At 56.7% G+C, this 57017-nt stretch carries 55 protein-coding genes (2 of these 55 cut by a window edge); 40 read left to right on the top strand and 15 right to left on the bottom strand.

Annotated features, from left to right (window positions below):
* The 3 genes from ACN0VD_RS01635 to dnaN all read right to left on the bottom strand — a co-directional run.
* Nucleotides 1–709, bottom strand: the 5' portion of a protein-coding gene (locus ACN0VD_RS01635; protein WP_417590904.1) for a TonB-dependent receptor. It extends 1376 nt beyond the left edge of the window; the window shows 709 of its 2085 coding nt (coding positions 1–709); it begins with the start codon at nt 707–709; its stop codon lies off the left edge, out of view.
* Nucleotides 710–807: 98 nt separating this feature from the next.
* Nucleotides 808–1254 carry a hypothetical protein gene (locus ACN0VD_RS01630; protein ID WP_417590902.1) on the bottom strand — a complete coding sequence of 149 codons (447 nt, stop codon included), beginning with the start codon at nt 1252–1254 and terminating at the stop codon, nt 808–810.
* Between the two features lie 404 nt (nt 1255–1658).
* Nucleotides 1659–2774 carry a DNA polymerase III subunit beta gene (gene dnaN / locus ACN0VD_RS01625; protein ID WP_417590900.1) on the bottom strand — a complete coding sequence of 372 codons (1116 nt, stop codon included), beginning with the start codon at nt 2772–2774 and terminating at the stop codon, nt 1659–1661.
* A gap of 229 nt (nt 2775–3003) precedes the next feature.
* Here dnaN and ACN0VD_RS01620 point away from each other — a divergent pair, with 229 nt between their 5' ends.
* The 3 genes from ACN0VD_RS01620 to rlmN are packed head-to-tail and all read left to right on the top strand — an operon-like array spanning nt 3004 to nt 5420.
* Entirely contained in the window at nt 3004–3648 is a 645-nt protein-coding gene (locus ACN0VD_RS01620; RefSeq protein ID WP_417590898.1) for a histidine phosphatase family protein, read from the top strand.
* Complete coding sequence (locus ACN0VD_RS01615) at nt 3645–4139, top strand: hypothetical protein (protein WP_417590896.1); 495 nt, start codon at nt 3645–3647, stop codon at nt 4137–4139. Before ACN0VD_RS01620 ends, ACN0VD_RS01615 begins: the two co-directional genes overlap by 4 nt.
* A 33-nt stretch (nt 4140–4172) precedes the next feature.
* Nucleotides 4173–5420, top strand: a complete 1248-nt coding sequence (gene rlmN, locus ACN0VD_RS01610; RefSeq protein ID WP_417590894.1) for a 23S rRNA (adenine(2503)-C(2))-methyltransferase RlmN — start codon at nt 4173–4175, stop codon at nt 5418–5420.
* A 247-nt stretch (nt 5421–5667) separates the two neighbouring features.
* Here the strand turns inward: rlmN and ACN0VD_RS01605 are convergent, their stop codons facing one another.
* Complete coding sequence (locus tag ACN0VD_RS01605) at nt 5668–6207, bottom strand: outer membrane protein (RefSeq protein ID WP_417590892.1); 540 nt, start codon at nt 6205–6207, stop codon at nt 5668–5670.
* A gap of 227 nt (nt 6208–6434) precedes the next feature.
* Between ACN0VD_RS01605 and ACN0VD_RS01600 the strand changes: the two genes are divergently transcribed.
* The 20 genes from ACN0VD_RS01600 (at nt 6435) to ligA (ending at nt 29451) form a co-directional block, all read left to right on the top strand.
* Nucleotides 6435–7247 carry a cytochrome b/b6 domain-containing protein gene (locus ACN0VD_RS01600; protein WP_417590890.1) on the top strand — a complete coding sequence of 271 codons (813 nt, stop codon included), beginning with the start codon at nt 6435–6437 and terminating at the stop codon, nt 7245–7247.
* Nucleotides 7244–8002 carry a molybdopterin-binding protein gene (locus tag ACN0VD_RS01595; protein WP_417590888.1) on the top strand — a complete coding sequence of 253 codons (759 nt, stop codon included), beginning with the start codon at nt 7244–7246 and terminating at the stop codon, nt 8000–8002. The genes ACN0VD_RS01600 and ACN0VD_RS01595 overlap by 4 nt, the downstream gene beginning before the upstream one ends.
* A gap of 36 nt (nt 8003–8038) precedes the next feature.
* The gene (locus ACN0VD_RS01590) at nt 8039–9289 is read left to right on the top strand and encodes a class I SAM-dependent methyltransferase (RefSeq protein ID WP_417590886.1); all 1251 of its coding nucleotides are present in this window, start codon (nt 8039–8041) and stop codon (nt 9287–9289) included.
* 119 nt (nt 9290–9408) lie between these two features.
* Nucleotides 9409–10626, top strand: coding sequence for an argininosuccinate synthase (locus tag ACN0VD_RS01585; RefSeq protein WP_417590884.1), 1218 nt, complete (start codon nt 9409–9411; stop codon nt 10624–10626).
* Between the two features lie 90 nt (nt 10627–10716).
* Nucleotides 10717–11691 (top strand): calcium/sodium antiporter, encoded by a 975-nt coding sequence (locus tag ACN0VD_RS01580; protein ID WP_417590882.1) that lies wholly within the window; start codon nt 10717–10719, stop codon nt 11689–11691.
* Between the two features lie 125 nt (nt 11692–11816).
* Nucleotides 11817–12374: a ribosome maturation protein RimP gene (gene rimP, locus ACN0VD_RS01575; protein WP_417590880.1), complete on the top strand. Its 558-nt coding sequence runs from the start codon at nt 11817–11819 to the stop codon at nt 12372–12374.
* Nucleotides 12375–12376: 2 nt separating this feature from the next.
* Nucleotides 12377–14005 (top strand): transcription termination factor NusA, encoded by a 1629-nt coding sequence (nusA, locus tag ACN0VD_RS01570; protein WP_417590878.1) that lies wholly within the window; start codon nt 12377–12379, stop codon nt 14003–14005.
* Nucleotides 13986–14669: a DUF448 domain-containing protein gene (locus ACN0VD_RS01565; protein ID WP_417590876.1), complete on the top strand. Its 684-nt coding sequence runs from the start codon at nt 13986–13988 to the stop codon at nt 14667–14669. Before nusA ends, ACN0VD_RS01565 begins: the two co-directional genes overlap by 20 nt.
* 63 nt (nt 14670–14732) lie before the next feature.
* On the top strand, nt 14733–17306 hold the full coding sequence (infB, locus tag ACN0VD_RS01560; RefSeq protein WP_417590874.1) for a translation initiation factor IF-2: 2574 nt from the start codon (nt 14733–14735) through the stop codon (nt 17304–17306).
* 102 nt (nt 17307–17408) lie between these two features.
* On the top strand, nt 17409–17819 hold the full coding sequence (rbfA, locus tag ACN0VD_RS01555) for a 30S ribosome-binding factor RbfA (protein ID WP_417590872.1): 411 nt from the start codon (nt 17409–17411) through the stop codon (nt 17817–17819).
* Nucleotides 17820–17908: 89 nt separating this feature from the next.
* A complete protein-coding gene (locus ACN0VD_RS01550) occupies nt 17909–18487 on the top strand; it encodes a thymidine kinase (protein ID WP_417590870.1) in 579 nt (192 codons plus the stop codon).
* Between the two features lie 100 nt (nt 18488–18587).
* Nucleotides 18588–19127 (top strand): GNAT family N-acetyltransferase, encoded by a 540-nt coding sequence (locus ACN0VD_RS01545; protein WP_417590868.1) that lies wholly within the window; start codon nt 18588–18590, stop codon nt 19125–19127.
* Between the two features lie 2 nt (nt 19128–19129).
* Nucleotides 19130–19858, top strand: coding sequence for a hypothetical protein (locus tag ACN0VD_RS01540; protein WP_417590866.1), 729 nt, complete (start codon nt 19130–19132; stop codon nt 19856–19858).
* Between the two features lie 26 nt (nt 19859–19884).
* Nucleotides 19885–20859: a tRNA pseudouridine(55) synthase TruB gene (gene truB, locus ACN0VD_RS01535; RefSeq protein ID WP_417591083.1), complete on the top strand. Its 975-nt coding sequence runs from the start codon at nt 19885–19887 to the stop codon at nt 20857–20859.
* Between the two features lie 24 nt (nt 20860–20883).
* Nucleotides 20884–21153, top strand: coding sequence for a 30S ribosomal protein S15 (rpsO, locus tag ACN0VD_RS01530; RefSeq protein ID WP_159643229.1), 270 nt, complete (start codon nt 20884–20886; stop codon nt 21151–21153).
* 267 nt (nt 21154–21420) lie between these two features.
* Entirely contained in the window at nt 21421–23685 is a 2265-nt protein-coding gene (pnp, locus tag ACN0VD_RS01525) for a polyribonucleotide nucleotidyltransferase (protein WP_417590863.1), read from the top strand.
* A gap of 190 nt (nt 23686–23875) precedes the next feature.
* On the top strand, nt 23876–24658 hold the full coding sequence (locus tag ACN0VD_RS01520) for an outer membrane protein assembly factor BamD (RefSeq protein WP_417590861.1): 783 nt from the start codon (nt 23876–23878) through the stop codon (nt 24656–24658).
* Nucleotides 24659–24715: 57 nt separating this feature from the next.
* Nucleotides 24716–26380, top strand: a complete 1665-nt coding sequence (gene recN, locus ACN0VD_RS01515) for a DNA repair protein RecN (RefSeq protein WP_417590859.1) — start codon at nt 24716–24718, stop codon at nt 26378–26380.
* A 1-nt stretch (nt 26381) separates the two neighbouring features.
* Nucleotides 26382–27155: a hypothetical protein gene (locus ACN0VD_RS01510; protein WP_417590857.1), complete on the top strand. Its 774-nt coding sequence runs from the start codon at nt 26382–26384 to the stop codon at nt 27153–27155.
* Nucleotides 27148–29451 (top strand): NAD-dependent DNA ligase LigA, encoded by a 2304-nt coding sequence (gene ligA, locus ACN0VD_RS01505; RefSeq protein ID WP_417590855.1) that lies wholly within the window; start codon nt 27148–27150, stop codon nt 29449–29451. The genes ACN0VD_RS01510 and ligA overlap by 8 nt, the downstream gene beginning before the upstream one ends.
* Before the next feature lie 171 nt (nt 29452–29622).
* Here ligA and ACN0VD_RS01500 read toward each other — a convergent pair whose 3' ends face one another.
* On the bottom strand, nt 29623–30477 hold the full coding sequence (locus ACN0VD_RS01500) for a sterol desaturase family protein (RefSeq protein ID WP_417590853.1): 855 nt from the start codon (nt 30475–30477) through the stop codon (nt 29623–29625).
* 90 nt (nt 30478–30567) lie between these two features.
* Between ACN0VD_RS01500 and ACN0VD_RS01495 the strand changes: the two genes are divergently transcribed.
* Complete coding sequence (locus ACN0VD_RS01495) at nt 30568–31233, top strand: Crp/Fnr family transcriptional regulator (RefSeq protein WP_417590851.1); 666 nt, start codon at nt 30568–30570, stop codon at nt 31231–31233.
* A gap of 168 nt (nt 31234–31401) precedes the next feature.
* Here ACN0VD_RS01495 and ACN0VD_RS01490 read toward each other — a convergent pair whose 3' ends face one another.
* Nucleotides 31402–32088: a TIGR02117 family protein gene (locus ACN0VD_RS01490; RefSeq protein WP_417590849.1), complete on the bottom strand. Its 687-nt coding sequence runs from the start codon at nt 32086–32088 to the stop codon at nt 31402–31404.
* 29 nt (nt 32089–32117) lie between these two features.
* Here ACN0VD_RS01490 and phhA point away from each other — a divergent pair, with 29 nt between their 5' ends.
* Entirely contained in the window at nt 32118–33026 is a 909-nt protein-coding gene (gene phhA, locus ACN0VD_RS01485) for a phenylalanine 4-monooxygenase (RefSeq protein ID WP_417590847.1), read from the top strand.
* 134 nt (nt 33027–33160) lie between these two features.
* On the opposite strand, the gene ACN0VD_RS01480 is transcribed toward phhA, so the two are convergent.
* Genes ACN0VD_RS01480 through ACN0VD_RS01465 form a run of 4 tightly spaced genes read right to left on the bottom strand, consistent with a single transcriptional unit; the run spans nt 33161 to nt 37474 of the window.
* On the bottom strand, nt 33161–34144 hold the full coding sequence (locus ACN0VD_RS01480; RefSeq protein ID WP_417590845.1) for a 50S ribosomal protein L11 methyltransferase: 984 nt from the start codon (nt 34142–34144) through the stop codon (nt 33161–33163).
* Between the two features lie 12 nt (nt 34145–34156).
* The gene (locus tag ACN0VD_RS01475; RefSeq protein WP_417590843.1) at nt 34157–36037 is read right to left on the bottom strand and encodes an ABC-F family ATP-binding cassette domain-containing protein; all 1881 of its coding nucleotides are present in this window, start codon (nt 36035–36037) and stop codon (nt 34157–34159) included.
* Nucleotides 36038–36083: 46 nt separating this feature from the next.
* Nucleotides 36084–36764 carry a spermidine synthase gene (locus tag ACN0VD_RS01470; protein ID WP_417590841.1) on the bottom strand — a complete coding sequence of 227 codons (681 nt, stop codon included), beginning with the start codon at nt 36762–36764 and terminating at the stop codon, nt 36084–36086.
* Complete coding sequence (locus tag ACN0VD_RS01465; protein ID WP_417590839.1) at nt 36761–37474, bottom strand: SDR family NAD(P)-dependent oxidoreductase; 714 nt, start codon at nt 37472–37474, stop codon at nt 36761–36763. The genes ACN0VD_RS01470 and ACN0VD_RS01465 overlap by 4 nt, the downstream gene beginning before the upstream one ends.
* A 202-nt stretch (nt 37475–37676) precedes the next feature.
* Here ACN0VD_RS01465 and sdhC point away from each other — a divergent pair, with 202 nt between their 5' ends.
* From sdhC to sdhA, 3 genes are read left to right on the top strand one after another with little or no spacing between them, the layout of a single operon-like run.
* Nucleotides 37677–38087 carry a succinate dehydrogenase, cytochrome b556 subunit gene (gene sdhC / locus ACN0VD_RS01460; RefSeq protein ID WP_417590837.1) on the top strand — a complete coding sequence of 137 codons (411 nt, stop codon included), beginning with the start codon at nt 37677–37679 and terminating at the stop codon, nt 38085–38087.
* Between the two features lie 17 nt (nt 38088–38104).
* Nucleotides 38105–38494 (top strand): succinate dehydrogenase, hydrophobic membrane anchor protein, encoded by a 390-nt coding sequence (gene sdhD / locus ACN0VD_RS01455; protein WP_417590835.1) that lies wholly within the window; start codon nt 38105–38107, stop codon nt 38492–38494.
* The gene (gene sdhA / locus ACN0VD_RS01450; protein WP_417590833.1) at nt 38494–40323 is read left to right on the top strand and encodes a succinate dehydrogenase flavoprotein subunit; all 1830 of its coding nucleotides are present in this window, start codon (nt 38494–38496) and stop codon (nt 40321–40323) included. Before sdhD ends, sdhA begins: the two co-directional genes overlap by 1 nt.
* Before the next feature lie 281 nt (nt 40324–40604).
* Here the strand turns inward: sdhA and ACN0VD_RS01445 are convergent, their stop codons facing one another.
* Complete coding sequence (locus ACN0VD_RS01445) at nt 40605–40895, bottom strand: GIY-YIG nuclease family protein (RefSeq protein ID WP_417590831.1); 291 nt, start codon at nt 40893–40895, stop codon at nt 40605–40607.
* Nucleotides 40896–41024: 129 nt separating this feature from the next.
* On the opposite strand from ACN0VD_RS01445, the gene ACN0VD_RS01440 reads away from it, so the two are divergent.
* Nucleotides 41025–41645 (top strand): LysE family translocator, encoded by a 621-nt coding sequence (locus tag ACN0VD_RS01440; protein ID WP_417590829.1) that lies wholly within the window; start codon nt 41025–41027, stop codon nt 41643–41645.
* Between the two features lie 15 nt (nt 41646–41660).
* On the opposite strand, the gene ACN0VD_RS01435 is transcribed toward ACN0VD_RS01440, so the two are convergent.
* Together ACN0VD_RS01435 and ACN0VD_RS01430 are read right to left on the bottom strand one after the other, a co-directional pair.
* A complete protein-coding gene (locus ACN0VD_RS01435) occupies nt 41661–42152 on the bottom strand; it encodes a hypothetical protein (protein WP_417590827.1) in 492 nt (163 codons plus the stop codon).
* A 21-nt stretch (nt 42153–42173) separates the two neighbouring features.
* The gene (locus tag ACN0VD_RS01430; protein ID WP_417590825.1) at nt 42174–43322 is read right to left on the bottom strand and encodes an alpha-hydroxy acid oxidase; all 1149 of its coding nucleotides are present in this window, start codon (nt 43320–43322) and stop codon (nt 42174–42176) included.
* 127 nt (nt 43323–43449) lie between these two features.
* Here ACN0VD_RS01430 and creD point away from each other — a divergent pair, with 127 nt between their 5' ends.
* Nucleotides 43450–44865, top strand: coding sequence for a cell envelope integrity protein CreD (gene creD, locus ACN0VD_RS01425; RefSeq protein ID WP_417590823.1), 1416 nt, complete (start codon nt 43450–43452; stop codon nt 44863–44865).
* A gap of 42 nt (nt 44866–44907) precedes the next feature.
* Here the strand turns inward: creD and ACN0VD_RS01420 are convergent, their stop codons facing one another.
* A complete protein-coding gene (locus ACN0VD_RS01420) occupies nt 44908–45816 on the bottom strand; it encodes a neutral zinc metallopeptidase (protein WP_417590821.1) in 909 nt (302 codons plus the stop codon).
* Between the two features lie 127 nt (nt 45817–45943).
* Between ACN0VD_RS01420 and ACN0VD_RS01415 the strand changes: the two genes are divergently transcribed.
* The 7 genes from ACN0VD_RS01415 to ACN0VD_RS01385 all read left to right on the top strand — a co-directional run bounded on the left by ACN0VD_RS01415 (nt 45944) and on the right by ACN0VD_RS01385 (nt 51751).
* Entirely contained in the window at nt 45944–46729 is a 786-nt protein-coding gene (locus ACN0VD_RS01415) for a 3-hydroxybutyrate dehydrogenase (RefSeq protein WP_417590819.1), read from the top strand.
* Nucleotides 46726–47313: a DUF4893 domain-containing protein gene (locus tag ACN0VD_RS01410; RefSeq protein WP_417590817.1), complete on the top strand. Its 588-nt coding sequence runs from the start codon at nt 46726–46728 to the stop codon at nt 47311–47313. Before ACN0VD_RS01415 ends, ACN0VD_RS01410 begins: the two co-directional genes overlap by 4 nt.
* Nucleotides 47314–47382: 69 nt before the next feature.
* Nucleotides 47383–48708: an amidohydrolase gene (locus tag ACN0VD_RS01405; protein ID WP_417591081.1), complete on the top strand. Its 1326-nt coding sequence runs from the start codon at nt 47383–47385 to the stop codon at nt 48706–48708.
* The gene (locus ACN0VD_RS01400; RefSeq protein WP_417590815.1) at nt 48709–49074 is read left to right on the top strand and encodes a hypothetical protein; all 366 of its coding nucleotides are present in this window, start codon (nt 48709–48711) and stop codon (nt 49072–49074) included. It abuts the gene before it with no gap.
* A gap of 163 nt (nt 49075–49237) precedes the next feature.
* A complete protein-coding gene (locus ACN0VD_RS01395) occupies nt 49238–49657 on the top strand; it encodes a rubrerythrin family protein (protein ID WP_335655914.1) in 420 nt (139 codons plus the stop codon).
* Nucleotides 49658–49765: 108 nt separating this feature from the next.
* Entirely contained in the window at nt 49766–51097 is a 1332-nt protein-coding gene (locus tag ACN0VD_RS01390) for a (Fe-S)-binding protein (protein WP_417590813.1), read from the top strand.
* A 60-nt stretch (nt 51098–51157) separates the two neighbouring features.
* Nucleotides 51158–51751 (top strand): DUF3501 family protein, encoded by a 594-nt coding sequence (locus ACN0VD_RS01385; RefSeq protein ID WP_417590811.1) that lies wholly within the window; start codon nt 51158–51160, stop codon nt 51749–51751.
* Here ACN0VD_RS01385 and ACN0VD_RS01380 read toward each other — a convergent pair.
* Complete coding sequence (locus ACN0VD_RS01380; protein ID WP_417590809.1) at nt 51748–52179, bottom strand: hypothetical protein; 432 nt, start codon at nt 52177–52179, stop codon at nt 51748–51750. The genes ACN0VD_RS01385 and ACN0VD_RS01380 overlap by 4 nt on opposite strands.
* Nucleotides 52180–52377: 198 nt before the next feature.
* Between ACN0VD_RS01380 and ACN0VD_RS01375 the strand changes: the two genes are divergently transcribed.
* The 3 genes from ACN0VD_RS01375 to prsK form a co-directional block, all read left to right on the top strand.
* On the top strand, nt 52378–53769 hold the full coding sequence (locus ACN0VD_RS01375) for a helix-turn-helix domain-containing protein (protein WP_417590807.1): 1392 nt from the start codon (nt 52378–52380) through the stop codon (nt 53767–53769).
* A gap of 161 nt (nt 53770–53930) precedes the next feature.
* A complete protein-coding gene (locus tag ACN0VD_RS01370) occupies nt 53931–55319 on the top strand; it encodes a TIGR03013 family XrtA/PEP-CTERM system glycosyltransferase (protein WP_417590805.1) in 1389 nt (462 codons plus the stop codon).
* A gap of 1 nt (nt 55320) precedes the next feature.
* Nucleotides 55321–57017 carry the 5' portion of an XrtA/PEP-CTERM system histidine kinase PrsK gene (gene prsK, locus ACN0VD_RS01365; RefSeq protein WP_417590803.1) on the top strand. It continues 400 nt past the right edge of the window, so the window shows 1697 of its 2097 coding nt (coding positions 1–1697); its start codon is at nt 55321–55323; its stop codon lies beyond the right edge, outside the window.

Raw genomic sequence — 57017 nt, 5'->3', positions numbered from 1 at the left:
TTTCCTGCCGTCGGTAAGACAGGGTCAGGCTGCCGTTGCCGACTTTCAGGCCCGCATGGGCTCCGAAATTCAGGCGTTCGAAGCTTGATGAAGCAATGGTTCCATCCGGGAATTGCAGATCGTCGCCTTTCTCATAGGACGCAATGACGCCCAGTTTGACCCGTTCACTGGCCAGGCCGACGAGTCCTCCCAAAAGATAGCTATTGTCGCCACTGCGATAGCCGGCGGTGAGATCAGCATTCGGCTGCATTGTCGCGCTGTCGGAGAACTGAGCCTGTTTTAACACGGCATTCACACCGCCGCCGAGACCCGGTCCCTTGCGAACCGGACTGATGCCGCGATCCACCTCGATCCGGTCCACCAGAGCCATCGGCGCATAATGAAGCGGCGGGTCCATTAGATTGGGACCACCCGATGAAAAGCGCTGTCCATCTATACGGACCAATATCCGGTCGCCAAACAGGCCGCGATACTGCACCTGACCGGACAGGCCGCCATTATCGATCAATGCAGCGCCCGGCGCGCGCGCGACAAGCGCGGCAGCGTCGGGCGTGGATACAATTTCCTTGTCGCTTTCGATCTCGTCGGTGGTAGCGGTGTCGCGCTGACCGATAACGATAATGTCGGTGAGCGGGTCACCTTCGGCAAATGCAGGAGATGCGACAAGAGCGACATTGGCCGTGAAAGCAGTAAATAATATTTTCTTCATGATAAATCCCAAACGGCCATGTCCCACCACGTGGGAGGGCCGCATTAAATGCAACTGGAGCAATCCTTCGCCCAGGAGGGCAAAGATCGCGCGCTATTTCAGATGTGTCGGGACGTTGCCGGCGGGCCGGTTGCCGGCGGGATGTTGATCCGGTTGCGGAGCGCAAAGCGGCGAGGTTCGGATGGTTCGTGCACGGCCGGAGGCAATGTCGACATTGCGAGCTCCGGTGGGGAAGAAGCCAAGCCAAAGGACGTGCCACCGGCAAAGGCGCAGGCAGGCGTTGATGGTTCCTGGTCGGGTTCCGGCGCGCTCTTGTCCGGCTGACCATAGACCAGCGTAAGCAGGGCAAAGTCAGGATTGTCCGGTGTGATCGCTAGTTTGCTGTCGGCATGGCCGGAGCAGAGCTTGATCGCGAAACCGCTGGCGCTGTGCGTGGGCATGAAGCCTTGCGGTGACAGCGCGCTCACCAATATCGCGAGCAAGGCGAAAGCGTGGATCGCCGGGTTGGTTTTCAGGAACCGGGAGAGGGCGTGAGGCCGAGTCATTGTCTATCGGGGCGCTATATTGTGCAGCGGGAGTAAATGCTAGTCTTCTCGGACGTGTCGGCTCCGAGAGGCCGAACAATCAATGCAATATTGCCTAGGTTCAAGGGTCGCGGCCTATATTTCCGTCACCCCAGCGAAGGCTGGGGCCCAACCCGATCTAACGATGGCCAGCAAGTTTTGCACTTGGCGAGAACAAGCGAGAGATAGCATCATTGGTATAGGCTCCAGCCTTCGCTGGAGTGACGGGATTGAACGCAGTTGGATGAGAGCCATGCAACGGTCTGTTGCTGCCGTTCGTAGTGAGATTGCCCAACCACGCCTGAAGTCGAGAATTGTCCTTCGACAGGCTCAGGACGAACGGAGCTCATTAAGTCTACGCAACTTTCTCCCTCAGCGGAGAGCGATTAAACCCGCATCGGCATCAGCACGTAAAGGGCCGGCGACTTGTCATTCTCGCGAATGAGCGTCGGCGCGCTCGCATCGGCGAGGTGCAATTCCACCGTGTCACCTTCAATTTCGCTCAAAATATCCATCAGATATTTTGAGTTGAACCCGATTTCAAAAACATCGTTCTTGTAGGAACCGGGAACTTCTTCTTCGGCTTTGCCATTTTCAGGCGAGGTAACGGACAGAGTGATCTTGTCATCGCCGAGCGCCATTTTGACGGCACGGGTTTTTTCCGTGGCGATGGTCGAGACACGATCGACACCCTGGGCAAAGCTCTTGGGATCGATTTTGAGCAGCTTGTCATTGCCGGTCGGAATGACCCGCGTGTAATCAGGGAATGTACCGTCGATCAGCTTGCTGGTGAGGATCGCGGTGCCGAGAGTGAAGCGGATCTTGCTTGCCGACAGGTCGATCTGGACCGACGACTCGCTATTTTCATCCAGCAATTTGCGCAGTTCGTTGACGCATTTGCGCGGGACGATCACGTCGGGCATGCCTTCTGCACCGGCGGGCCGGGGCAGGGTGACGCGGGCGAGGCGGTGACCATCGGTCGCGGCGGCCTTTAGCACCGGCGTTTCCTCGTCCTGCACGTGCAGGAAAATACCGTTGAGATAATAGCGGGTCTCTTCGGTCGAGATCGCGAAGCGGGTCTTGTCGATGATCTGGATCAACGAGGACGCGGGCAGTTCGAAACTGGTAGGCAGTTCGCCTTCCGCGATGACCGGGAAATCGTCGCGGGGCAGTGTCTGCAGGTTGAAGCGGGCGCGGCCGGCGTTAACCTTCATCTTGCCATCGGCTGCGTCCAGCTGGACCTGCGAACCGTCGGGCAGCTTGCGGGCGATGTCGAACAATGTGTGCGCGGAAACCGTGGTCGATCCCGCCGTCTCGACCTGGGCTTCGACGGTTTCGACAACCTGAAGGTCGAGGTCGGTTGCCATCAGCTTGATGCTGCCGTCGGCGCTTGCCTCGATCAGTACGTTGGACAAAATAGGAATGGTGTTGCGCCGCTCAACCACGGACTGGACATGGCCCAGGCTCTTTAGCAATGCCGCGCGTTCAATGGTCGCTTTCATAAACCGTCCTTCTTGTTCCCGTTCAACCGTGAAAATTGCCGTGCACAAGAGTCCGCACAGGTTCACGAATAGTTCCACGCTTCATTAACAATAAAGTGCCGCAGGGCAAGCCTGATCGCGGCCCAATGTCCGATAATGCCGTGAAAAACTGTGGAAAAAACTAGTGAGGCGGGTAAAGCCGCAGTTTCATCGGATGGTTTTTGCCATTTTCTAACGGGACAGGAAAGATATGAACGGTATCAATACCAATGGAAAGCGTCTGTTCATTGCGCGCCACGGTGAGACAATCTTCAACCTCGCTGCGCGGATCCAGGGCAATCATGTCCATACGCCGCTGACCCGCGCAGGCTTTGCCCAGGCCGATGCGATGGGGCGCGCTCTTGCGCTGCACCTTGCGCCAAATCCACCGGCTCTCGATCTGATCGCTTCGGATACCGACCGGGCGCTGCAGACTTTATCGGTGATCGCCGAGCATGTCGGGGCCGACTGGCATCAGGCGCGCAGCGATGCGCGGCTTCAGGAAATCGATATGGGTGAGTGGGGTGGCGTCTATTACCGCGATCTGGCCGGCAAGCTGGTAATCGACGAAGAGGAGCGGCTGTTTGCCACGGTGGCACCCGGCGGCGAGGATTATCGCGATATTGCAAAACGACTGGAGCATTGGCTTGCAGAGCAGAATTTTACCCGCGACGCTGTGCTGATCAGCCATGGCATGACCAGCCGGGTATTGCGCGGCCTGCTCGTTGGCGCGGATCCGCACCCGCGCTTTGACGCGCCGATCGCCGCGGGCCTGCCGCAAGGTTCGATCGTGCAGATTTGTGACGGTGTTGAAGAGATTATTCACACCGGCGGAGGGGAAGGGGAGAAGGCTTGAAAAAGCGGCTCATTCTTCTGGGGCTTTTTGTGTCCGCGATCCCGGGACCGGTGGTCGCGAAGGATTCCCTCGGCATATTCAACAGCTGGGGCGCGTTCCGTGATCCGGAAATCCCGCGCTGCTATGCGATTGCGGAATCGGAAGAGATTAATGGCAACGCGGAACGCAAATCCTATGTCAGCATCGGATTCTGGCCCAAGCGCGAGATCAGGCGCCAATTCCATGTTCGCCTGAGCCGGGACCGTTCGACCAACAGCCGGGTGACCGTCAGCATCGCCGGTCGCCGGTTCCAGCTTACCGCCAATCGCTCCGATGGCTGGTCTCAGGACAAACGGATGGACGCCGCGATCATCGCCGCGATCCGATCCGCAACCAGCATGACCGTCGAAAGTGTCGGGCGCGATGGCAAGTCGATCGTCGATGCCTACCGGCTGCGGGGCGCTGCAACGGCCATAGACGCCGCATCGCTGGGCTGTTCGCGGTTGCGGTAGATTTTCCTGCAGACACTGCCTATATGCGCTCCCATGCAGATACCCGGCCATATAGATCCCGTTCCGTTGCCATCAAAGGTCACCCCGCGTGAAGACGGTCGCGTCGACCTCATCGGTCTCAGCGTTGTGGAAATCCGCGACGTTCTGATCGCTGCGGGACTTGAAGAAAAGCAGGGAAAACTGCGCTCCAAGCAGCTGTTCCACTGGATATACCATCGCGGGATCAACGATTTCTCCCTGATGACCGACATGAGCAAGAGCTTGCGGCCCTGGCTGGCAGAGCGTTTCGTGATTGGTCGCCCGGAAATTGTCGAAGCGCATCTGTCGGAAGACGGTACCCGCAAATGGTTGCTGCGCTCTGCCGACTCCCAGGATTATGAAATGGTCTTCATCCCTGATGAGGATCGCGGCACATTATGCATTTCCAGTCAGGTCGGCTGCACGCTCAATTGCCGTTTCTGCCATACTGGCACGATGCGGCTTGTGCGGAATCTCACCCCCGGCGAAATTGTCGGTCAGGTCATGCTGGCTCGTGACGCGCTAGGTGAATGGCCGAAGGGGGTGATGGACTTTGCTGACGACGGCGAAGCGGAAAATACCAAAGAATATAATCAGTCTTATAAATCGGATGGTCGCCTGCTGACCAATATTGTGCTGATGGGCATGGGTGAGCCGTTGTATAATTTCGATAATGTGCGCGATGCGATGAAGATTGTGATGGATGGCGACGGGCTCGCGCTTTCCCGACGCCGGATCACTTTGTCGACCAGTGGCGTAGTGCCGATGATCGCTCGGGCGGGAGCAGAGATTAACGTTAATCTTGCGATTTCGCTGCACGCCGTAAACAAGGAAACCCGGGACGAGATCGTCCCGCTCAACCGCAAATATTCGATCGAGGAGCTACTGCAGGCCTGTGCCGATTATCCCGGAGCCAATAACGCCCGGCGGATCACCTTTGAATATGTGATGCTGAAAGACAAGAATGACAGCGATCAGGATGCCCGCGAGCTGGTGAACCTGCTGCGCAATTACGATTTGCCCGCCAAGGTCAATTTGATCCCGTTCAATCCCTGGCCGGGTTCTGACTATGAATGTTCGACGCCCGAACGGATCAAATCCTTCTCGAAGATCATCTTCGATGCCGGTATCAGCGCGCCAATCCGGACACCAAGAGGCCGCGATATCATGGCGGCCTGCGGCCAACTGAAATCCGCGAGCGAAAAGAAAAGCCGCGCGGAACTGGACCGGCTGGCCGAAGAAAAGCAGGCTGCGCTCGGCTAGGCTGTTGCGACCAGGCCCGTCTCGATCATTGGATTTTGTACAGCGGCTGCGTTGTTCCCGGCATCGGTTTGCAGGATAGGCAGTGAGCAACAGCGTTTGCCTGCGATTGCAGGCTTCCGGAATTTTTTCCTGTCGGCCAGATAGATGGTCGTCTTGATGATCTGAAAAATCTTGGATGGTAGTTAAAGCACAAAAAAAGGGCGGGTATTGCTACCCGCCCGATCTGCATTGATTTAATCCGGCTGGATTAGAATTGCATGCCGAGACTGACGAGGCCCTGGTTACGGGAAATGCCGTCTTCATAGTTGCTGTAACGATATTCGCCGCGGGCAAACATTTTGTCGCTCAGCTTATATTCGACACCGGCACCGACGCGAACGCCGTCGCCGTTAGACCCGCCCAGTCCGGGGGAAGACACGCGAGCGTTGGTATAGCCTGCTTTTGTATAGAGCAGGGCGGAGCCGCCTACGACATAGCCAAGGCGAGCGCCGGCGTAGAGATCACGGCCGGCATCGACGCGATCTATACCATTGGAAATTTTGCTGGTGGACTCGGTTGCTTCGAGCTCTGCACCATAGACAATATTGCCCGACTGGATGTCATAGCCCAATGCGGCACCGTAAAGAAATCCGTCAACATTATCGACACCGGCAATATCCAGGTCAATATTGTCATATCCGGCGATTGCCGTGGCTTTTACGCCAGAAAAGTCGCCTTTTTCCTGAGCCATTGCGGGGGACGCAAGCACAGATGCTGCAATAGCAACTGCTATTGTTACATTTTTCATTTTATTTGTTCCTTGGTTTTACGATTAAACAACCGCTACTTTTATTAATCTTCAATTCTTCTTTCGCGGTCGACTGTTGATATAAGTTTACAAACCTGAACGGCAACTGCACGATTGAATAAAAATTGTAACAATTGCTGTTCTCGCGGGCTGTGTTGTGGATATGCAACAGTCGCTGGTTGTAACGTCGGGCTTGGCAACGCCGAACCAATGGCTAGAGTGCAACCATGCCGAAGGACGCCATCATTCCCCGCGAGCAACGTCACCGTCTGACCACGCGTCTGTGGCACTGGACCAATGCTTTGTGCCTGATCGTGCTGTTGATGAGCGGTCTGACCATTTTCAACGCCCACCCTCGGCTCTATTGGGGCGAATATGGCGCGAATGACGACTATGCCTGGATGGCAGTAGGGTCTTCGCAGACTATGGGTTATTTGCGCTTGGGTGAGCTGCGCATCGAGACGACCGGGTTTCTGGGAAATTGGCAGGATAGTCAGGGTCAAACCCGGATACGGGCTTTTCCAGGCTGGGCGACCATTCCTTCAAGCTACAGTCTGGCCGATGGCCGGCGCTGGCATTTCTTTTTCGCGTGGATATTCAGCCTTGGTCTGGGCTTGTTCATGCTCCGGTCTCTCTGGAACCGTCACATCCAGCGCGACCTGCATATGCGGCGCAAGGAATGGCGACCGTCGCATCTATGGCGGTCTTTCCGAAATCACACGAGCCTGCAGGCGATCAGGCAGTCGATCGGACAGGATTATAACAGCATCCAGAAGTTGAGCTATATCGCGGTGATTTTCATCCTGTTGCCGCTGATGATTTTCACAGGCCTGACCATGTCTCCCGCGATGGACGCCAATTGGCCGTTTCTGAGCGACCTTTTCGGAGGGCGCCAGTCAGCACGTTCGCTGCATTTCATTGCAGCTTTCCTCCTGGTGCTGTTCTTCCTGATCCATATGATAATGGTTCTGCTTTCCGGTCCATTTCGGCAGATCGGAGCGATGATCTCGGGTGGAGAACGGAAGGAGCCGTCGCGATGACGATTATCTCCCGCCGCAAATTGATCAGCAGCGCGGCAATCGGTGCGGGCAGCTTGTTGTCCGGTTGCGATGCGCTTAATCGGAGCCCCGCCTTTCAGGATATTCTGGCGAGTGCCGAAACGGCCAATTTCACGGTTCAGCGCGCTCTGGGTGACCGGATGGAGCTGGCGAGCGAATATGGCATCGCCGATCTTTCTCCCAAATTCCGGGCTAACGGCACCCGCGATCCGGGGACTGCCGACTATGCCGCCAGCGCGGCTCAGGGTTTTGCCAATTGGCGGCTCCGGCTTACGGGTCTGTTCGCCAAGCCCCAGAAATTCAGCCTCGCGGCGCTGCAATCCCTGCCACAGCGGACCCAGATCACCCGGCACGACTGTGTCGAGGGCTGGAGTGCGATCGGGCAATGGACGGGTGTTCCGCTCAAGATTCTACTGGATCTCGCGCAGCTGAAAAACAGCGCGAGGTTTCTGGTATTTCACTGCGCCGACCGGCTGGGCGGCAGGCCTTATTACGAGAGCATCGACCTGATTGACGGCTTCCATCCGCAGACGATGCTGGCCCACCGGTTGAACGGAGAGCCGTTGCCAATCGAGAACGGAGCGCCGCTGCGGCTTCGGGTCGAGCGGCAGCTGGGTTATAAACAGGCCAAATATGTGACAGGGGTAGAAGCTGTGGCATCATTGGCCGGGATTGGCGAGGGCAAGGGCGGTTACTGGCAGGACGTTGCCAATTATGAATGGTATGCTGGCATCTGATTTTTGGGTTTGTTGTGTTTTCTTGGGAGTGAATGAATGTCGATTTTGGGACGTTTTCTAAACAGCGTGATTGAAAAGGGTTCTATAAAGGTCACTCATCCCGACGGATCGACCGAAGCATATGGCACGCCGACCGACGGCTATCCCGATATTGGCATCCGGCTTGCCGACAAGAATGTGGTGCGGCAAATATTGCTCGATCCGCGGCTCGGTGCCGCCGAGACGTTCATGGATGGCCGGCTGATCGTCGAACAGGGCGATATTATGCAGTTGGTGCAGCTGTTGCGCGCCAACAAACCCTTCGAGCGCGGCGGGAGGCTCAAGGAGCCGGGTATCTTGAAGAAAGTCCGCGATGGGGCCGCGGCTGCGCTGGATGGCATCAATCTTCCCGGTCGATCAAAGAGCAATGTCGCGCATCATTATGATATCGGCAATGATCTCTACGACCTGTTTCTGGATGACGATCTGCAATATAGTTGTGCCTATTGGGACTTCGACCGGCGCGGGCCGGATATGACGCTGGAACAGGCGCAGGCTGACAAGAAGGCGCATATCGCTGCGAAGCTGGATTTGAGGCCGGGCCAACGGGTGCTCGACATCGGCTGCGGCTGGGGCGGCATGGCGCTCTATCTGCACCGGACAAGTGGTGTTGAAGTGCTGGGCATTACGCTGAGCGAAGAACAGCTTAAAAAGGCGCGGGAGCGGGCCGAGAAGGAAGGCGTGGCCGACAAGGTGAAATTCGAACTGATCGACTATCGCGACCTTGCGCAGCGCGACGCGGGGGCTTTTGACCGGATTGTCTCGGTCGGCATGTTCGAACATGTCGGCACGCCGCAGTTCCGTACCTTTTTCCGCTGCTGCGCCAATCTGATGACCGGCGACGGGGTGATGCTGCTGCACACGATCGGGCGGATGGGCGGCCCCGGGACCACCGATGCCTTTACCCGCAAATATATTTTTCCCGGCGGTTATATACCGGCGCTGAGCGAAACGCTGGCGGCCAGCGAGCCATTTCGCCTGATCGCGACAGATGTCGAAAATCTGCGGCTTCATTATGCCTTCACTTTGAGGGAATGGTATAAAAGAACGGTGCAAAACCGGGAAAAGATCATCGCCCTATATGATGAGCGTTTCTATCGGATGTGGATATTCTATCTGGCCGGAGCAACCGCGGCCTTTGAAAATGGCGGCATGTGCAATTACCAGATCCAGTTCAGCCGCAATAGACGGACTTTACCGCTGACCCGGGATTATATCGGCGAGACCGAGAAGAATTTGACGGCCTAGTTTTCTTTTCACCTTGCGCCAGAGACTTTATCTATCGTGGATATATCATATTGCGCCGAAAATTGGACCCTGTTAGGCGGCCAGTCTAATCTGGGTTCTACTCTTTGAAAGACGATAAAATGAGCGATTCCGTAAAGCGTGTGGTTCTGGCCTTTTCCGGCGGCCTTGATACCAGCGTCATCCTGAAATGGTTGCAGCAGGAATATCAGTGCGAGGTGGTGACCTTCACCGCCGATCTGGGACAGGGCGAAGAATTGGGCCCTGCGCGACGTGTTGCCGAAACACTCGGGGTCAAACCGGAACATATTTTTATCGACGATCTGCGCGAAGAGTTCGTCAAGGATTTCGTTTTCCCGATGATGCGCGCCAACGCGCTTTATGAGGGTCTGTATCTGCTCGGCACCTCGATTGCGCGGCCGCTGATTTCCAAGCGCCAGATTGAAATTGCGAAACTGACCGGAGCCGACGCCGTTGCCCATGGCGCTACCGGCAAGGGCAATGACCAGATCCGCTTCGAACTCGGCTATTATAGTCTTGATCCCGATGTGAAAGTGATTGCTCCCTGGCGCGAATGGGATCTTAACAGCAGAACCCGGCTGATCGAATTTGCCGAGAAACATCAAATACCGATTCCCAAGGACAAGCGTGGAGAATCACCGTTTTCGTGCGATGCGAACATGCTGCACACCTCTTCTGAAGGAAAAGTGCTGGAAGATCCGTGGGAAGAAGTGCCGGACTACGTCTATTCACGGACCAATAATCCCGAAGATGCACCCGATACGCCCGAATATATCACCATCGATTTTGAACGAGGCGATGGTGTCGCGATCAACGGCGAGGCGATGAGCCCGGCGACTTTGCTTGAAAAGCTCAATGATTATGGTCGCGAGCACGGCATCGGCCGGCTGGATCTGGTCGAGAATCGCTATATCGGTATGAAATCGCGCGGAATGTACGAAACACCGGGCGGCACCATCTATCATGCAGCCCATCGCGGAATCGAGCAATTGACACTGGACCGCGGGGCGGCCCATCTGAAAGATGAGCTGGCCCCGCGCTATGCCGAACTGGTCTACAACGGTTTCTGGTTCTCGCCCGAGCGCGAAATGCTGCAGGCAGCGATCGATCACAGTCAGGCACGGGTGAACGGCACGGTCCGGCTGAAACTTTATAAGGGCTCGGTCAATGTGGTTGGACGCAAGTCGCCCGATAGCCTCTATAGCGAAAAAGTGGTTACGTTCGAGGATGATGCCGGTGCTTATGATCAGAAAGACGCAGAAGGCTTTATCAAGCTCAATGCGCTGCGGTTGAAATTGCTCGGCAAGCGCAATGGCTGATATCTGCAGCGCTCCGCGCTTGTCGCGGAGTTGCTATGGCAATGTGGCGACATATCTCGGCGCAGTCGCATCGACTACGACGCTTCTCTTGTGCTGATTCCGCTGCTTCTGCTCCTCGCAGGCTTTGTGATCCTGATCGTTGGTGGCGAGTTGCTGGTGCGCGGGGCAGTCCGGGTGGCAGAACGGGCAGGGATGTCCGAACTTTTGATCGGATTGACGATCGTCGGTTTCGGCACGTCCGCTCCGGAACTGGTGGCCAGCGTGGAAGCTGCGCGGGCGGGTTCTCCAGGCATTGCCTGGGGCAATATCGTCGGTTCCAATCTCGCCAACAGTCTGCTCATTCTTGGTGCTGCCTCGCTTATCCTGCCGGTGGTGGTGCCAAGAGGCCCGTTGTGGCGTGATGGCGGACTGGCATTGGTTGCGACGGTGGCCTTGTGGCTGATTGCCAGCACGACCGGCATTACAATTGCTATCGGCAGTGCTTTTCTGGCTGTATTGCTCGCCTATCTCGGTTATGCTTATCGGGCCGAACAGACGCAGCCGGCCGGAGCAAGCGCGTTGCATGAAAAAGCCGAGTCCCTGGAAGTTTCGGATACGCATTTGCATGATGAGCAACCGCTCTGGCGGTCGATTCTGATTTTGCTCTTTGGTATCGTCATGATCGTGCTTGGCGGGCGGTGGCTGGTCGAGGGTGCGGTCGATCTTGCGCGCCTCGTGGGCATGAGCGAAGCCGTGATCGGCCTAACGATCATCGCTATTGGTACTTCGCTACCCGAACTCGTGACCTCGGTGATCGCGGCCTATAAGGGCGCAAGCGCCGTTGCGCTGGGCAATGTACTGGGTTCCAATATCTTCAACCTGTTGCTGATTGGAGGAGTCACCGCCATCATCGCTCCCGGGACGATTCCGGGCGAAATTACCGATTTTGGCCTGCCCGTCCTGATCGCTGCTTCGGTCTTGCTGCTGATATTTGCCGCGACCGGGCGAAGGATAACGCGCATCGAAGGCGGTATATTGCTGGTCACTTATCTGGCTCTGCTCGTCTATAATGTTGTGGCTGTTTGAATCAGGCGTTGCAATATCGAGAATCTGTCCCTAAATAGCAGTCATCCCAACATTGTGAGATTTGAAGGGGCTGGCGCCAGACGGGGCCGGCAGCCAAGGTTTTTGCATACGGAAATGGAATTTATTTGACTGATATAACGACACTGACAGATCTGATTAAGCCGGAAGCAGATGCTTTGGGGTTTGATCTGGTGCGGGTGCAGTTTGTGTCAGGGGCGGAGGAGCCGACGCTTCAAATTATGGCCGAGCGCCCTGAAACCGGACAATTGGGTATCGATGATTGTGCAGCTTTGTCCCGGCGTATTTCAACAAAGTTCGATGCTCTGGAAGAAGAGGGGCGCGACCCGATTGACTATGCCTATCGACTGGAAGTCAGTTCGCCCGGTATCGACCGACCGCTTACCCGTTCAAAAGATTATGAAAACTGGAGGGGGCATGAAGCGCGGATCAATCTGATTGAGGCGGTTTCCGGAAAAAAACAGCTGCGGGGCCTGCTCGAAGGCATCGAAGGTGACATAATAAAGATTGACGATCGTAAGGCAGGAAGTCAGGAGACGCCTCTTACGAATGTCCATAGCGCAAAATTGATTCTGACAGATGCTCTGATTGCTGCAACCATTCCGGTTTCAGCTGATGGCGCTGACGAAATCGAAGAACAGACTTTGGAAGAACAGGAAGACTAATCATGGGCAGTGCTATTTCAGCCAATAAAGCCGAATTGCTCGCTATTGCGACCGCCGTTGCATCGGAGAAAATGATCGATAAGACGATCGTGATCGAGGCGCTGGAAGAGGCGATCCAGAAAGCGGCGCGTGCCCGCTATGGTGCGGAAAATGACATTCGTGCAAAACTAGACGTCAAAACGGGCGATCTGCGTCTGTGGCGGGTCGTCGAGGTGGTTGACGAAGTCGAAGATTATTTCAAGCAGGTCGACATCAAGCAGGCAGAAAAGCTCGAGCCGGGCGCCAAGGTCGGCGACTTTATCGTGGATCCGCTGCCGGAAGTTGATCTCGGGCGCATTGATGCGCAATCGGCCAAGCAGGTCATTTTCCAGAAGGTCCGTGATGCCGAGCGCGATCGGCAATTTGAAGAATTCAAGGAACGTGCTGGAGAAATCATAACCGGCGTGGTGAAATCCGTTGAATTTGGACATGTGGTCGTTGATCTCGGCCGTGCAGAAGGCGTTATTCGCCGTGATCAGCAAATCCCGCGCGAAGCCGCACGGGTTGGTGATCGCGTCCGCTCGCTGATTCTGGATGTGCGTCGGGAGAATCGCGGGCCGCAGATTTTCCTTTCTCGCGCCCATCCCGATTTCATGAAGCATCTGTTCGCACAGGAAGTGCCGGAAATTTATGACGGCATCATCGAAATCAAGGCTGCCGCCCGCGACCCTGGTTCTCGCGCCAAGATTGGCGTGATCAGCCATGATAGTTCGATTGATCCGGTCGGCGCATGCGTTGGTATGAAGGGTAGCCGTGTTCAGGCTGTCGTGCAGGAAATGCAGGGCGAGAAAATCGACATCATTCCCTGGTCGGAAGATATTGCGACATTCGTCGTCAATGCTTTGCAGCCCGCGACGGTCAGTCGCGTTGTTATCGACGAGGAAGAAGGCCGGATCGAGGTTGTTGTTCCCGATGATCAACTGAGCCTTGCCATCGGTCGTCGGGGTCAGAATGTCCGTCTGGCGTCGCAGCTGACCGGCCTTGCCATTGACATCATGACCGAGGCGGATTCGAGTGAGAAACGGCAGGCGGAATTTGCTGCGCGGACTGAAATGTTCCAGGAAGATTTGGACGTTGACGAAACATTGTCGCAGCTTCTGGTGGCTGAAGGCTTCAGCGAATTGGAAGAAGTCGCCTATGTCGCGCCGGAAGAAATTTCCAATATTGAAGGCTTTGACGAAGAGCTGGCAGCCGAACTGCAGAATCGTGCTCTTGAAGCACTGGATCGGCGCGAAGCGGCGGCACGGGAAAAACGTACCGAATTGGGCGTAGAAGATGCGATTGCAGAATTGCCGCATTTGACCGAAGCCATGCTGGTGACGCTTGGTGAAGCGGGTCTCAAGACGCTGGATGATGTCGCCGATCTTGCGACCGACGAGCTGGTATTGAAACGGAAATCGGAACCGCGTCGCCGCAATGACACTCGCAAGCCCGAGCCGGATGGTGTGTTGGCCAAATATGGTCTGACCGAAGAGCAGGGCAACGAGATCATCATGGCGGCACGTGCGCACTGGTTCGAAGACGAAGACGAGCCAGAGGCTGCTGCGACCGAAGAAACTCGGGAGGACGCAGATGCGGAATCTCCCCAATGAAACGCGGTCTAACCCTCTAGATCGCACGCCACACCGTAAATGCATTTTAACCGGAGAAATTCTTTCTCCGGAGTATTTGGTGCGGCTGGCGATGGGGCCGGATGGGCAAATTGCACCGGATGTAAGAGCGAAGGCGCCGGGCCGTGGAGCCTGGGTCAGTGTTAATCGTGCTGCGCTTGAGGCATCTCTTGCCAAAGGACAGCTGAAATCGGCATTGGCTCGTGCGTTCAAGACCGGGGCACTTGATATTCCGGCCGATCTGGCAGATCAGGTTGAAAAGGCGCTGGAGCGCGCCACATTGGATCGATTGGGCCTTGAAGCACGCGGCGGGACATTGCTAACCGGTTCAGAAAAAATTGAAACGGCAGCGAGGCGTGATGAATTGTTCATGCTTCTTCACGCGTCCGATGCCGGGCAGGACGGGTCGTCAAAGCTGGGTCAGGCGTGGCGTGTCGGCAGTGACCGCGAAGGACAAGATTTGCGTGGGATGACTTTGCCGGTGGACCGCCAGGGCCTTTCTGTGGCATTGGGCCGTCAGAATGTAGTTCATATCGGCATTATCGATCGGCGCGCAGCAGAGCGGCTTTCACATATGCTTGCGCGATGGCTCCGCTTTATCGGGTCTGGTGAATTGCGCGATGATGCAGAGAAGAAAGTTGCTTAATTTGGTCTAGCTAGGCCAGATAATATATTGAAAATATCTATTTTTAGGGATTAAGTCTGTTCGATGAGTGAAGATACAAAAGATACGCCAAAACCTGCACGCAAGCCCCTGGGGCTGAAGCGTTCGGTTGAACCTGGCGAAGTCAAACAGACGTTCAGCCACGGACGCACCAACAAGGTGGTGGTCGAGGTCAAACGCAAGAAACTGGTCGGCAAGCCCGGCGCGCAGGAAGCGGCGAAGGATATCGTCAAGGAAGCACCTGTGCCCGCTCCGGCTCCTGCACCGGCTTCCAAACCGGCTCCGAAGAAGGCTCCGGCTGTCGCGAAAGCGGATGATGTGCTGACCCGGCAGGAAAAACAGGCAAAACTGTTGCGCGAAGCGGAAGAGGCACGTCTTGAGGCGATGCAGGAAGCACGCAAGCGCGACGCACGTCAGAAAAAAGAGCAGACCGCAGAAGAGAAAAAGCGGGCGGAGGAAAATCGCAAGGCCGAAGCAGAGAAGGCTCGCAAGGCGCAGGAAGAAATTGCTGCTGCGGAGAAAGCTGCTGCCGATGCTGCCGATGCTGCCGTTGCTGCTGCTGATTCTTCCGAGGTTGCTGAAACTGCAAAGGCAGAAACCCCCGCCGCGACAAGCACGGCCCGACCACCCGCTCGCAAGTTCACGCCCGTGGAAGCGCCAAAGCGACCAAAACCGGAGAAAGAAAAGCAAAAGGTCGGACGCGACGATCGCAACGATCGCCGTCAATCCGGCAAGCTGACCGTCAACCGCGCTCTGCGTGGCGAAGACGGCGCTGCGAGGGCGCGTTCGCTCGCTGCCCTGAAACGTGCACGGGAAAAAGAAAAACGTGCTCAGCGGTCGGGTCGTCCGTCCGAGCCACGCGAAAAGCAGATTCGATCGGTTATCGTGCCGGAAGCCATTACCGTACAGGAACTGGCCAAACGTATGGGCGAAAAAGGCGCGGACCTCGTCAAATCGCTGTTCAAAATGGGTTCAATGGTCACGGTCAACCAGACCATCGATCAGGATACGGCTGAATTGCTGGTCGAGGAATTCGGCCACAACATTCAGCGTGTCTCGGAAGCTGATGTTGAAATCGACACCCAGGCCGATGTCGATCCGGAAGAAACGCTGAAACCGCGTGCTCCGGTCGTTACGATCATGGGCCATGTCGATCACGGCAAGACCTCGTTGCTCGACGCGTTGCGCGGAACCGATGTGGTTGCTGGTGAAGCTGGCGGTATTACCCAGCATATTGGCGCTTATCAGGTGACGATGAAAAATGGCGACAAGGTGACGTTCCTCGATACGCCGGGTCATGAAGCCTTTACCGAAATGCGGATGCGTGGTGCCAATGTCACGGATATCGTGATCCTAGTTGTTGCTGCCGACGACGGTTTGATGCCGCAGACGATTGAAGCGATCAATCATACCAAGGCAGCAGGCGTTCCGATGATTGTTGCGATCAACAAGATCGACAAGGAAGGCGCCGACCCGACGACGGTTCGTACACGTCTGCTTGAACATGAAGTGATCGTGGAAGAAATGTCCGGTGATGTTCTCGACGCCGAAGTCTCGGCGCTCAAGAAAATCGGTCTCGACGAACTGATGGAGAAAATCCACGTTCAGGCCGAATTGCTGGAATTGAAAGCGCGTCCTGACCGTCCTGCCGAAGGTACTGTTGTCGAAGCGAAGCTTGATGTCGGTCGCGGTCCGGTTGCAACCGTGTTGATCGAACGCGGCACATTGAAACGCGGTGACGTTTTCGTCGTCGGTTCGCAGACCGGCAAGGTCCGCGCGATGATCGACGACAAGGGCAAGCAGGTCAAGGAAGCTGGTCCGTCCATGCCGGTGGAAGTGCTAGGTATCTCGGGTGTCCCTTCCGCTGGCGACAAGCTGACTGTGGTTGAAAATGAAGCGCGGGCTCGCGAAGTTGCAGCCTATCGTGCAGAGCAAGAGAAGCTGAAGAGGACCACACAGGTACCGACCAGTCTCGAGAATATGTTCTCGGCCGCTTCAAATAGCGCTGTCGAATTCCCTCTCTTGGTCAAAGCTGATGTACAGGGGTCTACCGAAGCTATCGTGCAGGCACTGAACAAGATTTCGAACGACGATATCAAGGTGCGTATATTGCACAGCGGTGTTGGCGCGATTACGGAATCCGATGTTACCCTGGCGGGTGCCAGCAAGGCGCCGATCATCGGCTTTAACGTCCGTCCCAATGCCAAGGCACGTGAGATCGCCAAACGTGACGGTGTCCGATTCAAATATTTCGATATCATCTATGCTCTGACCGACGACATCCGCGCCGAAATGGCAGGAGAGCTTGGTCCGGAGAAGATCGAGAATGTCATGGGCCGCGCAGAGGTCAAGGAAGTCTTCAAGTCGGGCAAGAAGGACAAGGCAGCCGGTTTGCTGGTCACCGAAGGTGCCTTGCGCAAGGGCCTGTTCGCGCGTCTTACCCGCGACGATGTTATCGTCAGCGCAACGACCATCGCGTCGCTGCGGCGGTTCAAGGACGATGTCGAGGAAGTCCGCGCCGGTATGGAATGTGGTGCGGTGCTCGAGGATACCAACGACATCAAGCCGGGCGATATGCTCGAGGTGTTCGAGGTTGAAGAGAAAGAGCGGATTATCTAGTTTCCCTCCCGGTTACGGGAGGGACCAGAGGTGAGCCTTTGACCCTCCTCATCCTTCCCACCACCAACCTCTCCCGCAAGTGGGAGGGGGGAGATAGCAACGATGGCAAAATATAACGATACATCACCCGAGGGACGTTCGGTCCGCTTGCTGCGCGTCGGTGAGCAGGTCCGGCATATACTGTCGGAACTGCTGATGCGCGGCGAGGTTCATGACGAACTGCTCTCCGCTACCAGCGTCAGTGTGACCGAAGTGCGAATGTCACCCGATTTGCGCCATGCGACAGTGTTTGTGAAGCCTTTGCTCGGGGCCAATGAGGCGGATGTGCTCAAAGCGCTCAAGACAAATACAGCTTTTTTCCAGAAGGAAGTCGCCAGGCGGGTGAAGATGAAATATGCCGCGCGGCTGAAATTTCTGGCCGACGAGAGCTTTGACGAGGCGGCGCATATCGAAAGCCTGCTGAACAATCCCAAGGTCGCGCAGGATTTGGCGAAAGAGGCCGACGAGGAATAGCGCCGTTCGCCCTGAGCCTGTCGAAGGACGGTTTCAGGACGCAAAAGTGCTTCGACAGGCTCAGCACGAACGGTTATGCAGCGAAGCCAATGGCCAAACTCTATTTCTACTACGCCTCGATGAACGCCGGAAAGTCCAGCAACTTGCTGCAGGCGGCGTTCAACTATGGCGAGCGCGGCATGAAGGTCATGCTGTGGACCGCAGCGATCGATAATCGGGAAAGTTTCGGCGCCATTGCATCCCGGATTGGCCTGCACGCCGATGCACATCGATTTGGCGAAGACACAGATCTGTTCGCTGCAGTCGAAGCTGAACATCAGCAAGCCAGGCTGGCCTGTGTGATGATCGACGAAGCCCAGTTTCTGACCGAAGATCAGGTCTGGCAATGCGCGCAACTGGCGGACGAGAGCGGTGTCCCGGTACTTTGCTATGGTCTGCGCACCGACTTTCAGGGCAATCTGTTCCCCGGCTCGGCCAAGCTTTTGGGGCTGGCCGACAGCCTGGTCGAACTGAAGGCGGTGTGCGAGTGCGGGCGCAAGGCGACGATGAACTTGCGGATTGACGAGGCGGGTCATGCGGTTGCCGCCGGCGAACAGACCGAGATTGGCGGCAATGAAAGCTATATCGCGCTGTGCCGCAAACATTTTAAGGAGCGGTTGAACGGATAGTTTAATTGTCATTCCAGCGAGGGCTGGAATCCAAAGCAAGATTATGACATGCGGAAATTGGGTTGGGCCCCAGCCTCCGCTGGGGCGACGAGTGAGATTGATGGCAGAGAAGCTTTCCAAAATACTGGCTGACGGCCCCGTCCGTCTCGAACTTTTGGCCGACCGTCATCTCGAACCATTGCGTGCTGCCTGCGCAGAGGATCAGGAAATCTGGGATATCTACCCGGTGTCGATGCTCGATGAGAATTTTGACAAAGCGATAGAGGCCTTTCACAATACGACTAACTGGGTCCGCTTTGCAGTGATCAATAGCGAGACCGGCACGGTGGTCGGCATGACCAATTATATCAATCCGGATCAGCATGGTGTGGTGGAAATCGGCGGCACCTATATCGCGCCGTCGGTACGCGGCAGCGGCTTCAACTCTATCATGAAAAAACTGATGATCGACCGTGCTTTTGCCTGTGGATTTACCCGCATCGAATTTCGCGTCGATACCCGCAACAAACGCTCGATGGCGGCTGTATTGAAACTCGGTGCGACGCATGAGGGTATATTGCGCAAAAACCGGATTACCTGGACGAATTATGTCCGGGACACTGCGGTTTTCGGACTGCTCAAGGAAGAGTGGAGCTTGTGAAGATGAGACTTTTGATCCTGGCCCCGGCGTTGCTGCTGGCCAGTACAGCAAGTATCGCATGTGATGATGTCGGGGATCAATCCGGCCCTGCTTCGATCCCGTTGAATTCTGCCTCAGCCGAAGGTTTCGTTCCCGATGGCTGGTATCTGGAGAAATCCGTCGAGGGTGATCTGGATAAAGACGGGCTTCCGGATCTGGCGCTTATCATCCGGCAGAATGACCCGAAACTGGTCATAGAAGGCAACGGTTTTGGTACAGGTCCATATAACGGTAACCCGCGCACAATCTTGGTGGCGCTAAAGCAAGCGGATGGCGGATATTTACGGATCGCCCGGAACGACCAGATTATCCCGGTTACCGGCGGCGCGATGATCGATGATCCGATTGACAACGCCTCGGATGGTTCGCTGACTATCGACAACGGCGTAATGCGGCTAAATATCGGTTTCTGGTCCAGTGCGGGCAGCTGGGACATGTTCAACCGGACATTTTCGTTTCGGCTGAAGGGGAGGCAACTGGGGCTGATCGGCTATGACAATCATCATGTGCATCGTGGTTCCGGAGACTTGAATGTCGTCAGTATCAATTATCTGACGCGGCGCAAAAAAACCGAGAATGGCAGTATCGAAGACGCACATGTTCCTGAAGTGTGGAGCAAGATCAGCCGCAAGCCACTGATTCGTTTCGATGATATCGGTAGCGGCTATGAATTTGATCCCGATAAGAATTAGTCTTTCAGGCAGGATATAGATTGACGATGGAAAAGCCCCATGGCTGGATCATATTGGACAAGCCGCTGGAACTGGGATCGACGCAAGCCGTCGGTGCGGTGAAGCGCAATCTGCGCGAAGCGGGGCTTCTCGGCAAGGGCAAGAACAAGCTGAAGGTCGGACATGGCGGGACGCTGGACCCGCTGGCGACCGGGGTGCTGCCGATCGCGATTGGTGAAGCGACCAAGCTGTGCGGACGGATGCTCGATGCAACCAAAATTTATGAATTTACGATCGGGTTCGGCAGCGAGACCGAGACACTGGATGTCGAAGGGGAGGTGACGGAGACGTCCGGCCACCGGCCGTCGCTGGCAGATATTGAAGCGGTTCTGCCGCAATTCACCGGGCCGATAGAACAGATCCCGCCGAAATATTCGGCGCTGAAGATTGATGGCAAGCGGGCCTATGATCTGGCGCGGGCAGGGGTTGATGTAGAGATGAAATTGCGGGGGGTGACTGTGTATTCTCTTACAGTTCGTCATCCTGAACTTGTTTCAGGATCTCGAGAGGTCCTGAAACAAGTTCAGGATGACGAGCCATTGGATGAAATAACCCTCGCAGCCACGGTCTCCAAGGGAACCTACATCCGTTCGCTAGCTCGCGATATCGCGCGTGCGCTTGGCACCTTCGGTCACGTAACCATGTTGCGCCGGACAAAGGCGGGACCATTTACCCTGAAACAGGCGATTTCGCTGGACAAACTCAACGAAATTGGTAAGGGCGCGGACATTAAAGACTATCTCTTGCCACTGGAGGCAGGGCTGGACGACATCCCGGCTTTTGACCTCGACCCTGATCAGGCAAGAATGCTTCGGCAAGGCTTAACGCTGGACGAGCAGGATTTGATCGGGAACCCCGCACTCAACGGGCTTTTCCTTGCAACAGAGAATCAAGGTTCTCCGGTTGCTCTGGCAGAGATTGTTGACGGCGCCGTAAAGGTGGTTCGCGGGTTCAATATGTAAAAGATGTTCGAAGGAATGATATAAATGACGATTACCGCAGAAAAAAAGCAGGAACTGATCAAGAAATTCGCCCAGACAGAGGGCGACACCGGTTCCCCGGAAGTACAGGTTGCCGTGCTCACCGAGCGTATTGTGAACCTGACCGAACATTTCAAAGGTCACCACAAGGATAACCACTCCCGTCGCGGATTGCTGATGATGGTGAACAAACGGCGCAGCCTGCTGGACTATCTTCGCAAGAAGGATGTCGAGCGCTACGCCAAGCTGATCAAGGACCTTGGTCTCCGGAAATAAGAGTTTCGAAGGCGGCCTCCTGAGTGGGGCCGTTTTCACTTTGTGTACCTGTGTAGTTAGGTGCCCGTCTCCAGAAAGTGCCAATTTACGCAAACTTGGGAGATGGACTTCCGCCCTGGCGGAGGAGCAGATCGGCAGATTCTTGCAATAAGGTGAGAATCGGCCAAGCAAAGGGGCACAATGACCCCGAACCGCTGTTCAGCCGGATTGCTGGACACAAGAAAGCCCCCGCACTGCATAGGGCAGGCGGGACAAAGGAAAATACGAATGTTTGATGTAAAGAAAGTTGAAATGGAGTGGGGCGGACAGACCCTCACCCTCGAAACGGGCCGTATTGCCCGTCAGGCCGATGGCGCGGTGCTCGCGACCCTCGGCGAAACGGTTGTGCTGTGCGCAGTTACCGCCGCCAAATCCGTGCGCGAAGGGCAGGATTTCTTCCCGCTGACCGTTCACTATCAGGAAAAATTCTCAGCCGCCGGTCGTATCCCGGGCGGTTTCTTCAAGCGCGAAGGCCGCGCGACGGAAAAGGAAACGCTGACATCGCGTTTGATTGACCGTCCTTGCCGTCCGCTGTTCCCCGAAGGTTTCTACAACGAAATCAACGTTATCTGTCAGGTGATGAGCTATGATGGCGTCAACGAACCGGATATTCTCGCCATGGTTGCAGCCTCTGCTGCCCTGACCATCTCCGGTGTGCCTTTCATGGGTCCAATCGGTGCGGCGCGCGTCGGGTACAAGGAAGGCGAATATCAGTTGAACCCGTCAATGGAAGAAGTCGCCGAAGGCGAACTCGACCTGGTGGTTGCAGCAACGCAAGGCGCTGTGATGATGGTTGAATCGGAAGCACAGGAGCTTTCCGAGGAAGTCATGCTCGGCGCTGTCCAGTTCGCTCATGAAGCGTCCAAGCAGGTCGCCGGCCTGATCATCGATCTGGCGGAACAGGCTGCGAAAGAACCTTGGCAGCTTGATGCGGGTGACGATAACAGCGATATCAAGGAAGAACTGCGCAAGCTGGTCGGAAAAGACATCGCTGCGGCTTACAAGAAAACCGACAAGTCAGAGCGTAGCGACGCCCTGAACGCGGTTCGCGAAAAAGCCAAGGAAAAATACGCCGACGCAGACGGCCAGACGCAGATGACCGCCGGCAAGATGGTCAAGAAGCTGGAAGCCGAAATCGTTCGCGGTGCCATCATCAAGGACGGTACCCGGATTGACGGCCGCAAGCTCGATCAGGTTCGTCCGATCGAAGCCATGGTTGGCCTGCTGCCACGGACCCACGGTTCGGCTCTGTTCACCCGCGGTGAAACACAGGCAATCGTGACCACGACCCTCGGCACCAAAGACGCGGAGCAGATGATCGACGGTCTCGACGGTCTGAGCTACACCAACTTCATGCTGCACTATAACTTCCCGCCTTATTCGGTTGGTGAAGTTGGTCGTTTCGGATTTACCAGCCGCCGCGAAACCGGCCACGGCAAGCTCGCATTCCGCGCGCTTCGTCCGGTATTGCCGACGGTGGAAGAATTTCCGTACACGATCCGTGTCCTCTCGGACATTACCGAGTCCAACGGTTCCTCCTCGATGGCAACCGTCTGTGGTGGTTCGCTGGCGATGATGGATGCCGGCGTGCCTCTGGCGCGTCCGGTTTCCGGCATTGCGATGGGACTGATCCTCGAAGGCGAAGATTTTGCGGTTCTTTCCGACATTCTCGGCGACGAAGATCATCTCGGCGACATGGACTTCAAGGTTGCGGGTACCGAAAAGGGTATCACGTCCTTGCAGATGGACATCAAGGTAGCCGGCATCACGCAGGAAATCATGAAGTCTGCTCTGGAACAGGCCAGTGGCGGTCGCGCGCATATCCTCGGTGAAATGAGCAAGGCGCTGTCTTCGGTTCGTACCGAAATGTCCGAACATGCTCCACGCATCGAAACATTGCAGATCAACAAGGAAAAGATCCGCGACGTTATCGGTACCGGCGGCAAGGTCATTCGCGAAATCGTTGCCGAAACCGGCGCGAAGGTCGATATTGACGATGAAGGCCTGATCAAGGTTTCTTCTTCCGACAAATCCCAGATTGATGCGGCAATCGCATGGATCAAGGGCATTGTTGAAGAAGCCGAAGTCGGCAAAGTCTATGACGGCAAGGTTGTGAATCTGGTCGACTTTGGCGCATTCGTGAATTTCATGGGCGGCAAGGACGGTCTCGTCCACGTCTCCGAAATCAAGAATGAGCGCGTCGAGAAAGTCTCTGACGAACTGAGCGAAGGCCAGGAAGTCAAGGTCAAGGTTCTCGAAATCGACCAGCGCGGCAAGGTTCGCCTGTCGATGCGGGTTGTTGACCAGGAAACCGGTGAAGAGCTGGAAGACACGCGTCCTCCACGCGAGAACAAGCCACGCGGTCCTCGTCGTGATGGCGGTGGTGGTCGTGGACGTGGCCGTGACGGCGGCGGACGTGGCCGGAATAATGATGGTCCGAAGAACGAAGGCGGCGGTGATATTCCATTGCCGTCCTCGATCACCGAAGACTAGGTTTTCGCAAAATGAAACAGCAAGGGGCCCGGAGCGATCCGGGCCCTTTTCTTTGCCGGGTATATTTCCGGCTGCTTCGTCTGATTAATGTCTGGTAAAGCTTGAAGAGAACAGGGAATGTCTATCTCCTCCAGCGGTTTTTTTGCTTTATTCTTGGCTGGATGAAAACAAGCGGTTAAGAGGTTTCCATATGACAAAACACATTATCAAATGGGCCGTATTGGGTCTTTCCGCTTCGATGCTTTCCGGTTGTGCTCTGCTAGGTGGCGGCGGTGGCAGCGGTACCGACACGAAATATGTCGCTCGCGATGTCGACACGCTTTACAATGCTGCAAAAGAGAGGCTTGATCGCGGTCAATACAAGATAGCAGCGGCGCTGTTCGATGAAGTCGAACGCCAGCATCCCTATTCCCCATGGGCCCGGCGCGCGCAGCAGATGAGTGCGTTCAGCTATTATCTCTCGGGCGATTATAACAAGGCGATAGAATCATCCCGTCGTTTCCTGTCGATCCATCCGGGTAACAAAGACGCGCCTTATGCTTATTATCTGATCGCACTCTGCTATTATGAGCAGATCAGCGATGTGACGCGGGACCAGAAGATTACCGAACAGGCGCTGGCATCTCTTGGAGAAGTTGCCCGCCGCTATCCCAACTCGCGCTATGCGGCGGATGCCCAGTTGAAAATGGATCTGGTCAATGACCATCTCGCTGGCAAGGAAATGGAAATCGGTCGCTTCTATCAGCGCCGCGGCAAATGGCTCGCCGCTACGATCCGCTTCCGCACGGTGATCGAGAAATATCAGACCACCACCCATACGCCGGAAGCGTTGATGCGGCTGACCGAATCCTATCTTGCGCTGGGTGTTCCGGCCGAAGCGAAGAAAACCGCCGCTGTGCTGGGTGCCAACTATCCCGGCACCAAATGGTATGAGCGTGCCTATGATCTCGTCAACAAACACGGGGCCACTTAAGAGGCCATGGCGCTGCAATGCGTTGCAGCTAAGGTAAACGTGTTTTAAGAGGGGCTTGTGCTACAGTCCCTTTCCATTCGCGATATTGTGCTGATCGAGGCGCTTGATCTGGAGTTCGGATCGGGCCTGACGGTGCTGACCGGTGAAACCGGTGCCGGCAAGTCGATTCTGCTCGACAGTCTCGGGCTGGCTTTGGGCAATCGCGCGGATAGCGGTCTGGTTCGCCAGGGCACCGAAAAGGCGCAGGTTACTGCGAGTTTTGCATCACCTGCCAAAGGCAGCAAGCTGGCTGCTACGCTGGCCGAAAATGATATCGAAATCGAACCCGGCGAGCCACTGATCATCAAGCGATCGGTGAAGGCTGACGGTGGCAGCCGCGCTTTCATCAACGATCAGCCTTGTTCGGCGACGCTGTTGCGTTCGGTGGGCGGGCAACTGATTGAAATTCACGGCCAGCACGACGATCGCGGCCTGATCAATCCCAAGGGGCACCGGGCTCTGCTGGATGCTTTCGCCGACGTTGAAGAGAGTGCGGTGCGCGACGCATTTGATGTGTGGCAATCGGCAAAAATCGCGCTTGAGCAAGCGAAGCAGGATCAGGAAGCTGCCGAGCAGGATCGCGATTATCTCGAACATAGCGTTGAGGAGCTGGCGAAATTTGCGCCCCAGCCAGGCGAGGAGCAGGAGCTTGCGCTCGAACGGGCGACGATGATGAAGGGGGAGAAGCTGACCGGCGATCTGGAAGCGATTCGTGCCGCCTTTGACGGCTCCAACGGCGGGCTGGCTTCGCTGCGGTCGGCGGCGCGGCGGCTGGACATGATTGCCGAGGATCATGCTTTGCTGAAAGAGGCGCTGGAATCGCTCGACCGGGCAATCATTGACGCGACTGAGGCAGAGGACAAGCTTAATGCAGCAGCAGATGCACTAAGCTTTGACCCGCAACGGCTCGACGATATGGAGACCCGTCTGTTCGATCTGAGAGGGCTGGCGCGCAAGCATCGGGTGGAGCCGGACAAGCTCTCCGACCTGCTCAATGATCTGCAGAAAAGGCTGGCTGCGATCAGCGATGGCGGAAAGTCATTGGAAGAATTGGAAGCATCTTTGCTCCGGGCGAAGCAATCCTACCTCGCGGAGGCGGAAAGCCTGCGGGCCAAGCGGGCCAAAGCGGCCAAGGCGCTGGACAAGGCTGTTGCCAATGAGTTGGCACCGCTCAAGTTGGATGCGGCAAGATTTGAGACTTTACTTGAAGAGTTGTCCGAAGAACATTGGAATAAAAGCGGAATGGACCGGATTGAGTTTCTGATCTCGACCAATCCGGGCGCGCCGCTGGCCCCTCTCGGAAAAATTGCGTCAGGCGGTGAACTTTCGCGGTTCATTCTAGCCCTGAAAGTGGCATTAGCGGAAGAATTCGGGGCAAAATCGATCATTTTTGACGAAATCGACCGCGGTGTCGGCGGTGCAGTAGCCTCGGCGATCGGCGATCGTCTGTCGCGCCTGTCGAAGGGTGCCCAATTGCTTGTCGTGACCCACAGCCCGCAGGTCGCGTCCAAGGGCGACGCCCATATGCTGATCAACAAGTCGCGCAGCGGCACCGTATCGCGCACGGATGTCCGCGCGCTGGACGATGAGGGCCGCCGGCAAGAGATTGCGCGGATGCTGTCGGGGACAGATGTGACCGATGAGGCGAGAGCGCAGGCGGATCGGTTGCTGGAGGGGGGTTGATATGGGTGATTTTTGGACTTCAATTTCAAACAAGTTCGTTCGACCAAAATTAGCTGATAGATTTGTTCTGTCGACTGAAGACACGTTGACTGATGAACTGGAACAACCTCAAGATAAACTGAATTGGGCAGCCGATTTTGGTCCAATCTCAGGAGTTCCTTGTATTCTGATTTACAAGGACTCCAAAGGCCAACGTTCGGAACGTTTGGTTACGTGTCAACGATATGATTTGCACAACGAGGTCCCTTATCTATGGGCCTTTTGCCACATGAGATCAGCAGTTCGCCAGTTTAAGATAGAACGTGTGCTAGAAGTTTATGACCCAGAGTCTGGTGAAGCGTTTGAAAGTTCGACAGCATTTTTTTCGCAGTTTTCTGTCGATCAAACTCATCAATCGAAACCTGGTTGGGGATTAAGCGTCAGTCAGAAAGCTGATTTTTCTGCATTATTGAATGCGAACGTGTTTATTGCTCGATGTGATAACGATTACCATCATTTAGAGCGAGAAGCGCTAGAAAACGTTATTACAAAATATTGGCTGAGATTCGAGATCAATAACGATCCTGATTGTGAATCAATTGTCCATTATGCTGATAAACTTGCGCCTGATGCAGAGACATTTTGGGTATCTTTACATCGCATTGCAGCTGATCCAAAGTTGGTTCGATTGTTAAAGGAAACAGTGTCAAACATGATTGAGGCCGATGGCGTTCTGGCCCGCGAAGAGTTCTATTGGGGATCTCAAATCGACGAGTTTTTCAGTGCTAATGGTTAAAACTTCGAAGATTGCCGAAGCCGATGCAGCCAACGAACTGATGCGTCTCGCGCGCACGATCGCCAAGCATAACAAGCTCTACCACGCCGAAGACACGCCGGAAATATCCGATGCGGATTATGACGCGCTGGTGCGGCGGAATAACGAGCTGGAAGAGGCCTTCCCGCATCTGGTGCGGGAGAATAGTCCGAACAAATTGGTCGGGGCAGCAGTGGCGGCTTCGCCTTTGTCGAAGGTCACCCATGCCCAGCGGATGATGAGCCTCGATAACGGTTTTTTCGACGAGGATATCGCCGAATGGCTGGCGCGGGTGCGGCGGTTCTTGAATCTGGACGAGGGCGCGCCGGTGGCGGTGACGGCGGAGGACAAGATTGACGGACTGTCCTGCTCTTTGCGCTATGAGAAGGGCGAGCTGGTGCTGGCCGCGACGCGCGGGGACGGGCAGGTTGGTGAGGATGTGACCGCCAATGTGCGGATGATTGGGGATATTCCGCAATCCCTCCGTTCGTCTCGAGCGCAGTCGAGAGACGGTGAGGCGGGAACAGGTGTCTCGACTTCGCTCGACACGAACGGCAATTCCCACGCCGTCCCCGACCTGTTTGAAATCCGCGGCGAGGTCTACATGGCCAAGGCCGATTTTGCCGGGCTGAACGAGCGGCTGATGGACGAGGGCAGGGCCGATGCGGCGGCCAAGGGTGTCGATTTCGATCCGGAAAAAATCCGCCAGTTCGCCAATCCGCGCAACGCTGCCGCTGGCTCGCTGCGCCAGAAGGATGCGAATATAACCGCCAAACGACCGCTGAAATTCTGGGCGCATGGCTGGGGTGTGCATAGCGAAGTGCCGGGCGAGACCGCATTTGACGTCATGAAGGCAATTGAAAGCTGGGGCGTGCCGGTGTCGCCGCTGGTCAAGCGGTTCGAAACGCTCGACGACATGCTCGCCCATTATCGCCATATCGAGGCGGAGCGGGCGGACCTGCCTTATGATATCGATGGCGTAGTCTACAAGGTTGACCGGCTCGACTGGCAGCAACGGCTCGGCTTTGTCGCCAAGGCTCCGCGCTGGGCGATCGCGCATAAATTCCCGGCCGAACAGGCGCAGACGACGCTGGAAAATATCGATATCCAGGTCGGCCGCACGGGCAAGCTGACGCCGGTTGGGCGGTTGAAACCGGTGACGGTTGGCGGTGTGGTCGTGTCCAACGTGACGCTGCACAATCGTGACGAAATTGCGCGGCTCGGTGTTCGTCCCGGCGACCGGGTGGTGATCCAGCGGGCAGGAGATGTGATTCCACAGGTGGTGGACAATCTGACCCGCGACGAGCAGCGAGAGCCTTATCATTTCCCCGACCATTGCCCCGAATGCGGCAGCGAAGCGGTAGCCGAGGAAGGCGAGGTCGATGTCCGTTGCACCGGCGGCCTGATCTGCCCGGCGCAGCGCTTCCAGCGTCTGGCGCATTTTGTCTCGCGGGTGGCGCTCGATATCGACGGGCTGGGCGAAAAGAGTATCGCGGAATTTATCGAAGCAGGCTGGCTCGAAAGCCCTGCCGATATTTTTCGCCTGCACGAGCATCGGGACGAAATCCTCGCGCGCGAGGGCTGGCAGGAAAAGTCTGTGGATAATCTGTTGGCGGCTGTGGAAAAGAAGCGCCAGCCGGATGCGGCAAGACTGCTGTTCGGGCTGGGGATACGGCATATCGGCACGGTGACGGCGAAGGATCTGTTGAAGAATTTTCGGACCTTGCCCCGGTTGCGGGAGGTTGCGGAGCTTGCGCAAGAATCGGAAAAATACCGTTCGTCTCGAGCGCAGTCGAGAGACGGGGAGGGCGCGGATGCCGCTGTCTCGACTTCGCTCGACACGAACGGAGAGGCTTCGCCCGATACGACCGGAACCGAAGCCGGTGATGCGGCATGGGCGGAAATCACCTCGATCGACGGCGTTGGCCCGACGGTCGCGCAGGCGCTGGCGGATTTCTTCCACGAATCGCATAATGTCGCGGTATGGGAAGACCTGCTGAGCGAAGTGTCTCCGCCGGACTATATTGTCGAAACCCGCGACAGCGAGGTGGCCGGCAAGACGGTGGTCTTTACCGGCAAGCTGGAAACCATGAGCCGCGACGAAGCGAAAGCGCAGGCCGAGGCGCTGGGCGCGAAGGCTTCCGGTTCGGTGAGCGCGAAGACCGATCTGGTGGTGGCCGGGCCGGGCGCGGGATCGAAGGCAAAAAAGGCGGCGGAGCTGGGGATCGAGGTGATTGACGAGGCGGCCTGGGCAAAGATTGTCGCCGCGGCGGGCTAGCGGACCAGTTTGCCGTTCTTCCTGAGCTTGTCGAAGGACTTGGTAAAACACAGGTGCTTCGACAGGCTCAGCACGAACGGATCGCTTCGACGCCCAAGGGTTTCATCCGATGGGAAGTTGGGCGGCCGCTTATGTTACGCACAAACGACCGCCATCCCTCTCTCCCAAGCTTTATGCCTTGGCGCTTGCTTCCATTGCAGCGAGCTCTTTGACGCCGTGGCCGCCTTCCTTATTCTCCGGAAAGATCGGCCAGGCGAGTTGCTGACCCAAAGTGGCTGGTGCGAGATTTTCCACGCCATAGCTATCGGGATAGCGGCGGGTGATGTGGGCGGTACCGAACAGGACGTCCCAGAAGAAAAGCAGATTGCCGAAATTGCCCTTATAATGGGTCACGCCGTCGCTCTTGTGGCGGCCGTGATGGGCGTGGTGGGTCGCCGGCGTCGAGATGGTGCGCTCTACCACCCACATGACGGGCGACAGCCATTTGATCCTGTAGAGCGGCGCGTCCCAAGCGACATCGCTGTGCGCGCCGACAATTACCGCCATCTTGACGATGATATAACCGACATAGACCCAGCCGAGACCGAGATAGATCAGCGCGCCGGAAAACCAGATGCTCGGCATGGTCAGATAATAGAAGATATTGTTCCGGTAGACGAGCCGCACGCTCATGTAGCGCGCATTATGGTGCGAGCGGTGCAGATTATAGAGAAAGGGCACGCTGTGCGACAGCCGGTGCCAGAAATATTGCATCATGTCGTCGAAGACGAGGAACAGGGCGATGGCGGCGATCAGCGGGATGCCGGCCAGCGCGCCTTCATATTGCGGCAGGATATTGCCGAGGATGAACTGGGCTGCGAGGATGATCGCTGGCTGGGTGATGACCAACAGCACGAACGAGCCGATGATTTCGACCAGCGCGTCATCGCGGGTTTGCTCGGCTTTGTTGAACAACTGCGTGCGAAAAAATTCCAACAGACCGAAGGCGACGAATATTCCAGTGATTGCTAAAAATTCAGGCCGCATGATATCTCTCCCAGAGGATTGCTTGCGGATTTTTCTTAGTCGTTGTAGTCGCGCTAAAATGCAAACTGGTTATCATTTGCGGAATATTTTATGAATGCGTCGGTTCCGATGGCCGGAACGGGCTTTGTCAAAGCGCTTCCTGGCGAGATAGGCCGCGATTTGCTGGCGCGCGGGCAGGTGCGGGCTTTTGCCAAGGGCCAGATCATCCAGCAGCGCGGCGATCAGGCTGAGGAATTCTGGTATATCGAAAGCGGATCGGTGCAGGTCGGGCGCTATGGCGTTGATGGTCGGTTGACCCTTTTTGCGCTGATTGGTGCAGGCGATACTTTTGGTGAACTGGCCTTCATGGGGGAATTCCCCCGAACGGTGGATGCGATTGCGGGGACCGATTGCCGCCTGATCCGGATCGGTAAAAGCGAGCTGCAAAGTCTTATGGATTCCGATCGGGCGGTGATCGGCTTGCTGCTCAAAACCATGGCGCTGACGGTACAGGAGGCGTTTGATCTGATCGAGTCGAGCCGTAGCCTGACGGTGCCGCAAAGGCTGGCGGTGGCGTTGCTCCAGCTGTGCGGCGATCAGGGCGATGGCGCGGAGATCATGGTCACCCAGCAGGATCTGGCTGATCTGGTCGGGGTGTCGCGGGTGTCGCTGGGCAAGGCGCTGACCAGGCTGCAGGGTGCCGGGCTGGTCGCGCCCGGCTATGGGTCAGTGACGATAAGAGACAGGGCGGCCTTGCGCGCGATGCTCGCTGGCTAGCGGATATATCGTCGGTTGGGAGCCTGTCGAAGGCGCGTGCCGGGACGAGAGATGTGGTTCGACAGGCTCACCACGAACGGCATATTCGGAATTACCCGTTCGTCCTGAGCCTGTCGAAGGACCTCCATCCGCCGAGATCTGCCTTCCGGCTTTCTCGCCACCAACCGTTCACTCCGCGGTTTCCGAAAACCAGCGCATCACGCCGCCCTGGAACGGGGTCCAGCGTCCGGTGCGGATGCCGGCCTGTTGCAGGACGTCGCTGGTCCAGTTGTTGCAGGTGTAGAAGGCGCTATAATGGCCGTGCGCCTGATAGAAGAGGTCTTGTTCGCCATAGCCCGGTGATGGTTGGGAGCGATAGTGATCGTCGAGCAGGAACCGGGCCGCGATTAACGTTGCAATTTTACGATATTCCGCTTCGCTGACTTTCAGACGGCGGCGATAATAGGGATAAGCCTGTGGATATTTCAGGTGATAGACGTGGATAAGTACATCGTCGCTTCCCAAAATCGCGCTGAGCGCATCGCCTGGGCGGAGGTCGGTCCACAAGCGTGTGTTGCGATAGACGCCTTCATGACCCCATCCGACCAATATATGGCTGCCGTAAAGCGACGGATCCGCCAGATGTTCGGGACGGATCAAGGGCGTCCAGTCGTGGACATCGCTCCAGACCGGCATGATGATACCGGTGTGCAGGCCGTTGGTTTCGATGAACAGTTCAATGCCGTCATCGGGGCTTTGCCAGTTCTGATTGGCGGGCAGCAGGCTGCCGCCCAGCGCCGCGAGCAGATAGAGGGCGATGACGGTGCCCAGCGCAATGGCAATGCGTTTCAGCCAATTGAGCGAACTAGTTGCCATGGAAACCTTTTTTGCTGTAAGATGCGCTCATGTTAAGCACCTCTGAAAACGAAACCGACACCGAAACCCATGTCTATGACAAGCCGCCAGCGCACGCAAATGCCGACTGGACGATTGATCAGGACTGGCAAAGCTATTCGGCGGAAGACCACGAGACCTGGGACATATTGTTCGCCCGCCAGCAGAAGATGCTGCCGGGGAGGGCGGCGCAGGCGTTTCTTGATGGGATTGACATATTAAATCTGTCGCGGCCCGGCATTCCCGATTTTGAAGAGCTCAACCGGATATTGATGGATGCCACGGGATGGCAGGTTGTCGCGGTTCCCGGACTGGTGCCCGATGACGTGTTTTTCGACCATCTCGCCAACCGGCGCTTTGTCTCGGGTAATTTCATCCGGCGGCGTGACCAGCTCGACTATCTGCAGGAGCCGGATATTTTCCACGATGTTTTCGGCCATGTGCCGATGCTCGCCGACCAGAGGTTCGCGGACTATATGGCGGCTTACGGACGCGGCGGGCTGCGGGCGCTGGAATATGGCACGCTGAAACAGCTGGCGCGGCTATACTGGTATACCGTGGAATTCGGCCTGATCCAGGAAGCCGAGGGCCTGCGCATTTATGGCGCCGGCATTGTGTCGAGCTATGGCGAGAGCGTCTTCGCGCTCGACGATCCCAGCCCCAACCGGATATTGTTCGATCTCGAGCGGGTCTTGCGTACCGAATATAGGATCGACGATTATCAGCAGAATTATTTCGTCATTCCGAGTCTCGACGAACTGCTGCGGGTGACGGTCGAGACGGACTTCAAGCCGGTCTATGACCGGATTGCCGGTCTGCCCGATATCAAGATTGCCGAGATTATCGAGAGTGATTTGGTGCTGACCGAGGGCACGCAGGCCTATGCGCGGTCGAAGGCTGGGGAAGCTGTGGTCGTTTAATCGCGAATGTACCTGCGTAGGCAGGTATCTATCTCCCGAAATGGCGTCTGAACGGACTGGTCCGAGATGGAGCGCTCGGCTTTAAAAAGCTTCGCCGAAGCTTTCGTTGCCTGCGCCCTTCGCAGGGGAATACATTAAATCTCCCCGAAATAGTCGGGTGCTAGTGGCGATTTCTTCTGGTGCGCTTTGCGGCGCCAGCCATATTTTTTTGATTTGACCAGAGTCAGGCTCGGCCATTCATTGTCGAGTTGCGTGTGTCTCAGGCGAAATCCCTCGCGGACATAGGCGCGGACGACTTCGGCTTTCTGGCGGCTCAGCAAACCGGCGAGCAGGAGCACGGTTCCGGTGGTTGATGCGGCGGCGATTTGCGGGGCGAGAGACACGAGCGGACCGGCCAGGATATTGGCGATGATCAGATCATAGGGCGCGCGTTGTTTCAGCGCCGGATGGTCGAGGCCGTTGCTCTGGGCCAGCCGGATCTGGCTGCGGCGATTGCCCAGCGGTATCGCATTCTGGCCGGCATTTTCCCCGGTGACCGCGACCGCGATCGGGTCGATATCGCTGGCGATGATTTTGGCGTCCGGCCAGAGATGGTGGGCGGCAAAGGCAAGCAGGCCGGTGCCGGTGCCGACGTCGGCGATATTGCGGAAGCGCTGGCCGGTTTTCTTGAGCCGGTCGAGACTTTGCAGGCAGCCCATCGTGGTTTCATGATGGCCGGTGCCAAAGGCCTGTCCCGCGTCGATGCAGAGGTTGGTCAGCTTAGGGTCGGCGGACGGCTGGTCGCTTGACGTATGGACATGGAAGCGACCAGCGCGCAGTGGTTCCAGGCCCTGTTGGCTCAGCGTCACCCAGTCCTCGTCGTCGAGCATCTCGACAACCGGCTGAAAAGCGGCGGCCTGGGCTGAGGGTGACAATAGCAGAAGATTGTCGATCAACGCGGCATCCGGTTCGATCTGGCAATAGACGTCAATCACCCATGCATCGGGGCTACTGGAATCGATTTCGCTGGCGACAATCGTCGGGGTGGAATCGCTGCCCGCAATGAACAGCTGATCCTCGGCGACCATATCCGCTTCGGCCCGGGTGCAGGGGAGCGAGACCTTCCAGGTTCTGTTCACCGTGCCGCCCGATCAGACATTGACATTTTCCTGCTCGAGCTTGTCGCTCGCCTCCATCCAATTTGCTTCGGCCTGATCCAGCTTGTCCTGGGTTTCGGCGCGCAGCTTCATCAGGTCGGTCATCGACAGATCGGCATGTTTGGGATCAGCGGATGCGGGATCGAACATCGCGCGGTCAATGGCGGAGATGTTCTCGCCGAGAATTTTCATCTGCTTTTCCGCCGCGGCGATGGTCTTGCGCAATTCCCCTTGCTGTTTGCGCCGTTCGGCGGCGGCGCGCCGTTCTTCCTTGCGGTTGCCGCTGCCGGATTTGCCGCCCGATGATCCCGGCTGGTTTTTGCCGAGCACGAAATCGGTATAGTCCTTGAGCGATCCGGCAAATTCCTCGGCCTTGCCGCTATCGACCATCACCAGACGGTCGGCGGTCAGTTCGAGCATATGGCGGTCATGGCTGACCAGAATGACAGCGCCGCTATATTCGTTGAGCGCATGGACCAGCGCTTCGCGCGCGTCGACGTCGAGGTGGTTTGTCGGCTCATCGAGGATCAGCAGATGCGGCGCGTCGCGGGTGATCATCGCCAGCGCCAGACGGGCGCGCTCGCCGCCGGAAAGTTTGCCGACCTTGATCGTTGCCTTGTCGCCGGAAAATCCGAAACGGCCAAGCTGCGCCCGAACGGCACCCGGCTTGGCATCCTTCATCAGCCGCGTCATATGCTCCAGCGGCGTGTCCGACGTGTCCAGTTCCTCGACCTGATATTGGGTGAAATAGCCGACGGTCAGCTTGCCCGATTTGTTGATAGTACCCTTTTTCGGTTCCAGCTGGCTGGCGAGCAGGCGCGCCAGCGTGGTCTTGCCGTTGCCGTTCCGTCCGAGCAATGCGGTCCGGTCGTCCGGATCGAGCCGCATGTTGAGGCCGGAAAGGATGATATTGTCGCCATAACCGACCGAAGCATCATCGAGCGTAATCAAGGGCGGTTTCAGTTCCGCCGGGCTGGGGAAATGGAAGGTCAGCGAGGGATCATCGATTGCGGCCGCAATCGGTTCCATGCGGGCGAGCGCCTTGACCCGGCTTTGGGCCTGCTTTGCGCTATGCGCCTTGGCACCCCAGCGGGAGACAAAGGATTCCAGCTTTTCGCGCTGGGCGATCTGCTTTTCGCGCGCGGAGGCTAGCTGTGCCTGACGCTCTGCCCGTTGTTTCTCGAACGCGTCATAGCCGCCGGGATAGAGAGTAGTCTTGCCGTGCTGGAGATGCAGAATATGGTCGACCACATTGTTGAGCAGATCGCGTTCGTGGCTGATCACCAATATCGTCGCCTGGTAGCTGGTCAGGAAATTTTCCAGCCACATGGTCGCTTCGAGGTCGAGATGGTTCGAGGGCTCGTCGAGGAGCAACAGCTCGGGTTGCGAGAAGAGCAGCGCCGCCAGCGCCACGCGCATCCGCCAGCCACCGGAAAAACTGTCCATTGGCTGGCTCTGTGCCGCTTCGTCAAAGCCCAGCCCGATCAATATCTTCGCTGCCCGTGCCGGAGCGCTATGGGCCTCGATGACGTTCAACCGTTCATGGATTTCCCCAATCCGGTGCGGATCGGTGGCCGTCTCTGCTTCTTCCAGCAATGCGGCGCGCTCTGTGTCGGCTGCCAGCACGGTATCGAGCGGACTGGCCTGTCCGGCGGGCGCTTCCTGGGCAATATAACCCATCCGCGCGTCCTTGGGCATGTCGACGCTACCGTCGTCGGGCTCGAGAAACCCAGCAATGACCTTCATCAGGGTCGACTTGCCCGCGCCATTGCGACCGATCATCCCGACGCGCGCGCCGGGGGGCAGTGCAGCGGTCGCACCATCAAGGATCACAGTGCCGCCGAGGCGCACGGTTATATTACTGAAATTAAGCATGGGCAGCCGTTAGCGGAGCTTGCGGCTTTTTGCTAGCACCGAGTATCTATCCTATTTGCGCCAGCCAGATCGTGTGTTTTGCCCCTTTGCCGTTGCTCCGCGCCGGCACCGTATTCACATCGACTGCGAAGCCGGACTTGTGCAGGCGCGACGTAAAGCGCGTATCGCCTTCGCTCGACCAGATTGCCAAAATGCCGTTGGAGCGGAGCGCTTTCTTCGCCTTGGCCAGGCCAGCCATGCTGTAGAGCCGGTCATTGGCTTCATGGGTCAGGCCGTCCGGACCATTGTCCACGTCCAGCAATATGGCGTCATAATCGCGCTCTGCCCTGTTGATGACATCGCAGACGTCACCGGTTGTGATGGTCACGCGGCTGTCGTCGAGACATTTTTGCGACAGATCAGCCATCGGCCCGCGCGCCCATTTGACGATGGCGGGGATCAGTTCGACCACCTCGACATGCGCCTGCGGTGGCAAAACCGACAGAGCGGCACGCAAGGTGAATCCCATGCCGTAGCCGCCGATCAATATTCTCGGGTTCTTCACCCCGAGGCGTTTGCAGGTAAGGGTGGCCAGCGCCTCTTCCGATCCGCTGAGCCGGCTGTTCATCAGTTCGATCCGTCCGAGCATGATCGAAAATTCGTCCGCTCCCTTGAGCTCGCGCCGGAACAGGCGGAGTTCGTCGCCGCCCGGGATAGGCGCTGTGTCGAGCAGTTCGCGGGCAATCATCGCACAAAGCTCGCGCCATTGGCGTCAAGCACCGCTCCGGTCATGCTTGGCGGCGCATCGAGCGCGCACCATCTTGCCATTTCGGCGATTTCTTCGGGCTGGGCGACCCGGCCCAGCGGGATGTCGGCGAGCAATTTGTCGCCGCCGCGGCTTTCCAGATATTCCTCCGCCATGCCGGTCATGGTGAAGCCGGGGCAGATGGAAAAGGCCAGTATCTCGTTCTTCGCATAGGCTCTGGCGATGGTCTTGGTCATTGCCACCATACCGGCTTTGGACGCGGCATAATGCCAGTGGTCGGGGCTGTCGCCGCGATAGGCGGCGCGGCTGGCGATATTGATGATCCGGCCCGGTTCGTCGCGCTGCTGGAAATGGAGGACAGCATGGCGGCACAGCTCTGCGGACGCGGTCAGGTTGATGGTCATGGTCCGGTTCCAGCTTTCCAGCCAGTCGTCGGCGTTGATAGGATTGGGATCGAACAGGCCGGCATTGTTGATCAGCACGTCGATGCGACCATCCAGCCGGTCCAGCGCCTCTTCCCAAAGCCGGTCAGCGGCGCCATCCCGAGAGAAATCGGACGCGAGCAGGCCATTTTCGCCCGTCGTGCTCTGGCCAACGGCCGTGACATTGTCCCGATCCAGCGATTCGACGATAGCCTTGCCAATGCCGCGGCTGGCTCCGGTTACCAATATATGTGTTTTTGCTTTGCTCATGCCGGATGGACTAGAACGACAAGGCGCGCGCGTCCATGGATGATGCAATTTTCGTGGTTTGAATCAGCATCGCATAAAATTGACACTAATAAATTGATCAAATTGGATGCATCCGGTTTGCATGACACGCGCTTTTCGCTAAGGGAATGGTTCTATTTCAAAGACTCCGGCATGACCCGGAGAGATTGTTCAGGGGAATATAATGTCCGGCGTATCAGGTTCAGCATCGAGCAGACCGCTTTCACCGCATTTGCAGATATATAAATGGGGCCCGCATATGCTGGTTTCCATTCTTCATCGGGTTACCGGTGACGGCATGGCTCTGGTTGGGGTGCCGTTGCTCGTGTGGTGGCTCTACGCGATTTCCGCCGGGCCGGAGAGCTATGAATATTTTCTGAGCTGGTTCAACTGGTTCTATCTCGGATATATCATTCTCGTCGGAATGAGCCTTGCCTTTTTCGAGCATATGTATTCGGGACTGCGTCATTTCGTGCTGGATGCCGGTGCAGGATATGAACTGCAGTCAAACAAGATGTGGTCGATCGCGGTGCCTTTGGCGGCGATCATCACCACCGCTACGATGTGGCTCTGCATCGCTTACAAGAATTTATGAGAAGGTAGGATTGGATCATGGGTTCAGGAACCAATATTGGCCGGGTACGCGGTCTCGGATCGGCGCAGGAAGGCGCGCATCACTGGATAGTGCAGCGGGTTACCGCAGTCAGCAATTTGCTGCTTGTTCTGTGGCTGGTGTTTTCGCTGGTCCGGCTGCCGAATTACGAACATGAACTGATGATAGAATGGCTGTCCTCACCTCTCGTCGCGGTTCCGATGATCTTGATGCTGGTCAGCATCTTCTGGCATTTGCGGCTCGGATTGCAGGTGTTGATCGAGGATTATGTCCCCGATCACGGCGCTAAATTCGGCCTGATCATCCTGCTCAACTTTTTCGCCATCGGCGGTGCGGCGCTGGGAATCTTCTCGGTCGCGAAAATCGCCTTTACCGGAGTGGCTGCATAATGCCCAAGACTGACAATACGACATCCTCCCAGCCCGCTTACAAGATCATTGATCACACCTATGACACGGTGGTTGTCGGCGCCGGAGGCTCCGGCCTGCGCGCGACCATGGGCGCGGCAGAATCGGGACTGAAAACCGCTTGCATCACCAAGGTTTTTCCAACCCGCTCGCATACGGTTGCGGCACAGGGCGGCATTGCGGCATCGCTGGGCAACAACACGCCCGATCACTGGCAGTGGCATATGTATGACACGGTCAAGGGATCCGACTGGCTCGGCGACCAGGACGCGATCGAATATCTCGTGCGCGAAGCACCGGAAGCGGTTTACGAACTGGAACATGCCGGTGTGCCCTTTTCGCGCAATGACGACGGTACCATCTACCAGCGTCCCTTCGGCGGCCATATGCAGAATATGGGCGAGGGGCCTCCGGTCCAGCGGACCTGCGCCGCTGCCGACCGTACCGGCCACGCGATGCTGCACGCACTCTATCAACAGAGCCTGAAATATGATGCGGACTTCTTCATCGAATATTTCGCGATCGACCTGATCATGGAAGACGGTGAGTGCCGGGGCGTGATCGCGATCTGCATGGAAGACGGTTCAATCCATCGCTTCCGCAGCCATGCTGTTGTGCTGGCGACCGGCGGTTCCGGCCGCTGCTATTTCAGCGCGACCTCTGCCCATACCTGCACCGGTGACGGTGGCGGCATGGTGCTACGTGCCGGGCTGCCGCTGCAGGACATGGAATTTGTCCAGTTCCACCCGACCGGTATTTACGGCGCGGGCGTGCTGATTACCGAAGGCGCGCGCGGTGAGGGTGGTTATCTGACCAACAGCGAAGGCGAGCGTTTCATGGAACGCTATGCGCCAAGCGCCAAGGATCTGGCCAGCCGCGACGTTGTTTCACGCTGCATGGCCACCGAAATCCGCGAAGGCCGTGGTGTCGGGCCGGAGAAAGATCATATCTATCTCCACCTCGACCATATCGCGCCGGAAGTGTTGGCCGAACGGCTGCCGGGTATCACCGAAACCGGCAAGATTTTCGCCGGCGTCGACCTGACCCGCGAAGCTTTGCCGGTGGTGCCGACGGTCCATTATAATATGGGCGGCATACCCTGTAACTATCATGGCGAGGTGATCAATCCGACAGCCGATGATCCGGATGCGATTGTCGAAGGGCTCTACGCCGTCGGCGAAGCGGCCTGCGTGTCGGTGCACGGCGCCAACCGTCTCGGCTCCAACTCGCTGATCGATCTCGTGGTCTTCGGCCGCGCAACCGGCCTGCGGCTCAAGGAAAAGCTCACCCCGAACGGTGCGCACAAGCCCCTTCCGAAAGACAGCGCTGATCTGGCGCTGCAACGGCTCGACCATTTCCGCAACGCCAAGGGCTCGATCCCGACCGCCGATCTGCGCCTCGAGATGCAGAAAACGATGCAAGCGCACGCTGCCGTATTCCGCGACAATGATCTGCTTGCCGAAGGTGTCGCGGCGATGGACAAGGTCAATGCCAAACTCGCGGATATCGGCGTCACCGATCGCTCGCTCATCTGGAATACCGATCTGATTGAAACGCTGGAACTCGACAATCTGATGAGCCAGGCGATGGTCACGATGAAGGCAGCGGCGAACCGCAAGGAAAGCCGAGGCGCGCATATGCAGGAAGATTATCCGGATCGCGATGACGCGAACTGGATGAAACACACGGTCATCACGTTCGAAGGCTGGGGCGGCAAAGGCGGCAAGAGCGAGATCAGCTACCGTCCGGTGCATGATTATACGCTGACCGACGAAGCGACCTATGTGAAGCCGAAGAAGCGGGTTTATTGATATCGATCGGAGTGTGAACAACTACCGTTGTTACCTGTCGCCCCAGTGCAGGCTGGGGCCCAAACCGGTCTTGAATGCGGGGAGGGGTGTCTCCCCATCGCACCATTGGCTTGGATGCCAGCCTTCCCTGGCATGACGGAGTGATCCTGCGATATTCTTCTGCAGTCACCCCAGCGCAGGCTGGGGCCTAAACCGGACTTGAATGGGAGACGAGTGTCTCCTCATTGCACCATCGGTTTGGATGCCAGCCTCCGCTGGCACGACCGAGTGCGTCTGCGACATTAACTATTGATCACATCCCATAAATCATCCCATTTGGGATTGGCCTTGATAATCAGGTCGGTTTTCCATCTCCGCTTCCACGCCTTCATCGCTTTCTCACGCGCTATTGCTTCGTAAGGAGAATCATATTCTTCGATATAGACGAGACGATCCAATCCATGTTCGCGACAAAAATCCGAACCCGTTCCATTCTTGTGCTGGAATATTCGCGCCGGCAAATCGGATGTCACCCCGATGTAAAGCGTGCCAAACGGCTTGTTAGTCAGGATATAAATATAGGCGCGTCTCATAAGGCATGGCTAAATCACTATTAGCTTGGGTGCCAGCCACCACCGGCACGACAGGCTGGAACTGTTAAAATTTTTCGCAAAACCTTCCAACCACTTCCCGCCACCCTCCAATCCCGATAGAAGCAGCCCATGCTCGCCCCGATGCTCCCCTCCTTTCTGCTCGTCGTTCTGCTCGTCGAGCTGACGCCCGGTCCGAACATGGGCTGGCTGGCGTTGCTCAGTGCCAGCGAGGGCAGGCGTGCGGGCTTTGCCGCGACGGCGGGGATTGCCTTGGGGCTGGCGATAGTGGCGGCGGCCTCGGCTTTGGGGCTGGCGCAACTGGCGCAGAGCTCGCCATTTGTCTTCAATCTGCTCCGCTATGCCGGGGCCGGTTTTCTGTTATATTTGGCCTGGGAAGCATGGGTGGGTGAACGCGAACTGTCACCGTCGACGGTGCACAGGCATCGACCACCGGTGAAGCATTTTCGGCGCGGTCTGATTATCAACCTGCTCAATCCCAAGGCAGCGCTGTTCTTCGTCGTGGTGTTGCCGGTTTATATCGCGCCCACGCAATCTATAGCCCTACAAACGGTGCAGCTGTCTGTTGCTTATGTTGCGGTGGCGACGATGATCCACGCGACGATCGTTCTGCTCGCCGGTCGCGCCCATCGCTGGCTTTCCACCGATGCCCATGCACAGACGGCGCGCCGGGCGTTTGCCGTCCTGCTTGCCGGCATCGCGGTCTGGTTCTTCGTCGATACGTTCCAATGATAGTCGTGAACGGCTTCAGGGACGCGCCGGTGCCTTGCAGCCCTTCTGCAGGCCGACGCCTTTCAGGAAGCCGCGTCTGACCGTCCCGGCATAGACTGCCTTGTTATAGCGTCGGCGCTCGGCATTGGCCCCGGTCACTTCGCCGATAAGCCCGCCAAAGGGAATGATCGAACCGACGGCACTGCCAGCCACACGGGCTGCGGTTTCTTCGCGTTTCTTGGCGAGGCTCTTGTCGACGGTCTCGTTGACATCAGGGCCGAGCACGACATTGAGTTCGCGCACCTCGGCGATGATCGCGGCACATCGATTCAGGCCCTGTAGCGAATAGGGATCATCCTGAATGTCGAGAAGCTTTTGCGGTACTTCTTTGCCGTCAAACGGCTCGGTGACCTTGTTGCCTGCCGATTCCAGCGTTGAATCCTGTGGAGCGCCTTCTTGCGCCAATGCGGCTGTGTTAAAGCCGCCGACGACCAGCAACAGGCTGGTCAAATAGTGCATATGTCTCATCTCAATCCCCTTGAGTTGCGGTTACCGATATCGCAGATTGTCGCGGTTCAATTGATCAACCGCTGTCACGCCCATTAGTTTCATGTCGCGCTCGATTTCATTCTGCAGCAAAGTCAATATCCGCTCGACCCCGCCCTGTCCGGCGGCTGCGAGGGCATAGAGATAGAGGCGTCCGCCCGAGCAGGCCTTGGCACCGACGCTGAGCGCTTTCAGCACGTGGCTGCCCCGGGTGATGCCGCCGTCGCAGATGACATCGAGCCTGTCGCCGACCGCATCGCAAATCTCGGCCAGCTGATCAAAGGGCGCGCGGCTGCCGTCCAGTTGCCGTCCGCCATGGTTGGATACCATGATCGCGGTGGCGCCGATATCGACCGCCCGCTTTGCGTCGGCGACCGACATGATGCCCTTCAGACAGAATTCACCGCCCCAGTCCCTGGCGATTTCCTCGGCCATTTTCCAATCGAGCGACTGGTCGAGCATATTGGTGAAATAGTCGGCGACCGAATTGGGCACGCTGGTGCCCTCCGAGACGTGGTCTTTCAGGTTCGACAGCTCGAACTTCTCCCGGAACATGTAATTCAGTCCCCATGCCGGTCTGGCGGCATAGCTCCAGAAGCTGGTCGGGGTGATCTTGGGCGGACTGGTGAAGCCGGAGCGCAGGCACCGCTCGCGATTGCCGCCCACGATTGTGTCTACAGTAAGCGTCAGCGCGTCGAATTTTGCCGCCTTGCAGCGCTCGACCATCGACCGGTTGAGCTCCTTGTCCTTATGCACATAAAGCTGGAACATTTTCGGTGTGCTGATGCTGGAACCGATTTCTTCAATGCTCACCGTTGCAAGCGAAGAGATGCCGAAATAGGTGCCGAATTTTTCCGCCGCCCGGGCAACGGCGCGTTCGCCCTCCCAATGGAACAGACGTTGCAGCGCCGTCGGGGAAAGGAACAAGGGCATCGCCAGCTTCTGACCCATGACCGTCGTGCTCATGTCGATATTCTCGACACCCGCGAGCACATTGGGAACCAGATCGCAGCGTTCATAGGCATTGGTGTTCCGCCGGCGGGTCACCTCGTCGTCTGCCGCGCCATCGATATAGTCAAATATCGGAAAGGGCAGGCGTTTCTTGGCAAGTGCACGGAAGTCGTTCACATTGTGGCAATGGGAGATATTCATAACGGCCTTTCGATTGGGCGTGTGTGTGCCTCTGCTCGTCGTAGTAGATGCAATGCTGATACATTGAGCCTAGACGAATGGAGGCGTCGCGCAAACTAACTTTGTAGGGATGGAAGAGGGAGATATTATGACGGAAATACGAGAAAATCAGAGTGAGCCGGGGAAGCCCGAGCGATCCCCCGGCAGGAAATTCCTGATGGTATTGCTGATGGGGTTTCTGATCACCATCCCGCTGTTCACCGTCTGGCTGCTTAACTATGATCGGCAGAGCCAGAGCGAAACGGCGCAGCAATCGATCGTGTCCGGTTGGGGCGGCCAGCAGGTTTTTGCCGGTCCCCAGATCGTTTTGCCCTATCAGGCGAAGATCACAGAGTCGGTGGAGCAGAATGGCAAGACGGTCACCCGGACCAACATCGTGACCCGTGAATTATTTGTCGCGCCGGAACTGGTGAAGCTCGACAGCAAGTTGAACACCGAAACCAAGAAGCGGGCGATTTACGAGGTCATTGTCTATGACACAGCGATTACCGGTTCTGCGGTCTTCAGACTGCCCGACGATCTCGACCGCTATGGCGTGACCCGCGACCAGATTGATTTCAGCCGCGCGGAACTGCGGTTCGGCCTGTCGGACGCCCGCGGTCTGGCCGGGGACAATAAGGTCAGCGTCAACGGCCAGGCGCTCGAACTGCAGCCCGGCAAGGGGCTTGGTGCTACCGGAAATAGCGGATTTTTCGCCTTTCTCGATAGCAGCGCGCTGGAAAGCGGCGCGATCGAGGCCAAGTTCGGTGTCCGGTTCAAGGGAAACCAGAGCCTGACAATCGCGCCCAATGCGGGTCAGACCGAATGGACTGTCCAGTCAGAATGGCCACATCCCAGCTTTGCAGGGAGTTTTCTTCCCGAAAGCAGGACTGTTGATGGCGATGGCTTCAAGGCCAAATATGTGATCACCAACCTTGCATTGGGCACGTCGCTGATCGCAACCGAGGCGGGGCAACAAATTCAGCCAATACGTGCCAAAGACATGTCCTTTTATGATCCGGGATTTGGCAGCAACGCGTCGGCGAGCGCGACCGTTGATTTGATTCAGCCGGTCGATCTTTATGGTCAGGTGGATCGGGCGGCCAAATATGGTTTCCTGATCATCGGCTTTACCTTTGTCGCCTTCTTGCTGTTCGATCTGATCGGCGGGGTGCGGATATCATCGGTGCAATATATATTGGTCGGCGTTGCGCTGGTATTGTTCTTTGTGCTGTTGCTGGCATTTGCCGAGATCATTGGCTTTGCTTTGGCCTATATCGCGGCATCGGTGGCGACCATCGGGCTGATCACCGCCTATTCGGCATCGGTATTGTCGAGTTGGCGACGGGCCTCGATCATCGGCGGACTGCTCGCCGGACTCTATGGCGCAATCTATATCCTGCTCAGCCTCGAGGCATATTCGTTGCTTATCGGATCGCTGCTGATATTCGTGGCACTGGCCGGGGTAATGTTTGTTACCCGGCGGCTCGACTGGTCAGCATCGATCAGCCGACCCAAGGCCTAAATATCTAACGGGCTCTGGTGTGATATCGCCGGAGCCCGTTTTCTATACCGCACCAGCCGCGAACGTATCGCAGGACGACGGATTCCCGGTCTGCATGCCCTTGCGCAGCCAGGCCATGCGTTGCTCGGAAGACCCATGGGTGAACATGCTCTCGACCGGTTGCTGGCCGGCTCCGCGCATCAGAGTATCATCACCAATAGCATGGGCGGCGTTCAGGCCTTCCTCGACATCGCCGGGTTCCATCCGGTCGGCGTTTTGCGCCGCCCAGACGCCGGCATAGCAGTCCGCCTGCAATTCCATCCGGACCTGCAGCGCATTGCCTTCGGCCTTGCTGGCGCTGCGCTGCGCGTTGCGCACCTGATCGGCAACACCGGTCAGATTCTGGATATGGTGACCGACCTCATGCGCGATCACATAGGCTTGCGCAAAATCGCCCTTGGCGCCCAGCCGGGTCGCCATTTCGTTGAAGAAACTGGTGTCGAGATAGACTCCCTGATCTGCCGGGCAGTAAAAGGGTCCCATCGCGGATTGTGCCGCGCCGCAGCCCGATTGTCCGGACTGCTGGTAAAAGGTGAGGGTGGTCGGGCGGTAGGTTTGGCCATTCGCCTGAAACAATTTGGACCAGGTCTGCTCGGTCGAGGCAAGGACCTGACAGGCGAATCTCTCTTCTGCTGTATCACAGGCGACATTGGCGCCGGAGCTTTCCGACTGGAATCCGCCTGCGCCGGTTCCATCGGCGAGTTGCAAGCCACCGCCACTGAAATACAGGAACGCCAATGCTGCGCCGCCGATCAGCAATATCGTGCCGCAACCCAGTTTCCGGCCGAGTAACATTGGCAGAAAGCTGAGGAGCAGTCCGAGGCCGCCACCACCGCCACCGCCAAAACTGCGGCCGCCACCGCGCCCCTGATCGCGAACATTCTTGCTGGGGTCCAGATCGTCCAAGCGCATTGATTATCTCCTCGTCCCGTCCCAATTCGCCTGATTCACGGAAAAGCGCAAGCGCCGCTGATTTCTTTTACAAAAGCTATGCAGTGCGGCCCGACTGTTTTATGGTCGCCGGAAAGGAGATTCTGGCATGTTTTTAAAGGGTAAGACCGCGCTGATTACAGGTTCAACATCGGGCATCGGCGGCGGCTATGCGAAAGCGCTGGCGGCAGAAGGGGCCGCCGTGATGATCAACGGCTTCGGCGACGCGGGCGAGATCGAATCGCTGCGCCAGGAACTTGAAACGCTGAGCGGAACCAAGGCAGTCTATAGCAGTGCGGACATGACCAAGCCGGAAGAAATTAGGCAGATGTGCACCGATTGTGCAGAACAATTGGGCACCGTCGATATTTTGATCAACAACGCCGGTATTCAGTTTGTCGCACCGGTCGATGAATTCCCCGAGGACAAGTGGAATGCGGTGATGGATATCATCCTCAACAGCGCTTTTCATGCCACCAAGGCGGTGGTGCCCGGGATGAAGGAAAAGGGATGGGGCCGGATCATCAACACCGGATCAATGCACAGCAAGGTCGCAAGCCCCTATAAGTCAGCCTATAATGCCGCCAAGCACGGGCTCGACGGGTTTGGCAAGACGGTTGCGCTGGAAGTTGCTACCCATGGCATTACGGTCAACACGATTTCGCCGGGCTATACCTGGACGCCTCTGGTCGAGGGACAGATTCCAAACACCATGGAAGTGCGTGGACTAACCCGTGACCAGGTGATCAACGACGTCCTGCTGGCGCCGCAACCGACCAAGGAATTCGTACAGATTGACCAGATCGCGGCGCTTGCGATTTTTCTTTGCAAGGATGAAGCGCGGTCGATCACCGGCGCGAATATCTCGATCGACGGTGGCTGGACGGCGCAATGATCGCAGGGCTTTTGTTGCTGGCTGCCGGGGCAGCGGATTCACCGGTAGAACCCCAATGGCCTCAGCAGGTCACTGCTGCGGATATGGCAAGACTGGAACAATGGAAGCAGGCGCTGGAAATCGGACGAGCCGGCGTTATCGGGGCGGGAGAAGGCGCGCAACTGGCTGCGCGCTCTCCCCTTTTTGAAACAGATGCGGCCTTGGCTGGTAGCGATATTCCGCAAGGTCTCTACAATTGTTCGATCACAAAACTGGATGGTGATGCGGAGGGCGGGCTTCCCTATATTGCTTATCCGCCGTTTAAATGCCGCGTCGTGAACCAGAATGGGCGCAAGCATTTTACGAAGTTGACCGGCTCGCAACGTACGATTGGCTGGATTGATAAATTGGCCGGGGACCGTTCAGTATATCTTGGGACCCTGATCTATCATTATGAGAATAGTCTGGTGCCCTACGGTAAGACCGCGAAGCGTGATCAGGCTGCGGTCGTCCAGCGCATCGGATCGAACCATTGGCGGATGCTGTTTCCGTTCCCTGCCTATGAAAGCAAGGTCGACGTGATGGAGTTGACGCCGGCGAAATGAAATTTTGGACCTGACAAGTGTCTCTGATCGGATTAGTCAGGTCGGTATAAACAAGGAACGGGGATGATGATGACGCGGAAATTTACAATTTTGGGTTTGCTGGCGGCGGCTTCTGTACTGGCGGTTTCTCCTGCACAGGCCGATGATTTAAAGGATGCTATCGCTGCTGACCTGCCATCGCTGATGGACATTTACCGCGATCTTCATAGCAACCCGGAACTGAGCGGGGAGGAAGTCCGTACCGCAGCCAAACTGGCTGCCGAAGCACGGCGCCTTGGTTTCAAGGTCACCGAAAAAGTCGGCGGCACCGGCGTGGTTGCGGTTATGGAAAATGGCGAGGGACCAACCGTGCTGCTCCGTGCCGACATGGACGGCTTGCCGCTGGAAGAAAAAACCGGACTTCCCTATGCCTCAAGGGTGCAGGCCAAAACGCGCCAGGGCAATGATACGTTCGTGATGCACGCCTGCGGTCATGATACGCATATGACCGGCTGGGTCGCGACCGCGCGGCAACTGACGGTCCGCAAGGATGAATGGGCCGGAACATTGGTTATGATCCTTCAGCCCGCTGAGGAAACGGGCGAGGGCGCTCTCGCCATGCTGGAGGACGGACTTTATACCCGTTTCCCCAAGCCCGATTATGCGATGGCCTTCCATGACGCCGCCGGCGTGCCAGCGGGATATATCGGCTATGCGCCGGGCTTTGCTCTGGCCAACGTCGACAGCGTCGATATTGAGGTGAAGGGCGTTGGCGGTCATGGCGCCTATCCGCATACGACCAAGGATCCGGTCGTTCTGGCCAGCCGCATCGTCGGTTCGCTGCAGACTCTGGTCAGCCGTGAAATAGATCCGCAGGATCCAGCGGTAGTAACCGTCGGCAGTTTCCAGGCCGGTTCGAAACATAATGTCATATCGGACGATGCGCTGTTGCTGCTCACCGTGCGCAGTTATGGCGACGATACGCGGGCCAAGCTGCTCGACGGGATCAAGAGAATTGCGCGGGGCGAGGCGATTGCCGCCGGCGTGCCCGAGGACCGGATGCCGGTTGTAACCCTGCGCGAAACAGAATTCACGCCGGCAACCTATAACAGCCCAGAGTTTTCGGTCGAAATGGCCAGGATTTTCGAAACCCGCTTCGGCAAGGACCGCGTTGTGCAGTCCAAACCGGTCATGGGCGGTGAGGATTTCGGCCGCTATGGTCGCGCTGACGAGAATATCAAAAGTATGATCTTCTGGGTTGGTGGTGTGCCTATGGCGGAATATCAGGCTTCGCTCGCCGAAGGCACAAAGCTGCCATCGCTGCACAGTTCCTTCTGGGCTCCCGACGCAGAAAAAGTAATTGCGACCGGCGCCGAGGCCATGACCGCCGCGACCTTGCAGATCATGAAGAAATAGATGGGCTGGCGGCACATCCTGTTCGTGCCTTTGGCATTTTCGGGTGCATCGCTCGCCGCGCAACAATCAGGCCAAATCGCGCCGGAATATTTTAATGGACGCTGGGCCTTTACGGATGAAACTTGCGGGGCACCGACCAACTGGACCCTGATGACTGGCGGGAATTTTCTGTCCGAGAATCTGGCGGGTAGCTGGAACTGGCAGGATGGAAAGCTGGTTCTCAGACTTGATGATCTTGCGATCGATGAGGAAACCGGTGAACTGGGCGGACGGTTCCGTATGGACGGCCCGGTAACCGTGATCGATCAAACCCGTTTTGATTTTACCGTCGAACCCGAGGTCTATCAGTTAAAGCGCTGTCCTTGACGTTCAATCGTTATTGCGAATAAGTCGCAATACATAGATTGATTTTTTCGATTACCAAAGATCAAAAAATTCGATGGAGTGCGCGCGCGCGCGGGCGTAATAACTTGCCAATCCGATTTTTCAGACTCGGTAGATAATTCAACCAAACCAATAGGAGTAGATCATGGGACTTGCAGGAAGCAAAACCGAACAGAATTTGAAAGACGCCTTCGCCGGAGAAAGTCAGGCCAACCGCCGGTATCTTTATTTCGCCCAGAAAGCTGACATCGAAGGCTATAACGACGTTGCCGCGGTTTTCCGGTCGACTGCAGAAGGTGAAACTGGTCATGCGCATGGCCATCTCGAATTTTTGGAAGAAGTTGGCGATCCGGCAACCGGCGAACCAATTGGCGCCACTTCAGACAATCTGAAATCGGCTATCGCGGGTGAAACCCACGAATATACCGATATGTATCCGGGCATGGCGAAGTCGGCTCGCGAAGAAGGCTTTGACGAAATTGCCGACTGGTTCGAAACGCTTGCAAAAGCGGAAAAGAGCCATGCTGGTAAATTCCAGAAAACACTGGAATCGATGGACGCCTAAGCGCTCCATCCCAAGGATTGTGCCGCCGCGATATCCCCTCTTCCAAAGGGCGGCGGCACGATCTTATAATCTGCAAGTTTCCGCCTTCGTGGCGACAGGAAATATATCATGACTGAAGGCAGCCTGGGCGCACCAATGCGGCACCCAATCCCGTGGCAGGAGGAATCCTTTTATGATGAGGAAGCGCTCGATCAGGAATTGCGCCGCGTCTTCGACATCTGCCACGGGTGCCGCCGCTGTTTCAATCTCTGCGACAGTTTTCCGCAACTGTTCGACCTGATCGACGAAAGTCCGAATGAGGAAGTTGACGACCTCAGCACTGGCGATATCAAGAATGTTGTCGATGCCTGCACGCTCTGCGACATGTGTTTCATGGTCAAATGCCCTTATGTGCCGCCGCATGAATTCGATCTCGATTTTCCCCATCTGATGCTGCGCCATAGGGCGGTCGAGAACCGCAAGGGTAAAACCGGCCTTGCCGACAAGCAGCTCGCCGAAATTGATCGCAACGCCAAGCTGGCCGGGACGTTTTCCGAAATTGCCAATTGGGCAACCGATCAGAAGAACGGATTGACCCGCGGCATGTTGCAAAGCGTTGCGGGCATAGACAAGCGCGCGCACCTCCCCAAATTCGAGGACGTACCGCTTACCTATCAATATGTCGGTCATGGCCCTGCCGCCAATGCGGACGCGCCGGCATTCGGACGCAAGGCCGCCATTTACGCGACCTGCTATGGCAATTTCAACGATCAGACTGCCGGCAAGGCTGCGCTGGATGTGCTTTCGCATAATGGTGTGCAGACCCGGGTCGAATATCCCGCCTGTTGCGGTATGCCAAAGCTGGAAAATGGGGACTTGCCTGCGGTGGCGTCCTCCGCGGAAGAAGTGGCTGCCTTTTTCGAACCGATTATCGATGAAGGCTATGACATCGTTGCACTGACACCCAGTTGCGCGCTGATGATGAAATTCGAATGGCCTTTGATATTGCCGGACAATGAAGCGGTAAAGAAACTGGCTGCGGCGACGCGCGATCTTAGCGAATATGTTGTCGAGATCGCGGCAGACAAAGGGCTCGTCCCGATCGAACCGATGGACGCGAAAATCGGCATCCATTTTGCCTGCCACAGCCGCGCCCAGAATATGGGGCCGAAAGCAATGCAGATGCTCAAGTTGATACCGGAAGCCAAGCCGTCGATCGCCGAGCGTTGCTCTGGTCACGGCGGGAAATGGGGAATTTTCAGGGAGAATTTCGACAAGGCCGTCAAGGTTGGCCGCCCGGCCGCACGCGCGGTCGCAAAGGGCGATCCCGATTATATGGTCAGCGAATGTCCGCTCGCCGGACCACATCTCAAGCAGATCATGGAAAGCGGCGGGCAGGCGAAGGTACCGGAGCGGATCGGCCATCCGATTGAATTGCTTGCCAAGGCTTACGGTTTTTAAACCCCGAACCTGGTCCGCCCAATGTGGACAGGCCGGATGTAGAACATTCAAGGACTAGATATGCCCCGCGATACGCATGAAATAACCAAAGACGATATTATCTCGCTCGAAAATTACGAATCGATTCGCAAGGAAAAGCGGCAGGAATCTATTCTGCGCAAGAAATTCCGGCGCATTGCAATCGGTCCTTATGCGACGATCCAGTTTGAAAGCTGGGAGAGCATGTGGCTGCAAATTCAGGAGATGCTCCGGATCGAAAAGGGCGGGGACGAGCAGTTGGTTGATGAACTGGCGGCCTATAATCCGATGGTTCCGAACGGATCGGAATTCACCGGTACGTTGATGTTTGAAATTGACGAGGAGGAGCGCCGCACGGCATTCCTCAAAACTTTAGGTGGCGTCGATCAGCATATTCACATCCTGATCGGCGACGAAAAGGTGACGGCGGAACCCGAACAGGATATCGACCGGACGCGTGCGGACGGCAAGGCCAGCGCCGTTCAATTTGTCCATTTCCCACTGACCGCCGAGCAGGTAAAAAAATGGAAAAGCATGGAAGGGCAGGTGATGGTCCAGATCGACCACCCCAACTACGGCCATGCCGCTATTATCAGTGATGAATGTCGTCGCGATATGACGCGGGACCTCGACTAGTCGTCAGCCGGATCAGACGGGTTTCTGGATTTTAGTACGATCGGATTATCGACACTGCCAAGTTCGCTGGACGCCGGACTATTGGCGAATGATGAGCGATTGCTACGGTCGGCTGATTGTGTCCGCGAAGTCGATTCTTCTGAACGTGTCGAGCGCGCGGAGGCATCATCCTCGTCGATTGCCGCGTTGTCGTCGCCGTCATCATAATCCGTGTCCAAATCCATGGTCGGTTCGCCAAAGGTAAAAGACTCTTCGCCTTCCTCGGCGTCGTCATAATCCCATGCATTATCAGCTGGCTGGGTGGTGGGCGTGGCTGCCTTCTGAATCTCTTCCTTGACTGTTTCCGGTTTGGAAGGCTCGCTCGATGGAGTGACAAAATATATCAGCAACCCGGTAGAAGCGACGAACAGAATGGATTCTTTTAACATGCGAGAGCACCGATTTCCGTGATAGTTCCTCTCCGCAAATAGTCTTTTGCAGTTAACAAACATTTACCCGGGGCAATCGACGTTCAAACGCCGGTCTTGCAATCCGTCTCCGGGATTTGACCCGCTTCGTCGCTGTAAACGATGGGCGGATATGCATTTAATCTTGAAATATTGTAAATAAATTTACATAAAGACGGGATGAGCAATCCCAAACTTTTTGCAGGAGCGGCGATCAAGCGGCTGCGCCGCAGCGCTGCGATGACGCAGGTCGCTTTGGCTCAGGCACTGGATATATCGCCCAGCTATCTCAATCTTATCGAGCGCAACCAAAGGCCGTTGAGTGCCCGTCTGATGTTGCTGCTGGCGGAACGGTTCGATTTCGATCCCCGGCAGTTGATCGCGGCGGAGCCCGGGGGCGGCATCGACGCTATCCGGCAGAGACTGGCCGATCCGTTATTTGAAGACCTGTCCATTGATCGCACCGAACTGGAGGAATGGTTGATAGCATCCCCCAATAGCGCGGAGGCTTTTGTACGTCTGTTTGACAACCGCAAGTCGGCGGGAGAGACCGGTGTTAGCGCCGCGCCCGATCCCATTCAGACGGTCCGCCGTGAGATTGAACGCTGGCGCAATCATTTTGCCGATCTTGACAGGATGGCGGAGGAGCTCGCGGACGAACTGCGCTTGGGTACCGGCGATCTCTATGGTGCGATTGCTGAACGGCTTCGCGTAAAACATCAGCTGATCATCCGGATTCTTCCGGAAACCGTTCTGTCGGACAAGCTGCGCCGGCTGGATCTGCACGCGCGGCAACTACAGCTGTCGGAAATGCTCGACCCGGCTTCCCGAACGTTTCAGGCCGCGTTGCTGCTGGGGCAGATCGAGGCCAAGGGCGAAATTGACGCGCTTGCGGCAGGGGGGAATTTTACCGATCGCGCCGCCGAGAAGTTGTTCCGCCGCCATCTGTCGAGCTATTTTGCCGCTGCCCTGATGATGCCCTATGAACGTTTCCTCAAGGCATGCGAGCAAACGGGGTATCGCATCCAGCTGCTGCAGCGGCGGTTCGGAGCCGGCTTTGAACAGGTCGCCCATCGTCTGACGACGTTGCAGAGGGTGGGATCGCGCGGGCTTCCCTTCTTCATGGTTCGTATTGATCGGTCCGGTATGATTTCCAAACGTTATGCCGGAGCCAGCAAGGCCCCGCTGGTCGAAAGCGCTCATCGCTGTCCGCTCTGGGATATTCACCGTGTTTTTGAGCAGCCTGCTGAAATCCGGTCGCAATTGGTCGCTCTGGAAGATGGTTCGACATGGTTCACCCTGTCCCGGGCGGTACAGGGGATCGGGGCTGGTACGGGCGGGTTTACACCAGCTTTTGCCATCGGGCTGGGAGTATCTGCGGATGTTGCTTCGGTGCTGCATTATGCCCGTGGCAAAGATCTCAGCATCGAGCAAGCAGTGCCGATTGGTTTGGGCTGTCCAGCCTGTACCCGCCTGCAATGTTCCCAGCGTTCGGCACCGCCGCGAAGCCGTCCGCTCAAATTTGATGAACGTGAGCGTGGATTGACTCCATTTGACTTCGTCAACGACTAGGCCGGAGCGTGAAGCCGGCACTATCCTGATAAAAAACTGTCGGCATATTGAACAATTTTTACGAATCCGGGCGATTTATCGTGATTTCGTCTGTAAAATTTACCGACAGATAACGAATTTTCCTTATTGGCAATATCAGCCAAGGAAAGATCGCGCGGAATATGATCCGATTGTTCAAACATTACATCCCCTATCCGGTACTTTTTCTGGGTCTGATTGATTTCTTGCTGCTGTTGGTGGCGGCAGAAACCGGTTGGATCTTTCGTGCGCTTCAAATCGACATGGCGGTCGGCTCGCTCTCTGACCGCCCAGGACCGATTTTCAGTTTTGCTATTGCGCTCCAGCTCGCGCTGATTGCGGTTGGTGTCTATGGCACGGAAGCTCTGCAGTCGCTCCGTTTCGCCGCTGCCCGGATATTGGTTGCGATTTCACTGGGTGTGATATTTCTTTCATTGCTGGCATTTGCAATGCCTGGCTTCACGCTCTGGCGCTCCAATTCCCTTTACGCCATGGGATTGGCCATCCTGTTTTTGATGCTGATCCGCATTGTGCTTGGTGTTATGTTCGACAGCGACAGCTTCAAGCGCCGTTTGCTCATTCTCGGCGCAGGGCCGCGAGCAAGCCGTATCTCTGCTCTGGCAAAGCGACCGGAAAGTGGTTTTGTCGTTGCAGGCTATGTCGACATGAACGAAGGTCCTGCCAGAATTGATGGCGCGGTGCGTCGGCAGGATATCGCCAATTTGCCGCAGCATGTGACCGATCTTGAAGTCAGCGAGGTGGTTCTTGCGCTGGAGGAACGGCGTAATTCGTTGCCGGTTGCGGATTTGCTGACGATCAAGACGACCGGTGTCCATGTCAACGACATGTCGAGTTTTCTCGAACGGGAAACCGGGCGCGTCGATTTGGACAGCGTCAACCCCAGCTGGTTTATCTTCTCCGACGGTTTTTCATCGGGCCGCCGCCTATCCACCGCATTCAAGCGGGGATTTGATATCTTTCTGAGTTTTCTGTTGCTGCTTCTGACCGGACCGGTGATTTTGCTCTTTGCCCTGCTGATTAAGTTGGAGAGCCGCGGCGGGGCCTTTTTCAAACAGGAACGCGTCGGTCTTTATGGCCAGAAGTTCAACATCCTCAAACTCCGCTCCATGCGCGCGGACGCCGAGGCCGGTGGCAAGGCGATCTGGGCATCCGAGAATGATCCGCGGATTACCCGCATCGGCAGCTTCATGCGCAAAGTGCGTATCGACGAACTGCCGCAAGCGTGGAGCGTACTGAAAGGCGAGATGAGTTTCGTCGGACCGCGCCCTGAGCGGCCGCAGTTTGTCGACGATCTGCAAACCAAGATGCCCTTTTATGCCGAACGGCACATCGTCAAGCCGGGCATTACGGGCTGGGCACAGATCAACTATCCCTATGGTGCGTCGATAGAGGATGCCCGGCACAAGCTGGAATATGATCTCTACTACGCCAAAAATTACACGCCGTTTCTGGATCTGCTGATCATTCTCCATACTATTCGCGTCGTCCTCTGGCCCGAAGGCGCGCGCTGAGATGGAGATTGTCCTCGGCCATATCAGCACGTTCGGGCACGGTATCGCCGCCATGTTATTTGGTGCGTTGGCCATCTGGCAATTTCAGCGCAAGGTAGAGCGTAACGAAAAGCAGATATGTCTGGTCATTGCGATATTGCTGACCAGCTTCTGGGCTCTGTCTGTCGCGGTCGAGGGTGGGATGTCACCCATCGCCTATTTTGCTGAAACCCTGCGCAATTTTGGCTGGCTGGCCTTCATGTTTTCTCTCTTGCGTGCCGGCGAAGGGCGGGATGAACCAAAAACGGTCAACAGCATTTATCTCGCCCTGTCATTCGTGTTGCTGGGCCAGATGATCGTCGACTCCTTGCTACCGGTATTTGCCGGAAGCCCCCGTCTAGAGGGTGTGACATTATATACGTCGCTGGTCCTGCGCATGATTTTTGCGGTCGGCGGACTTGTGCTGGTTCACAATCTATATTCGATTTCCGCGCCCGAGACGCGGTGGGGTATTCGCTTGCCGATGGCGTCTCTCGCGGCGATCTGGACCTATGATCTCAACCTCTTCACGATCACCTATCTGACCCAGCAGTCATCGACGGAATTGCTTGCCATGCGCGGTCCGATGATGGCGATTATTGCACCGATCCTGGCTTTGGCATCGGTTCGCAATACCGAATGGAATCTGAAGCTTTCCCGCAGTGTGGCGTTCCGTTCGCTGTCACTGGTGGCGATCGGCAGTTATCTAATGATGATGGTCGTGATTGCGACGGCATTGCAAATCATAGGCGGCGACTATGCGCGCCTGGCACAGATCAGCTTTTTGTTCGGCACATCAATCGGCGCTCTGCTCCTGCTTCCCTCGGGACGATTCCGGGCATGGTTGAAGGTCAAGCTGGCGAAGAATTTTTTCCAGCACCGCTATGATTATCGTACGGAATGGATACGCTTTACCGATACGATCGGGCGCCCCGGTGTGGATAGTGCCCCGTTTCACGAACGTGTGATAAAGGCGATAGCCGATATCACCGATTCACCGGGAGGCATTTTGCTGATGCCGGACGATTCCGGCCATTTGGTGTTGCAGGCGCGTTGGAACTGGTCGTCGATTCGGGTGCCCGCGCGCGCCTGTACCTCCCGCACCATCGCATTTTTTGAACATACCAGCCATATTGTCGAATTTGATGCCTTGCGCGCCGATCTGGACGACAAATGCGACGCGGCTGCGATACCGAACTGGATGACCAGCGAAGAGCAGACGTGGGTGGCGGTTCCGCTGGTCCATTTCGACCGGTTCATCGGATTGATGCTATTGGCGCGGCCCCGGGTCAACCGCACGCTCGACTGGGAAGATCTGGATATGCTGCGCGTGGTCGGGCGTCAGGTTGCCAGCTATCTCGCCGAAGCGCGCAGTCAGGAATCGCTTTCCGAAGCGCAACGATTTGACGAGTTTAACCGCCGGATGGCGTTCGTAATGCATGACATTAAAAATCTTGTCAGCCAATTGAGCCTGCTGGCGCGAAATGCCAAGCGCCATGCCGACAATCCGGAATTCAGAGCGGACATGATCGAAACGTTGCAGGATTCTGCCAATAAAATGAATGGTCTGCTGGAACGATTGTCGCAGCATAACAGTGCGAAGCAGGAACAGCCGAAACCGGTGAAGGTGCGAGATCTGGTTCAGTCAATCATCGAGAAAAAGCGTATATTGCACAATAT

It is taken from the genome of Parasphingorhabdus sp. (assembly GCF_048267785.1).
In the GTDB taxonomy this organism is placed as follows: domain Bacteria; phylum Pseudomonadota; class Alphaproteobacteria; order Sphingomonadales; family Sphingomonadaceae; genus Parasphingorhabdus.
The sequence above is the reverse complement of the archived record's forward strand: the minus strand, read 5'-3'. Positions and strand labels throughout refer to the sequence as shown.

Coding starts and splice junctions, on each gene's coding strand:
- ACN0VD_RS01630 (WP_417590902.1), bottom strand. CDS start 1,254: ATGACTCGGCCTCACGCCCTCTCCCGGTTCCTGAAAACCAACCCGGCG.
- dnaN (WP_417590900.1), bottom strand. CDS start 2,774: ATGAAAGCGACCATTGAACGCGCGGCATTGCTAAAGAGCCTGGGCCAT.
- ACN0VD_RS01620 (WP_417590898.1), top strand. CDS start 3,004: ATGAACGGTATCAATACCAATGGAAAGCGTCTGTTCATTGCGCGCCAC.
- rlmN (WP_417590894.1), top strand. CDS start 4,173: ATGCAGATACCCGGCCATATAGATCCCGTTCCGTTGCCATCAAAGGTC.
- ACN0VD_RS01605 (WP_417590892.1), bottom strand. CDS start 6,207: ATGAAAAATGTAACAATAGCAGTTGCTATTGCAGCATCTGTGCTTGCG.
- ACN0VD_RS01600 (WP_417590890.1), top strand. CDS start 6,435: ATGCCGAAGGACGCCATCATTCCCCGCGAGCAACGTCACCGTCTGACC.
- ACN0VD_RS01595 (WP_417590888.1), top strand. CDS start 7,244: ATGACGATTATCTCCCGCCGCAAATTGATCAGCAGCGCGGCAATCGGT.
- ACN0VD_RS01590 (WP_417590886.1), top strand. CDS start 8,039: ATGTCGATTTTGGGACGTTTTCTAAACAGCGTGATTGAAAAGGGTTCT.
- ACN0VD_RS01585 (WP_417590884.1), top strand. CDS start 9,409: ATGAGCGATTCCGTAAAGCGTGTGGTTCTGGCCTTTTCCGGCGGCCTT.
- nusA (WP_417590878.1), top strand. CDS start 12,377: ATGGGCAGTGCTATTTCAGCCAATAAAGCCGAATTGCTCGCTATTGCG.
- ACN0VD_RS01565 (WP_417590876.1), top strand. CDS start 13,986: ATGCGGAATCTCCCCAATGAAACGCGGTCTAACCCTCTAGATCGCACG.
- infB (WP_417590874.1), top strand. CDS start 14,733: ATGAGTGAAGATACAAAAGATACGCCAAAACCTGCACGCAAGCCCCTG.
- rbfA (WP_417590872.1), top strand. CDS start 17,409: ATGGCAAAATATAACGATACATCACCCGAGGGACGTTCGGTCCGCTTG.
- ACN0VD_RS01550 (WP_417590870.1), top strand. CDS start 17,909: ATGGCCAAACTCTATTTCTACTACGCCTCGATGAACGCCGGAAAGTCC.
- ACN0VD_RS01545 (WP_417590868.1), top strand. CDS start 18,588: ATGGCAGAGAAGCTTTCCAAAATACTGGCTGACGGCCCCGTCCGTCTC.
- ACN0VD_RS01540 (WP_417590866.1), top strand. CDS start 19,130: ATGAGACTTTTGATCCTGGCCCCGGCGTTGCTGCTGGCCAGTACAGCA.
- truB (WP_417591083.1), top strand. CDS start 19,885: ATGGAAAAGCCCCATGGCTGGATCATATTGGACAAGCCGCTGGAACTG.
- rpsO (WP_159643229.1), top strand. CDS start 20,884: ATGACGATTACCGCAGAAAAAAAGCAGGAACTGATCAAGAAATTCGCC.
- pnp (WP_417590863.1), top strand. CDS start 21,421: ATGTTTGATGTAAAGAAAGTTGAAATGGAGTGGGGCGGACAGACCCTC.
- ACN0VD_RS01520 (WP_417590861.1), top strand. CDS start 23,876: ATGACAAAACACATTATCAAATGGGCCGTATTGGGTCTTTCCGCTTCG.
- ACN0VD_RS01510 (WP_417590857.1), top strand. CDS start 26,382: ATGGGTGATTTTTGGACTTCAATTTCAAACAAGTTCGTTCGACCAAAA.
- ligA (WP_417590855.1), top strand. CDS start 27,148: ATGGTTAAAACTTCGAAGATTGCCGAAGCCGATGCAGCCAACGAACTG.
- ACN0VD_RS01500 (WP_417590853.1), bottom strand. CDS start 30,477: ATGCGGCCTGAATTTTTAGCAATCACTGGAATATTCGTCGCCTTCGGT.
- ACN0VD_RS01495 (WP_417590851.1), top strand. CDS start 30,568: ATGAATGCGTCGGTTCCGATGGCCGGAACGGGCTTTGTCAAAGCGCTT.
- ACN0VD_RS01490 (WP_417590849.1), bottom strand. CDS start 32,088: ATGGCAACTAGTTCGCTCAATTGGCTGAAACGCATTGCCATTGCGCTG.
- phhA (WP_417590847.1), top strand. CDS start 32,118: ATGTTAAGCACCTCTGAAAACGAAACCGACACCGAAACCCATGTCTAT.
- ACN0VD_RS01475 (WP_417590843.1), bottom strand. CDS start 36,037: ATGCTTAATTTCAGTAATATAACCGTGCGCCTCGGCGGCACTGTGATC.
- ACN0VD_RS01470 (WP_417590841.1), bottom strand. CDS start 36,764: ATGATTGCCCGCGAACTGCTCGACACAGCGCCTATCCCGGGCGGCGAC.
- ACN0VD_RS01465 (WP_417590839.1), bottom strand. CDS start 37,474: ATGAGCAAAGCAAAAACACATATATTGGTAACCGGAGCCAGCCGCGGC.
- sdhC (WP_417590837.1), top strand. CDS start 37,677: ATGTCCGGCGTATCAGGTTCAGCATCGAGCAGACCGCTTTCACCGCAT.
- sdhD (WP_417590835.1), top strand. CDS start 38,105: ATGGGTTCAGGAACCAATATTGGCCGGGTACGCGGTCTCGGATCGGCG.
- sdhA (WP_417590833.1), top strand. CDS start 38,494: ATGCCCAAGACTGACAATACGACATCCTCCCAGCCCGCTTACAAGATC.
- ACN0VD_RS01445 (WP_417590831.1), bottom strand. CDS start 40,895: ATGAGACGCGCCTATATTTATATCCTGACTAACAAGCCGTTTGGCACG.
- ACN0VD_RS01440 (WP_417590829.1), top strand. CDS start 41,025: ATGCTCGCCCCGATGCTCCCCTCCTTTCTGCTCGTCGTTCTGCTCGTC.
- ACN0VD_RS01435 (WP_417590827.1), bottom strand. CDS start 42,152: ATGAGACATATGCACTATTTGACCAGCCTGTTGCTGGTCGTCGGCGGC.
- ACN0VD_RS01430 (WP_417590825.1), bottom strand. CDS start 43,322: ATGAATATCTCCCATTGCCACAATGTGAACGACTTCCGTGCACTTGCC.
- creD (WP_417590823.1), top strand. CDS start 43,450: ATGACGGAAATACGAGAAAATCAGAGTGAGCCGGGGAAGCCCGAGCGA.
- ACN0VD_RS01420 (WP_417590821.1), bottom strand. CDS start 45,816: ATGCGCTTGGACGATCTGGACCCCAGCAAGAATGTTCGCGATCAGGGG.
- ACN0VD_RS01415 (WP_417590819.1), top strand. CDS start 45,944: ATGTTTTTAAAGGGTAAGACCGCGCTGATTACAGGTTCAACATCGGGC.
- ACN0VD_RS01410 (WP_417590817.1), top strand. CDS start 46,726: ATGATCGCAGGGCTTTTGTTGCTGGCTGCCGGGGCAGCGGATTCACCG.
- ACN0VD_RS01405 (WP_417591081.1), top strand. CDS start 47,383: ATGACGCGGAAATTTACAATTTTGGGTTTGCTGGCGGCGGCTTCTGTA.
- ACN0VD_RS01400 (WP_417590815.1), top strand. CDS start 48,709: ATGGGCTGGCGGCACATCCTGTTCGTGCCTTTGGCATTTTCGGGTGCA.
- ACN0VD_RS01395 (WP_335655914.1), top strand. CDS start 49,238: ATGGGACTTGCAGGAAGCAAAACCGAACAGAATTTGAAAGACGCCTTC.
- ACN0VD_RS01390 (WP_417590813.1), top strand. CDS start 49,766: ATGACTGAAGGCAGCCTGGGCGCACCAATGCGGCACCCAATCCCGTGG.
- ACN0VD_RS01385 (WP_417590811.1), top strand. CDS start 51,158: ATGCCCCGCGATACGCATGAAATAACCAAAGACGATATTATCTCGCTC.
- ACN0VD_RS01380 (WP_417590809.1), bottom strand. CDS start 52,179: ATGTTAAAAGAATCCATTCTGTTCGTCGCTTCTACCGGGTTGCTGATA.
- ACN0VD_RS01375 (WP_417590807.1), top strand. CDS start 52,378: ATGAGCAATCCCAAACTTTTTGCAGGAGCGGCGATCAAGCGGCTGCGC.
- ACN0VD_RS01370 (WP_417590805.1), top strand. CDS start 53,931: ATGATCCGATTGTTCAAACATTACATCCCCTATCCGGTACTTTTTCTG.